General features: G+C 75.2%; 51 protein-coding genes (2 of these 51 running past the window's edge). 28 read left to right on the top strand and 23 right to left on the bottom strand.

Features of this window, described 5'->3' with window-relative positions; genetic code table 11:
• The 5 genes from HL663_RS04795 to HL663_RS04775 all read right to left on the bottom strand — a co-directional run.
• Positions 1-421 carry the 5' portion of a VOC family protein gene (locus HL663_RS04795; RefSeq protein WP_173027302.1) on the bottom strand. It extends 2 nt beyond the left edge of the window, so the window shows 421 of its 423 coding nt (coding positions 1-421); its start codon is at positions 419-421; its stop codon straddles the left edge of the window (only 1 of its three bases is visible, at position 1).
• Between the two features lie 113 nt (positions 422-534).
• Positions 535-1,017: a pyridoxamine 5'-phosphate oxidase family protein gene (locus tag HL663_RS04790; RefSeq protein ID WP_173027301.1), complete on the bottom strand. Its 483-nt coding sequence runs from the start codon at positions 1,015-1,017 to the stop codon at positions 535-537.
• A gap of 79 nt (positions 1,018-1,096) precedes the next feature.
• Positions 1,097-2,485, bottom strand: coding sequence for an NADP-dependent phosphogluconate dehydrogenase (gnd, locus tag HL663_RS04785; protein WP_286176044.1), 1,389 nt, complete (start codon positions 2,483-2,485; stop codon positions 1,097-1,099).
• 371 nt (positions 2,486-2,856) lie between these two features.
• A complete protein-coding gene (locus HL663_RS04780; protein WP_173027299.1) occupies positions 2,857-4,350 on the bottom strand; it encodes a cryptochrome/photolyase family protein in 1,494 nt (497 codons plus the stop codon).
• The gene (locus HL663_RS04775; RefSeq protein ID WP_173027298.1) at positions 4,350-5,603 is read right to left on the bottom strand and encodes an FAD-dependent oxidoreductase; all 1,254 of its coding nucleotides are present in this window, start codon (positions 5,601-5,603) and stop codon (positions 4,350-4,352) included. Before HL663_RS04775 ends, HL663_RS04780 begins: the two co-directional genes overlap by 1 nt.
• Before the next feature lie 170 nt (positions 5,604-5,773).
• Here HL663_RS04775 and HL663_RS04770 point away from each other — a divergent pair, with 170 nt between their 5' ends.
• The 7 genes from HL663_RS04770 to HL663_RS04740 are packed head-to-tail and all read left to right on the top strand — an operon-like array spanning position 5,774 to position 12,933.
• Positions 5,774-6,892, top strand: coding sequence for a polyprenyl synthetase family protein (locus HL663_RS04770; protein ID WP_173027297.1), 1,119 nt, complete (start codon positions 5,774-5,776; stop codon positions 6,890-6,892).
• Positions 6,889-8,400 carry a phytoene desaturase family protein gene (gene crtI, locus HL663_RS04765; RefSeq protein WP_173027296.1) on the top strand — a complete coding sequence of 504 codons (1,512 nt, stop codon included), beginning with the start codon at positions 6,889-6,891 and terminating at the stop codon, positions 8,398-8,400. The genes HL663_RS04770 and crtI overlap by 4 nt, the downstream gene beginning before the upstream one ends.
• Positions 8,397-9,911 carry an isopentenyl-diphosphate Delta-isomerase gene (gene idi / locus HL663_RS19330; RefSeq protein WP_286175935.1) on the top strand — a complete coding sequence of 505 codons (1,515 nt, stop codon included), beginning with the start codon at positions 8,397-8,399 and terminating at the stop codon, positions 9,909-9,911. The genes crtI and idi overlap by 4 nt, the downstream gene beginning before the upstream one ends.
• Complete coding sequence (locus tag HL663_RS04755; RefSeq protein WP_286175934.1) at positions 9,908-10,255, top strand: lycopene cyclase domain-containing protein; 348 nt, start codon at positions 9,908-9,910, stop codon at positions 10,253-10,255. The genes idi and HL663_RS04755 overlap by 4 nt, the downstream gene beginning before the upstream one ends.
• On the top strand, positions 10,248-10,568 hold the full coding sequence (locus tag HL663_RS04750) for a lycopene cyclase domain-containing protein (protein WP_173027295.1): 321 nt from the start codon (positions 10,248-10,250) through the stop codon (positions 10,566-10,568). The genes HL663_RS04755 and HL663_RS04750 overlap by 8 nt, the downstream gene beginning before the upstream one ends.
• The gene (locus tag HL663_RS04745; RefSeq protein WP_173027294.1) at positions 10,565-11,299 is read left to right on the top strand and encodes a class I SAM-dependent methyltransferase; all 735 of its coding nucleotides are present in this window, start codon (positions 10,565-10,567) and stop codon (positions 11,297-11,299) included. The genes HL663_RS04750 and HL663_RS04745 overlap by 4 nt, the downstream gene beginning before the upstream one ends.
• A complete protein-coding gene (locus HL663_RS04740; RefSeq protein WP_286175933.1) occupies positions 11,296-12,933 on the top strand; it encodes an FAD-dependent oxidoreductase in 1,638 nt (545 codons plus the stop codon). Before HL663_RS04745 ends, HL663_RS04740 begins: the two co-directional genes overlap by 4 nt.
• Here the strand turns inward: HL663_RS04740 and HL663_RS04735 are convergent.
• Both HL663_RS04735 and HL663_RS04730 read right to left on the bottom strand, forming a co-directional pair.
• Positions 12,920-13,672 carry an SDR family oxidoreductase gene (locus HL663_RS04735; protein WP_173027292.1) on the bottom strand — a complete coding sequence of 251 codons (753 nt, stop codon included), beginning with the start codon at positions 13,670-13,672 and terminating at the stop codon, positions 12,920-12,922. The two genes, HL663_RS04740 and HL663_RS04735, sit on opposite strands and share 14 nt — an antisense overlap.
• On the bottom strand, positions 13,669-14,703 hold the full coding sequence (locus HL663_RS04730; protein WP_173027291.1) for a DUF5914 domain-containing protein: 1,035 nt from the start codon (positions 14,701-14,703) through the stop codon (positions 13,669-13,671). Before HL663_RS04730 ends, HL663_RS04735 begins: the two co-directional genes overlap by 4 nt.
• A 105-nt stretch (positions 14,704-14,808) precedes the next feature.
• Between HL663_RS04730 and HL663_RS04725 the strand changes: the two genes are divergently transcribed.
• Both HL663_RS04725 and HL663_RS04720 read left to right on the top strand, forming a co-directional pair.
• Positions 14,809-15,210: an SRPBCC family protein gene (locus HL663_RS04725; RefSeq protein ID WP_173027290.1), complete on the top strand. Its 402-nt coding sequence runs from the start codon at positions 14,809-14,811 to the stop codon at positions 15,208-15,210.
• A gap of 206 nt (positions 15,211-15,416) precedes the next feature.
• A complete protein-coding gene (locus tag HL663_RS04720; protein WP_173027289.1) occupies positions 15,417-15,623 on the top strand; it encodes a cold-shock protein in 207 nt (68 codons plus the stop codon).
• A 335-nt stretch (positions 15,624-15,958) separates the two neighbouring features.
• On the opposite strand, the gene HL663_RS04715 is transcribed toward HL663_RS04720, so the two are convergent.
• Positions 15,959-16,384, bottom strand: a complete 426-nt coding sequence (locus HL663_RS04715; protein WP_173027288.1) for a PPOX class F420-dependent oxidoreductase — start codon at positions 16,382-16,384, stop codon at positions 15,959-15,961.
• A 150-nt stretch (positions 16,385-16,534) separates the two neighbouring features.
• Entirely contained in the window at positions 16,535-21,751 is a 5,217-nt protein-coding gene (locus HL663_RS04710) for a peroxidase family protein (RefSeq protein ID WP_286175932.1), read from the bottom strand.
• Positions 21,752-21,964: 213 nt separating this feature from the next.
• On the opposite strand from HL663_RS04710, the gene HL663_RS04705 reads away from it, so the two are divergent.
• From HL663_RS04705 to HL663_RS04695, 3 genes are read left to right on the top strand one after another with little or no spacing between them, the layout of a single operon-like run.
• The gene (locus HL663_RS04705) at positions 21,965-22,732 is read left to right on the top strand and encodes a LamB/YcsF family protein (protein ID WP_173027286.1); all 768 of its coding nucleotides are present in this window, start codon (positions 21,965-21,967) and stop codon (positions 22,730-22,732) included.
• Positions 22,729-23,382, top strand: a complete 654-nt coding sequence (locus HL663_RS04700; RefSeq protein WP_353654113.1) for a 5-oxoprolinase subunit B family protein — start codon at positions 22,729-22,731, stop codon at positions 23,380-23,382. Before HL663_RS04705 ends, HL663_RS04700 begins: the two co-directional genes overlap by 4 nt.
• Entirely contained in the window at positions 23,379-24,266 is an 888-nt protein-coding gene (locus tag HL663_RS04695; RefSeq protein ID WP_173027285.1) for a 5-oxoprolinase subunit C family protein, read from the top strand. The genes HL663_RS04700 and HL663_RS04695 overlap by 4 nt, the downstream gene beginning before the upstream one ends.
• Before the next feature lie 80 nt (positions 24,267-24,346).
• Here the strand turns inward: HL663_RS04695 and HL663_RS04690 are convergent, their stop codons facing one another.
• Together HL663_RS04690 and HL663_RS04685 are read right to left on the bottom strand one after the other, a co-directional pair.
• Entirely contained in the window at positions 24,347-24,931 is a 585-nt protein-coding gene (locus tag HL663_RS04690; RefSeq protein ID WP_173027284.1) for a maleylpyruvate isomerase family mycothiol-dependent enzyme, read from the bottom strand.
• A 2-nt stretch (positions 24,932-24,933) separates the two neighbouring features.
• Positions 24,934-25,980 (bottom strand): sigma-70 family RNA polymerase sigma factor, encoded by a 1,047-nt coding sequence (locus HL663_RS04685; RefSeq protein WP_173027283.1) that lies wholly within the window; start codon positions 25,978-25,980, stop codon positions 24,934-24,936.
• 118 nt (positions 25,981-26,098) lie between these two features.
• On the opposite strand from HL663_RS04685, the gene HL663_RS04680 reads away from it, so the two are divergent.
• Positions 26,099-27,610, top strand: coding sequence for an MDR family MFS transporter (locus HL663_RS04680; RefSeq protein ID WP_173027282.1), 1,512 nt, complete (start codon positions 26,099-26,101; stop codon positions 27,608-27,610).
• An 89-nt stretch (positions 27,611-27,699) separates the two neighbouring features.
• Here HL663_RS04680 and HL663_RS04675 read toward each other — a convergent pair whose 3' ends face one another.
• The gene (locus tag HL663_RS04675; RefSeq protein WP_173027281.1) at positions 27,700-29,184 is read right to left on the bottom strand and encodes an MFS transporter; all 1,485 of its coding nucleotides are present in this window, start codon (positions 29,182-29,184) and stop codon (positions 27,700-27,702) included.
• A 115-nt stretch (positions 29,185-29,299) separates the two neighbouring features.
• Between HL663_RS04675 and HL663_RS04670 the strand changes: the two genes are divergently transcribed.
• Positions 29,300-30,079, top strand: coding sequence for a TetR/AcrR family transcriptional regulator (locus HL663_RS04670; protein ID WP_173027280.1), 780 nt, complete (start codon positions 29,300-29,302; stop codon positions 30,077-30,079).
• Positions 30,080-30,176: 97 nt separating this feature from the next.
• On the opposite strand, the gene HL663_RS04665 is transcribed toward HL663_RS04670, so the two are convergent.
• From HL663_RS04665 to HL663_RS04655, 3 genes are all read right to left on the bottom strand, one after another.
• Positions 30,177-32,594: an FdhF/YdeP family oxidoreductase gene (locus tag HL663_RS04665; RefSeq protein WP_173027279.1), complete on the bottom strand. Its 2,418-nt coding sequence runs from the start codon at positions 32,592-32,594 to the stop codon at positions 30,177-30,179.
• 165 nt (positions 32,595-32,759) lie between these two features.
• On the bottom strand, positions 32,760-33,452 hold the full coding sequence (locus tag HL663_RS04660; RefSeq protein WP_173027278.1) for a response regulator: 693 nt from the start codon (positions 33,450-33,452) through the stop codon (positions 32,760-32,762).
• Positions 33,449-35,089 carry a sensor histidine kinase gene (locus HL663_RS04655; protein ID WP_286175931.1) on the bottom strand — a complete coding sequence of 547 codons (1,641 nt, stop codon included), beginning with the start codon at positions 35,087-35,089 and terminating at the stop codon, positions 33,449-33,451. Before HL663_RS04655 ends, HL663_RS04660 begins: the two co-directional genes overlap by 4 nt.
• Positions 35,090-35,208: 119 nt before the next feature.
• Between HL663_RS04655 and HL663_RS04650 the strand changes: the two genes are divergently transcribed.
• Together HL663_RS04650 and HL663_RS04645 are read left to right on the top strand one after the other, a co-directional pair.
• Positions 35,209-36,582, top strand: a complete 1,374-nt coding sequence (locus tag HL663_RS04650) for a cation:dicarboxylate symporter family transporter (RefSeq protein WP_173027276.1) — start codon at positions 35,209-35,211, stop codon at positions 36,580-36,582.
• A gap of 163 nt (positions 36,583-36,745) precedes the next feature.
• The gene (locus tag HL663_RS04645; RefSeq protein ID WP_173027275.1) at positions 36,746-38,392 is read left to right on the top strand and encodes a zinc metalloprotease; all 1,647 of its coding nucleotides are present in this window, start codon (positions 36,746-36,748) and stop codon (positions 38,390-38,392) included.
• Here the strand turns inward: HL663_RS04645 and HL663_RS04640 are convergent.
• Positions 38,349-39,395: an NAD(P)-dependent alcohol dehydrogenase gene (locus HL663_RS04640; protein WP_173027274.1), complete on the bottom strand. Its 1,047-nt coding sequence runs from the start codon at positions 39,393-39,395 to the stop codon at positions 38,349-38,351. The two genes, HL663_RS04645 and HL663_RS04640, sit on opposite strands and share 44 nt — an antisense overlap.
• 98 nt (positions 39,396-39,493) lie before the next feature.
• Between HL663_RS04640 and HL663_RS04635 the strand changes: the two genes are divergently transcribed.
• From HL663_RS04635 to HL663_RS04590, 10 genes are all read left to right on the top strand, one after another.
• Entirely contained in the window at positions 39,494-40,876 is a 1,383-nt protein-coding gene (locus tag HL663_RS04635; protein WP_173027273.1) for a DUF429 domain-containing protein, read from the top strand.
• Positions 40,877-40,940: 64 nt separating this feature from the next.
• Entirely contained in the window at positions 40,941-41,351 is a 411-nt protein-coding gene (locus HL663_RS04630) for a VOC family protein (protein ID WP_173027272.1), read from the top strand.
• A 60-nt stretch (positions 41,352-41,411) separates the two neighbouring features.
• Positions 41,412-41,822: a nitroreductase/quinone reductase family protein gene (locus HL663_RS04625; RefSeq protein ID WP_173027271.1), complete on the top strand. Its 411-nt coding sequence runs from the start codon at positions 41,412-41,414 to the stop codon at positions 41,820-41,822.
• An 82-nt stretch (positions 41,823-41,904) separates the two neighbouring features.
• A complete protein-coding gene (locus tag HL663_RS04620) occupies positions 41,905-42,819 on the top strand; it encodes an SDR family oxidoreductase (protein WP_173027270.1) in 915 nt (304 codons plus the stop codon).
• 128 nt (positions 42,820-42,947) lie between these two features.
• Positions 42,948-43,847, top strand: coding sequence for an NAD-dependent epimerase/dehydratase family protein (locus HL663_RS04615; protein WP_173027269.1), 900 nt, complete (start codon positions 42,948-42,950; stop codon positions 43,845-43,847).
• A gap of 168 nt (positions 43,848-44,015) precedes the next feature.
• Positions 44,016-45,677, top strand: coding sequence for a glycerol-3-phosphate dehydrogenase/oxidase (locus HL663_RS04610; RefSeq protein WP_173027268.1), 1,662 nt, complete (start codon positions 44,016-44,018; stop codon positions 45,675-45,677).
• 58 nt (positions 45,678-45,735) lie between these two features.
• Complete coding sequence (locus tag HL663_RS04605) at positions 45,736-45,933, top strand: hypothetical protein (RefSeq protein WP_173027267.1); 198 nt, start codon at positions 45,736-45,738, stop codon at positions 45,931-45,933.
• Between the two features lie 86 nt (positions 45,934-46,019).
• A complete protein-coding gene (locus HL663_RS04600) occupies positions 46,020-46,760 on the top strand; it encodes a YqjF family protein (RefSeq protein ID WP_173027266.1) in 741 nt (246 codons plus the stop codon).
• Positions 46,757-47,170: a hypothetical protein gene (locus HL663_RS04595; protein WP_173027265.1), complete on the top strand. Its 414-nt coding sequence runs from the start codon at positions 46,757-46,759 to the stop codon at positions 47,168-47,170. Before HL663_RS04600 ends, HL663_RS04595 begins: the two co-directional genes overlap by 4 nt.
• A gap of 80 nt (positions 47,171-47,250) precedes the next feature.
• Positions 47,251-47,907, top strand: coding sequence for an SDR family oxidoreductase (locus tag HL663_RS04590; protein WP_173027264.1), 657 nt, complete (start codon positions 47,251-47,253; stop codon positions 47,905-47,907).
• Here HL663_RS04590 and HL663_RS04585 read toward each other — a convergent pair.
• The 7 genes from HL663_RS04585 to HL663_RS04555 form a co-directional block, all read right to left on the bottom strand.
• The gene (locus HL663_RS04585; protein ID WP_173027263.1) at positions 47,897-49,039 is read right to left on the bottom strand and encodes a glutamate--cysteine ligase; all 1,143 of its coding nucleotides are present in this window, start codon (positions 49,037-49,039) and stop codon (positions 47,897-47,899) included. The two genes, HL663_RS04590 and HL663_RS04585, sit on opposite strands and share 11 nt — an antisense overlap.
• 83 nt (positions 49,040-49,122) lie before the next feature.
• Positions 49,123-50,079: a phosphotransferase gene (locus tag HL663_RS04580; protein WP_173027262.1), complete on the bottom strand. Its 957-nt coding sequence runs from the start codon at positions 50,077-50,079 to the stop codon at positions 49,123-49,125.
• A gap of 2 nt (positions 50,080-50,081) precedes the next feature.
• Entirely contained in the window at positions 50,082-51,329 is a 1,248-nt protein-coding gene (locus HL663_RS04575; protein WP_173027261.1) for an arginine deiminase, read from the bottom strand.
• Positions 51,330-51,432: 103 nt separating this feature from the next.
• A complete protein-coding gene (locus HL663_RS04570; protein ID WP_173027260.1) occupies positions 51,433-52,725 on the bottom strand; it encodes a YibE/F family protein in 1,293 nt (430 codons plus the stop codon).
• 8 nt (positions 52,726-52,733) lie between these two features.
• A complete protein-coding gene (locus HL663_RS04565; RefSeq protein WP_173027259.1) occupies positions 52,734-53,450 on the bottom strand; it encodes an NUDIX hydrolase in 717 nt (238 codons plus the stop codon).
• Positions 53,447-54,025, bottom strand: a complete 579-nt coding sequence (locus HL663_RS04560) for an isochorismatase family protein (RefSeq protein ID WP_173027258.1) — start codon at positions 54,023-54,025, stop codon at positions 53,447-53,449. Before HL663_RS04560 ends, HL663_RS04565 begins: the two co-directional genes overlap by 4 nt.
• On the bottom strand, positions 54,018-55,319 hold the full coding sequence (locus HL663_RS04555; protein ID WP_353654112.1) for a nicotinate phosphoribosyltransferase: 1,302 nt from the start codon (positions 55,317-55,319) through the stop codon (positions 54,018-54,020). Before HL663_RS04555 ends, HL663_RS04560 begins: the two co-directional genes overlap by 8 nt.
• 319 nt (positions 55,320-55,638) lie before the next feature.
• Here HL663_RS04555 and HL663_RS04550 point away from each other — a divergent pair, with 319 nt between their 5' ends.
• On the top strand, positions 55,639-56,247 hold the full coding sequence (locus HL663_RS04550) for a hypothetical protein (protein WP_173027257.1): 609 nt from the start codon (positions 55,639-55,641) through the stop codon (positions 56,245-56,247).
• Positions 56,248-56,294: 47 nt separating this feature from the next.
• Positions 56,295-56,965, top strand: partial view of a Pr6Pr family membrane protein gene (locus HL663_RS04545; RefSeq protein ID WP_173027256.1) — the 5' portion only. It continues 34 nt past the right edge of the window; 671 of the gene's 705 nt are visible here — the first part of the coding sequence; the start codon lies at positions 56,295-56,297; the stop codon falls past the right edge of the window.

Here is a 56,965-nt window from a genome sequence, read left to right as displayed (position 1 = left end):
AGCCCTGTGGCGGCTCCCCGCGGCCGACGTTGACCATCCACGAGATGCCGAAGCGGTCGGTCAGGGCGCCGAACTCGTCGCCCCACATCTGCTTCTCGAGCGGCATCGTCACGGTGGCGCCCTCGCTCAGGCCCTCCCAGTAGCGGCGCAGCGCGTCGTCGTCACCGCTGAGCGAGACGTGGACGTTCGAGGCGGCGGTCGTGACGCCGTCCTGCCCGGGCGGCAGGTCCGAGGCCATGAGGACGAACCCGTCGGGCGTCGCGAGGTAGGCGTGCATGACGCCGTCGGACCCCTCGCCCTCCATCCCGTACTGACCGAAGGTCATGACGTCGAGGCTGCCTCCGAGGACCCCCTGGTAGAAGGTCATCGCCTCGCGGGCCGTGCCAGGGAAGTTGAGGTAGGGGTTGAGCTGGCTGGACATGGGGGCCTCCTGCGCCGGTCGTCGCTGACGGTCCGCGACGCTACGCCCGAGCACCGACACTGACCAGCCCCTCCGGGAGGGGGATGTTCGGAGGGGCTGGTCGGTCGGGGCGGTCAGAGCTCGACGGTGCGGCTCTCACCGGGGTCGGGGCGCTCGCCGGTCAGGCGCGCCTTGACCATCTCGACGACGGTCGCGGCCCGGCCGGGGCTGTCCCAGTACTGCGCGGACTCGCCGTCGACGCGGATGACGGCGACCTCCGGGTCCTCCGGCTCCTTCTGGAACCAGGTCTTCGCGAACTCGTTCCACAGCTCGCGGGCCTTCTCGGGGTCGTGGCGGACGCTGGCCCGGCCGGCGACCGACACCCACGCGCCCTCCTTCGTGAAGGCGACGTTGACGTGCGGCTCGGCCTCGATCTCCGCCGCGGCGGCGCTGTCGCGCTGGGCGAGGAACCAGAACGTCCCGTCGTCGTCGACCTCCTGCAGCGTCATCGGGCGGGAGGTCAGCGCTCCGCTCTCGCGGTGCACGGTGGTGAGCATCGCGGTGCGCTGGTCCTCGACGAGCTCCTTGACGTGGGCGGCGCCCTCGTGGTGGGTCATCGGCCGGTCTCCTTCCGGTGGTGGGTCCTCTCCTGCTACCCGCCGGGCTCGGGGGTCACACGGCCCAGCGGGGACGACCTCAGGCGTCGACCTCGGAGCGGTCGTCGGACCACAGCGTGTGGAAGGAGCCCTCGCGGTCGGTGCGCTCGTAGGTGTGCGCCCCGAAGTAGTCGCGCAGGCCCTGGACGAGCGCGGCCGGCAGCCGCTCGGCGCGCAGCGCGTCGACATAGGCGAGCACCGACGAGAAGACCGGGGCGGGCAGGCCGGCGGCCACCGCGGCGGTGACGACCCGGCGCAGCGCGGGCAGGCGCTCGCCGACGGCCGCGGCGAACTGCGGGGTCGCGAGGAGCGAGGGGGCGTCGGCGTGCTCGTCGAGCGCCTCGGTGATGTCCGAGAGCAGCCGCGCCCGGATGATGCAGCCGTCGCGCCAGATGCGCGGCAGGTCGGCGAGCTCGACGTCCCAGCCCTGCTCTTCCGAGCCGTCGCGCACCATGTCCAGGCCCTGCGCGTAGGAGACGACCTTGGCGGCGTAGAGGGCCTGGCGCAGGTCGTCGGTGGTCACGGTGACCGCGACGCCCGGCGCGGCCTCGCCGCCGAGGGCCTCGCGGACGGCCGCCCGGCGGGCGGTGTCGCCGGACACGGCGCGGGCCATCGTCGCCTCGGCGATGCCGGTGACCGGCACCCCGAGGTCGAGGGCGGTCTGCACGGTCCAGCGGCCCGTGCCCTTCTGCTCGGCGGCGTCGCGGACGACGTCGACGAAGGGGCGGCCGGTGTCGGCGTCGGTGTGGGCGAGGACCTCGGCGGTGATCTCGACGAGGTAGGACTCGAGCTCCGTGCCGTTCCACTCGCGGAAGGTGTCGGCGACCGCCGACGCCTCGAGGCCGAGGACGTGGCGCATCAGGTCGTAGGTCTCGGCGATGAGCTGCATGTCCGAGTACTCGATGCCGTTGTGCACCATCTTGACGAAGTGCCCGGCGCCGTCCGGGCCGATGAGGGTGCAGCAGGGCTCGTCGTCGACGTGGGCGGAGATGACCTCGAGGAACGGGCCGATCTCGGCGTAGGTGTCGCCGTCGCAGCCCGGCATGATCGACGGGCCCTCGAGCGCCCCGACCTCGCCGCCGGAGACCCCGACCCCGGCGAAGCGGATGCCCTTCTCCTGCAGCGCCGCGTGCCGGCGGGCGGTGTCGCGCCAGTGCGCGTTGCCGGCGTCGGCGACGACGTCGCCCTCGTCGAGCAGCGGCACGAGCTCGTCGATGACGGCGTCGGTGCCCTCCCCGGCCTTGACCATGACGATGATCCGGCGCGGGCGCTCCAGCGAGTCGACGAGGTCCTCGAGCGAGCGGGCGAGGGTGAAGTCGCCCTCGTCGCCGAACTCCTCGACGAGCGACTCGGCCTTGGCGGTCGTCCGGTTGTGGACGGCGACCCGGAAGCCGTTGCGGGCCAGGTTGCGGGCGAGGTTGCGACCCATCACCGCCAGGCCCGTCACCCCGACCTGGGCGTGCCCCGTGCGGCTGGCGCCGTCCGTCGTCGTCTCGTCCGTGCTCACGGCGTCGCTGCTCATCCGGGCTCTCCCGTCGTCCAGGGGTGGGGTGCCGACCGCGGACGGCCGGGGCGTGCTCTCCGAGCCAACCCCGCGGGGCGCCCCGCTCTTCCCACCCTCGACAGCCGACCGCTCCCCGGTCGCGCCCAGTTCGCTCCCAGCACCTCCCAGCCCGAGTCACCTGCGTATCGGGTCACCCGATACGGGCGCGCTTCACCCCGGAACCGTTCCCGGGTGAGGCGCAGCGGTATCGGGTCACCCGATACGCGTGGGGTCAGTGGGGGTGGGCGGGGGCCGGGTCAGAGGCGGCGGACGACGCGGCGGCTGCGGGCGAGCAGCTCCTCGCGGCGGGCCGGGTCCATGCCGTCCCAGGTGCGGGTGACCATCCGGGAGCGGACGTTGGACTCGAAGACCTCGCGGTGGTGCTCGACGAACCCCCAGTAGAGGGCGTCCCAGTCGTCGCGCCACTCGCCGGGCCCGAAGTCGGTCATCTTGCGCAGGTAGTTGCTGCCCGAGACGTACGGCTTGGTCGTGATGCCGGTGCCGGCGGCGAACTGCGACATCGCGTAGACGTTGGGGACCATGACCCAGTCGTAGGCGTCGACGAAGAAGGCCGTGAACCACTCGTAGACCTCGTCGGGGTCGGTGCGCAGCAGGCACATCGCGTTCCCGAGGACCATGAGCCGCTCGATGTGGTGGGCGTAGCCGCGCTCGATCGCGCCGCGCACGACGTGGTCGACGGGGTCGAGCCCGGTCGTGCCGTCCCACCAGCCGGCGGCGAGGGAGCGGGTGTGCCGCAGGTGGTTCGAGCTGCGCATCCGCCGGCCGTAGAGGTGGTAGGTGGCGCGCATGTACTCGCGCCACCCGATGAGCTGGCGCACGAACCCCTCGAGCGAGGGCAGGTCGACACCCTGCTCGTCGGCGGCCTCGAGCACGGTCGCGAGGACCTCGCGCGGGTCGAGCAACCCGCAGTTGAGCGCCGGGGTGATGGCGGCATGGAAGACGAACGGGTGCTCGGTGGCGACGGCGTCCTCGTACGGGCCGAACTGGGCGAGGCGCTCGGCGACGAACTCGCGCAGCCCCTCCCGTGCCTGCTCGTGGGTGACGGGCCAGTCGAAGGTGTCGGCGCGGCCGGGGGCGTCGGGGAACTCCTCGCCGACCCACGCGATGGCCTCCTCGACCTCGGGCAGCCGCTCGGGCGAGGCGCGCCGCGGGACCTCGTGCCCCTTCGGCAGCTTCTTGCGGTTCTCGGTGTCGAAGGACCATCGGCCGCCGACCGGCTGGTCGTGGCCACCGCCCTCGACGAGGACGTCGAACCGCTGGCGCTGCCACTGGTAGAAGGTCTGCATCCGGGCCCGGTGCGACCCGAACCACTCGGTCAGCTCGGGGCGCGTCGTGAGGAAGTTGGGGGTCTCCTCGACGTCGTCCGGCCCCAGCTCGACCTTCGCCTCGCGGAAGGCGCGGCGCACGTCGCGCAGCAGCCAGTCGTCGACGACGTCGTGCAGGCGCACCTCGTCGGGCGCGGCCTCGACGAGCAGCTCGGCGAGCCGGGTGCGGGTCGTGCGCCGGGCCGAGGTCTCGATGACGTCGACGTCGAACCCCTTCCCCCGCAGCCGGTCCGCGAACAGCCGCATCGAGGCGCGGTGCAGGACGAGCTTCTGCGCGTGGAAGGGCTGCTGCCGGAAGAGCAGGTCGTCCTCGACGAGCACGAAGCGCGTCCCGGCCGGCTCGTCGAGCAGCGACTCGAAGAGCTGGTGGGGGAAGACGACGCGCAGCCGGCGGCGGGCCGCCATCAGGCGTCCGCCCGGTGCCCGAGGACCGCCCCGGCCATCCGGTGGCCGGAGACGAGCGCCCCCTGGATGGACGCGGTGTCGCGGTGGTCGCCGGCGACGAGCACGCCCTCGGCCACCCGGGCCGGCGCCGTGAGGCGCAGCGGCGCCGACTGCGCGGGCAGCGCGTCGTGCACGTCGTCGCGCCGGATGGTGCGCCACGAGGCGGTCGAGCAGCCGAAGACCTCGGCGGCCTGGCGGCGCACGTCGTCCTCGGAGGCGTCGTGACCCGGGCCGAGCAGCGTCGTCACCTCGACGAGGTGGGCGTCCGGCGGCGCGTACGACGGCACCGCGTTGCTCACGACGGCGGCGTTGACCATCGGGCCGCGCCGGCGGCCGTCGACGACGACCTTGTCCGAGCGGGTGGGCGCCTCGTCGGCCGCGAACCACCAGGTGCGCAGGCCGCGGGTGACCGGGGCGGGGACGTCGACGAGCCCGGCGACGGCCTCGGGCCCGACGGCGACGACGACGGAGCGCGCCCGGACCGACGTGCCGTCGGCGCACTCGACGGTGGGCTCGACGCCGGGCCGCACCCCGACGACCGGGCTCGACAGGCGCAGGTCGACCGGCGTGCGGCGGCGCACCGCCCGGTCGGCGAGCCACTCGGGCAGGGCCCGGATGCCGCGCGCGGGCAGCCCGGGCACGCCGAGCGCGAACATCCGCACGAGGAGGCGGACGAAGGCCTCCGAGGTCTCGGCGCGGTCCTCGGCGACCACCCCGGCGAGGAAGGCCTCGAGCACCTCGGTGCGCAGCGGCCCGGACACGCCGGCGGCGTCGAGGCCCTCGTGGAGCGGACGGTCGGCGCCGCGCTTGACGCGGCCGGGTGCGGTGAGGGCGGGCGCGGCCCAGCGACCGAGGGCGAGCATCCCCCGGGGGTCGAGGAGGCCGCTGCGCAGCGTGGCGGCCAGGCGCCTGGGCTCGCGCAGCGGGTGGGCGAGCTCGACGAGCCCGCGCTCGCGCCGCACGAGCAGGCCGGCGCCGAAGGGGCGCAGGGCGAGGTCGTCGACGTCGACCCAGCGGCGCACCGCGGGGTAGGCCGGGTTGAGGACCTGGAAGCCGCGGTCGAGGAGGAACCCGTCGACCTCGTCGGTGCGCTGGCGACCCCCGACGACGCCCTCGCGCTCGAGGACCACGACGGTGCGCCCGGCCTCCGCGAGGCGGTCCGCGCACCGCAGACCGGCCAGTCCGGCCCCGACGACGACGACGTCCGCATCCACTCCCGCACCGTAGTACGCGGCCGTTGCGTGGGTAGTGGCCGACCGTGCCCCCGTCTAGGGTTCGACAGCGAGCACCGGTCCGGAGGCGACGGGTGGTTGAATCGTCCAACCCGCCGGGGGCCCGAGCAGACGACGAGCGACCGACGCGACGAGGGGCGGACCACCTCCCGATGACCATCCACCCGACCACCACCGGAACGCTGGACGTGCTGCGCCGCGACCCCGAGACCGAGCTGCTGCTCGCCGACGTCGACGACCTCCTCGAGCAGGTCCTCGAGGAGCTGGGCTCCATCCTGCGCGAGGTCGGGGGCGACCTCGTCACGAGCACCGCCGGGCCCCTCGCGGTCGACCTCGTCGACGAGCTGGCCCAGCGGCTGCGCCACCCCGGCAAGCGGCTGCGGCCGCTGCTCACCGGGTGGGGATGGGCCGTCGCCGGCGGTCCTTCCGACACCCGCGAGGAGCTCGTCCGGGTGGCCGCCGCCCTCGAGCTGCTCCAGCTCTTCGCCCTCGTCCAGGACGACGTGATGGACCGCAGCGACGAGCGGCGCGGCCGGCCGGCCCTGCACCTCGTCGCCACCGAGCGGCACGTCGCGGAGGAGGGCCTCGGCGACGCCGAGCTCTTCGGCGACAGCGTGGCCGTGCTCGTCGCCGACCTCGCGCTCAGCGAGGCGACGCTGCTGGCCTCCGCCGGGACGCGCCGGGTCGCCCGCGCGTGGCGGGTCATGGCGACCGAGCTCGTCGAGGGCCAGCTGCTCGACGTCACGCACACCGCCGGGCGCGGCCGCGACCTCACGGTGTCGCGGCGCATCGGGCGCCTCAAGAGCGGCCGCTACACGATCACCCGCCCGCTCGAGCTCGGGGCGCTCGTCGCCGGGGCCGACCCCGAGGTCGTCGCGAGCCTCGTCGCCTGGGGCGACCTGGTCGGCGACGCCTTCGCGCTGCGCGACGACCTCCTCGGCGTCTGGGGCGACCCGGGCCTGACCGGCAAGCCCGCCGGCGACGACCTGCGCTGCGGCAAGCCGACCGTCCTGCTCGTCTGGGCCGCCGAGATGCTGCCCGAGCGCCACCGGCACCTCCTCGAGGCCTGCGACAGCGGCACCCTCGACGACGACGGCGTCCTCGCGCTGCGCCGGGCGATGCGCTCGTGCGGCGTCCGCGAGCGGGCCGAGGCCGCCATCGCCGACCTCGTCGAGCGCTCGCACGCCGCGGTCGAGCGGATCGACACCGACGACGAGACCCGGGCCGCCCTGCGCGAGCTGGCCCACGCCATCGGCTGGAGGTCGGCATGAAGGTCCTCGTCGTCGGCGCCGGGCTCTCCGGCCTGGCCGCCGCGTGCCACCTGACCGCCGCCGGCCACGACGTCACCGTGCTCGAGCGCGACGAGGTCGTCGGCGGCCGCGCCGGCCTGCTGCGGATGGGCGACTTCCGGTTCGACCCCGGGCCCGTCGTCATGACGATGCCCGAGCTGCTCCACGCCCCGATCCGGGCGGTCGGCGGCGACCCCGAGCGGCTCGTCCCGATGCGCCGCCTCGACCCGGCCTACCGGGCCGTCTACACCGACGGCTCCGAGCTGCAGGTGCGCGCCGACATGGCCGACCTGCGCGAGGAGGTGCGCCGCCTCTCCGGCGAGCGCGACGCGGCGGGCTTCGACCGCTTCCTCACGTGGCTCGAGGAGCTCTACGACGTCGAGTTCGACACCTTCATCGACCGCAACCTCGACTCCGTCCTCGACCTCGTGCGCAACCCCGTCACCGCGGCGCGGCTGCTCGGGCTCGGCGGGCTGCGCGCGCTCGGGCCGCGGGTCGCGTCGTTCTTCGAGGACGACCGGCTGCACCGGATCTTCGGCTTCCAGTCCCTCTACGCCGGCGTCGCCCCGGCCCAGGCCCGCGCGGTCTTCGCCGTCATCACGTACATGGACAGCGTCCGCGGCGTCTTCCACCCCGAGGGCGGGATGCACGCCGTCCCGGCCGGGATGGCCCGCGCCCTGGAGGACGCCGGCGTGCCGATCCACCTCGGGGTCGAGGTGACCTCGGTGCTGCGGCGCGGCGACGGGGCGGTGGCCGGGGTCGCGACCGCCGACGGCACGCGCCTGGCGGCCGACGCGGTCGTCTGCACCGTCGACCTGCCGGTGGCGTACGCCCGCCTGCTGCCCGAGGTCACGCCGCCGCGCGTCGTCCGGCGCGGCGACTACTCGCCGTCGGCCGTCGTCTGGCACCTCGGGGTCAAGGGACGCCCGGCGCCGGGCATCCACCACCACAACATCCACTTCGGCGACGCCTGGGACAGCGCGTTCGAGGCGCTCATCGACCGCGGCGAGCTGATGCCCGACCCCTCGCGCCTGGTCACGGTGCCCTCGCTCAGCGAGCCCTCGGTGGCGCCGGAGGGGCACTCGACCCTCTACGTCCTCGAGCCGGTGCCGCACACCGGCTCCGGGCTCGACTGGAGCCGCGAGAGCGGCCCGATGAAGGAGCGCCTGCTCGCGTTCCTCGACGCGAACGGCTACCCGACCGACGTCGTCGAGGAGCGGCTGGTCACCCCCGACGACTGGCTCGCGCAGGGGATGCACCTCGGCACGCCGTTCGCGCTGGCCCACACGTTCCTGCAGTCCGGGCCCTTCCGGCCCTCGAACGTCGACCGCCGCGTGCCCGGCCTCGTGTTCGCCGGCTCGGGCACGACGCCCGGCGTCGGCATCCCGATGGTGCTCGTCAGCGGGAAGCTCGCCGCCGAGCGGGTGCAGCAGTACGCGGGGGCCGCCGCTCCCGCCCCCCGGCCCCGTGCGGCAGGCTTGCCCGCATGAGCGGACCCCCCGCGGCCCTCCTCGAGGAGGGCTACGCCCGGTGCGCGGCCGTGACGCGCGAGCACGGCACGACGTACTACTGGGGCGCGCGCCTGCTCCCCCGCGCCGACCGCCGCCACGTCTTCGCGGTCTACACGCTGGCCCGCCTCGCCGACGACATCGTCGACCTCGCCGGCCCGGAGCCCGGGGCGTCGACCGCCGCGGACCTCGACGCCTTCGAGGCGCGCTTCCACGACGCGGTCGCCACCGGCACCTCCGAGGACCCGGTGCTCGCCGCCGTGGCGACCACGGTGCGCGAGCGCCGCATCCCCGACGAGTGCTTCACCCGGTTCTTCGGCGCGATGCGCACCGACCTCACCCGGCGCACCTACGAGACGTGGGAGGACCTGCTCGGCTACATGGACGGCAGCGCGGCGGTCATCGGCGAGATGATGCTGCCCGTCCTGCACCCGACGAGCGAGGCCCGTTCCCCCGCACGGGCGCTGGGCCTGGCCTTCCAGCTGACGAACTTCCTGCGCGACGTCGACGAGGACCTCGACCGCGGGCGCGTCTACGTCCCGCAGGAGGACCTGCGGCACTTCGGCGCCGACCCGTGGGCCCGCACGGTGACGCCCGAGTGGCGCGCGCTCATGGCCTTCGAGATCGAGCGCAACCGGCGCCTGTACCGCGAGGCCGACGCGGGCCTGTCCGTCCTCCCGCCGGCCTCGCTGCGCTGCGTCGCGACCGCCCGCGTGCTGTACGCCCGCATCCTCGAGCGCATCGAGGCCGCCGACCACGACGTCTTCTCGGGCCGCGTCCGCGTGCCGACCGCGGTCAAGGCCGGCCTCGCGGCCCGGATGGTCACCGCCCGCGACCCCCGGCGGCTCGTCGCCCGCGAGCGCTCGACCCGCCGCGCCACCGACCCCGCGTGGGTCGACGACGACGTGGTCCTCGTGGACGACGCCGGCCACCCGCTCGGGACCGCCCGCAAGGCCGAGGTCCACCACGACGCGACGCCGCTGCACCTCGGCTTCTCCTGCTACGTCGTCGACGACGAGGGGCGCCTGCTCGTCACCCACCGCGCCGACGACAAGCCGAGCTTCCCCGGCGTGGAGACGAACTCGGTCTGCGGCCACCCCCGGCCGGGCGAACCCCTCGAGGACGCCGTGCGCCGCCGGGCCCGCGACGAGCTCGGTGTCGAGCTGGCCGAGGTCCGCCTCGTGCTGCCGGCCTTCCGCTACCGCGCCCGGGCCCGCACCCTCGGCGAGAACGAGCTCTGCCCGGTGCTCGTCGCCCGGGCCGCGTCCACGGCGGCGAGCCCCGACCCGGTCGAGGTCGGCCGCGTCGACTGGGTCCCGTGGCAGCGGTTCTCGAGCGAGGTGCTGGCCGGCACCCGGCCCGTCTCGAGCTGGTGCGCCGAGCAGGTGCCACTCCTCGCCGCGCTCGGGCCGCATCCGCTCCAGTGGCCGACCGCCCCCCGCGAGCAGCTGCCCGCCGCGGCCCGCGCGGGCGACACCGTCGGGGCCGGGTGACCGTGGACGACCGCTACCAGTACCTGCTGCTCATGGCCGGGTGCCTGCTCATCACGCTGCCCCTCGAGCTCGTCCTGCGGGCCCGGGTCTACCGCCGACCGCTGCGGCTGCTCGCCGCGCTGCTGCCCGTCGTCGCGCTCTTCGTCGCCTGGGACGTGCACGGCATCCGGCGCGGCCACTGGACCTACAGCGAGCTCTACACGACGGGGATCATCCTCCCGCTCGACGTCCCGCTCGAGGAGCTCGTCTTCTTCGTCGTCATCCCGATCTGCGGGCTGCTGACCTACGAGGCGGTCGGCACCGTCCTGTCGGTCCTGCGCGAGCGGCGGCGGCAGGATGCCTGAGTACACGGCGCTCGCGGTCGTGTCGGTCGTCCTGACCGTCCTCGCCGAGCGGTTCTGGCTGCGCACCGGGGTGTTCCGCACGGCCAAGTACTGGCTGGCCATGGCCATCGTCTTCTTCTTCCAGGTGCTCGTCGACGGCTGGCTGACCAAGCTGTCGGCCCCGATCGTCATCTACGACGAGGCGCAGACGACCGGCGTCCGCATCCCCTGGGACGTCCCCGTCGAGGACTACCTCTTCGGGTTCAGCATGGTGACCCTGACGATTCTGCTGTGGGTCCGGCTCGGCCGGTCCCCCGAGGAGGTGGACCGATGAGCCCGCGCGACTGGGTGCTCGCCGACGCGTTCGACCGTGCCGCACCGACCTACGACGCGATGGTCGCCCTGTCGCCGGGGTACCACGACCAGCTGCGGACGGCGGCCGACGCGCTCGTCGAGCGGCTGCCCCGGCGCACCGGGGTGGCGCCGGTGGTCCTCGACCTCGGCTGCGGGTCCGGTGCCTCGACCCGGGCGCTCCTCGACGCGTGGCGAGACGGCGGCCGCGGGCCGCTGCACGTCACCGGGGTCGACGCCTCGGAGGGGATGGTCGAGCAGGCGCGGCGCAAGGCGTGGCCCGACGAGGTCGAGCTCGTCGTCTCGGACGCCGTGACCCACCTGCGCGGCCTGCCCGACGCCTCGGTCGACGGCGTGCTCGGGGCCTACCTGCTGCGCAACGTCCCGGACCGGCAGGCCCTCGTCGCCGAGGTGGCGCGCGTCCTGCGACCGGGCGGCGGCTTCGTCCTGCACGACTACTCCGTCGCGGGCAGCCGGCGCGCGCAGGCCATCTGGGCTGCGGTGTGCCACGGCATCATCATCCCGCTCGCCGCGGTCAAGCGCTCCGACGTGCCGCTGCACCGCTACCTCTACGAGAGCGTGCGCGACTTCGACTCCGTCGACCGGATGTGCGGCCGCCTGCAGGAGGCCGGGATGACCGACGTGCGCCACCGCTCCTACCCCGGATGGCAGGACGGCCTCGTCCACACCGTCGTGGGCCGGCGCGCGGCGTGACCCCCCGGCGTCCGACGTCCCTGCGCCCGGCGGCCCTGCGCCGCTCGCGCCCCTGGCGCCCCGGCGCCGACCGGCGGGCGGTCTTCCACGCCCCGCCGACCCCGTCGACGAGCGAGCGCCGGGCGCCGGCCGATCAGCACGTGGTCGTCGTCGGCGGAGGCATCGCCGGGCTGACCGCGGCGCTCGGGCTGGCCGAGCGCGGCGTACGCGTCACGCTGCTCGAGCGGGACGACCGGCTCGGTGGGCGCGTCGCGGCGTGGCCGGTGGCCCTGCCCGACGGCTCGGGCTCGAGCATGAGCCGGGGGTTCCACGCCTTCTTCCGGCAGTACTACAACCTGCGGGCGGTGCTGCGCCGCACCGACCCCACGCTCGCGCGGCTGCGGCCGCTGGAGGACTACCCCCTCGTGCGCAAGGACGGCGGCGCCGACTCCTTCGCGGGCATCCCGCGCACGCCGCCGGCCAACCTCGCGGCCTTCGTCGCCCGCTCCCCCAGCTTCGACCTCGCCGGGCTGCGCGGCGTCGACGTCGAGCAGGCGCTCGGCCTGCTCGACCTGCACTTCCCGGGGTCCTTCACCGACCTCGACGGCGTCAGCGCGTCCGAGGTCCTCGACCGGCTCCGGTTCCCCACCGCCGCACGCCACCTCGCGCTCGAGGTCTTCGCGCGCAGCTTCTTCGCCGACCCGCGCGAGTTCTCCGGCGCGGAGCTCCTCGCGATGTTCCACCTCTACTTCGTCGGCTCGTCCGAGGGCCTGCTCTTCGACGTCCCGCGCGACGACTACGACACGACCCTCTGGGGGCCGCTCGGGGCCCACCTGCACGGCCTCGGCGCCCGCGTGCGCGTCGGCCGCGAGGTGACGGGCGTCCTCGAGGGCGCCGACGGGCGACTCGCGGTCCACCACCGCGCGGCCGGCGGCGCGGGCGACGTGGAGGTGCTCGACGCCGACGCCGTCGTCCTCGCGCTCGACCCGGTCGGCCTGCGCGCGGTCACCGCCGCCTCGCCGGGCCTCGGCGACGCCGGATGGCGGGAGCAGGTGGCCGCCGTCCGCTCCGCCCCGCGCTTCGCGGTGTGGCGCCTCTGGCTCGACGGCCTCGTCGACCCCGCCCGCCCGCCGTTCCTCGGCACGAGCGGGTACGGCCCCCTCGACAACGTCTCGGTGCTGGAGCGCTTCGAGGACCACGCGACGACGTGGAGCGGCGCGCACGGCGGGTCCGTCGTCGAGCTGCACGCCTACGCCCTGCCCGCCGACGCCGCCGACGACGCGGTCCGCGAGGCCCTGCGCGCGGCCCTGCACGAGGTCTACCCCGAGACGGCCCGGCTCGGCGTCGTGCACGAGGAGTGGCTCGTCCGCGGCGACTGCGTCCTCGTCGGGCTCGAGCCGTGGGCATCCCGCCCGGGCGTCACCACCCCCGACCCGCGCCTCGTCCTCGCCGGCGACTCCGTGCGCTGCGACCTGCCCGTCGCCCTCATGGAGCGGGCCGCCACGACCGGGTGGCAGGCCGCCGACACCCTGCTCACCGGGTGGGGCCTGCCCGGCCACGGCGTCTGGTCGGTGCCGCTCGGCTCGCGGCTCGGACCGCTGCCCGGGCTGGCCCGCCGCGGCCTGCGCGCCGCGGCCACCCTCACCAGGCGGTGAAGCCGCCGTCGACGAGGAGGTCGGTGCCGGTGACGAACGACGCGCGCCGGCCGAGGAGGAACACGACCGGTTCGGCGACCTCCTCCACCTCCGCGAGCCGGCCCATCGGGGTCTGACCGGCGAACCCCGCGTTGAGCTCGGCGGGGTTGGTCCGCGTCATCGCCGTCAGCGTGTAGCCCGGGCTGACCGAGTTGACCCGGATGCCCCGCGGCGCCCATTCGACCGCGAGCGAGCGCCCGAGGTGGATGACGCCGGCCTTGGCCGCGCCGTAGGCCGCGTGGGTCACCCCGCGGTTGACGACGTGACCCGACATCGAGGCGATGTTGACGATGGACCCGCCACGGTCGGCCATGAGGTCGTGCTCCGCCTGGCAGGCGAACATCACCCCGTCGAGGTCGACCTGGACCACGCGCCGCCACTCATCCGCCGACATGCCGGCGGCCGCGTGGAGGCCGTCGACCCCGGCACAGTTGACCGCGTAGGAGACCGGACCCAGCTCGGCGGCGGTGGCGACGCCCCGGTGCACCGCCGCGCGGTCGCGGACGTCGAGGGCGGCCACCGCGTGCGCGACCCCTGCCGCCCGGCACACCTCCCCGAACGCCGAGGTGTCGGCGTCCGGGTGGTCGACGCAGAGCACGCCCACCCCGCGGGCGGCGAGCGCCTCGACGACGGCGAGCCCGATGCCCCGGGCGCCGCCGGTGACGACCGCGACGTGCCCGGCCTCGAGCTCGGGCCTCACCCGGACCAGCCGCGCCGGCGCAGGGCGTAGCGGCGGGCGGCGTACTCGAGGTCGTCGGCCCACAGCTGGCGCTGCGAGGCACGCATCCCGACCTGCACGGCCCGCGAGAGCGAGCGCGCGACCCGGAAGCCGACGCGGTCGGACGTCGCGACGACGGCCTCGGTCATCACGGTCCGGGCCGGGTGCTCGCCGGGGCCGGTGAGCGGGGTCGCGTGGGTCTCGACGACGCTGCCGGCGCCCTCGCCGTCGGTGATGGTCATGAGGACGGTGTGCGAGTCGGGGCAGGTGAACTCGGCGCGCACCGGGACCGCGAAGGTCCGCCCGAGCCGGTAGGCGACGTCGAGGACGAGCACGTCGTCGGACGAGGCGTCGTCGTCGACGGAGAGGTCGCTGAAGGCGTAGGGGTGCAGCCAGGCGCCGTGCCAGGGGTCGAGGCGGTTGGCGACGATGTCGCGCGGCTCGCAGTCGGCGAGCAGCGACACGACCGACGCCACCGAGGTCGCGGGGTCGGGCCGCTCGCCGAGCACCGGTGCGTCCGTGGGCCGGACGCCGTCCTCGACCGGGCCGACGCGCACCCAGACGAGGACACCGTCGTCGTGGGCGGCGTAGGTGTTCCAGGGCGGTGAGGTGTCGCGGCCGAGCGGCATCCCGTGCCACCGGCAGAGGACGTCACCGTCGACGACGTCGCAGTCGTGCAGCCGCGCGCCGAGGTGGGGGCACGCCCCCGGGCCGGCGAGCAGGCCGCCGCCGGCGTCGCGCCAGAGGACGACCTCGCGGCCCGCGACGGTCCGCACGAGCGAGCGGCCGCGGGGCACCTCGGCCGAGGCGCCGGCGACGAGCCAGCCGCGGGTCGGACGGCGCATCGCCGCCGCGAGGGAGGCGTCGATCCGGGCCGGGCGGGCCTCGCGCCAGGTGCCGCGCAGGTGGTCGGGAGTCGTCTGCGGCAGGTAGCGCACCGGGACGCGCGCGCGGACGGCGTCGGAGACCGAGCGGTCGCCGCGGGCCGGGCGGTCGGTGCGGAACAGGCTCATCCACCTACGCTAACCGGCCTGCGGCCGTGGGGGAACGCTCGGGCGCCGGCCGGACGGGTGCTCGTCCCGTGCCGGCCCGGGACGCCCGTCTGGGACGATGGCGGCATGTCCCTCCTCGACGGCTCGCTGCGGCTCTCGGCCACCGGGCCGCTCGCGCCCGAGCACGCGTGGGCCCGCTACACCGAGCCCCGCCGGTGGTCGGTGTGGGCGCCGCAGATCCGCGAGGTCGACTACCCGCAGGCCGTCGTCGAGCCGGGCACCCACGGGCGCGTCCGCGGCGTCGGCGGGGTCGTCGCCGTCTTCACCGTCGACGAGGTCGACCACGCCACCCGCACGTGGGCGTGGTCGGTGCGCTCGGGCCCGCTGCGGGTCCGGCTGCTCCACGGCGTCGAGCCGGCGCCCGGCGGCGGCAGCACGGCGTGGGCCGAGGTCCACGCGCTCTGGCCGGTCGTCGTCGGGTACGCGCCGGTGGCCCGCTGGGCCCTCGGCCGCCTCGTCACCCCCTGACGACCCGCCCCGCGGACACGAACTGCGCGATCCGGGGCGGTTGGGGCTAGGCTGGTCCCGTTGTTGAGCTTTCCGCATGTGAAGTAGTGGCAGAACCGGCCCCGATGGGACCGAGCAGCTTTCTGAGCAGAGGTACGCACCAGGCATCACCAACGCCGGGCCTCACGGCAGTCGTGGGGTCCTCGCTCAGAGAGAAAGGCCATCCCATGGCTACTGGCACCGTGAAGTGGTTCAACGCCGAGAAGGGCTTCGGCTTCATCGCCCCCGACGACGGCTCCGCGGACGTCTTCGCCCACTACTCCGCCATCAACTCGAACGGCTACCGCTCGCTCGACGAGAACGCCAAGGTCGAGTACGAGACCACGCAGGGCCAGAAGGGCCCGCAGGCGTCGAACATCACCGTCATCGGCTGATCTTCGTCACCCTCGCGCCTCACGGCGCACCCTCGAACGCCGCCCGGCACCGCCGGGCGGCGTTCGTGCGTCCGGGTCCGGACGTCGGGCGTGCACGAACTGACACTTTCGACGATTCGTGCACACCCCCTGCCTGGGGTCGGCGCCCTCGAGCGTGCAGAAACTGACGAAAGCGTCGATTCCCGCACGCCCCGACCCGGGGTCGGGGCCCTCGACCGTGCACGAACTGACGAAAGCGTCGATTCCTGCACACCCCCGACCCGGGGTCGGCGCCTCGAGCGTGCAGAAACTGACGCTTTCGACGATTCCTGCCCACCCCGTCGGGAGGGATCGGGTCAGGCGACCGGCGTGCGCTCGACCTCGAGCAGGATGCCCGCGCGCGGGGTGCGCCGGATGCCGACGAGGCCGGTGACCTTCTCGACGAGGTCGGAGAAGCGCGCCGGCAGACCGTACTTCGCGACGACCGCGGCCCGGACCTGCGCGACCTCCTCCGGCGAACGGACGACGACCCCCTCGCCGCGGTAGGTGGGCGCCCCGTCCTCGACCGCGCCCCGCACCGAGCACGGCCGAAGCTCGACCCGTCGCGTGTGGCCCAGCCGCTTGGTCTTGCCGGTGGAGTCCACCGTGATGACGGCCAGCCGGTCGGTGCCGTCGACGGCGGGCGCGACCCAGACCGGGGTCGACACGGCCCGGCCGTCGCGGCGGAAGGTCGTGAGGGACACGTACTTCGCGGAGGCGAGGGGGTGCTCGGCGGCGCTCATGGGCCCAGCGTAGGACCGGCTCCCGCCCGAGGACCCCGGCCCGATGTGCCGGACCCCCTGCCGCGTCGTCCTGGACGACGTGGCAGGGGGTCCGCCGGTGACCGGTGAGAGGGTGCGCCGGCAGGGCGCCACCGGTCACCGGCGGACGGCCTACCGGGGAGCCACCGCCGTGGAGCGCTCCGAGACCGGTCCGTCACCGACGCTGTTGAAGGCGACGACCTCGAAGCGGTAGGTGCCCGCCGGGAGGGTGAAGGAGCGGGTCCGGACGTTCGCCCCGACGACCGCGATGGTCGGCGACCCGACGGGGGTGACGCCGTCGGTGTCCATCCGCAGCGCCGTCACCCGGTAGCCCGTGATCGCGGACCCGCCGGTGCTCGTCGGCGCCGCCCAGTTCGCGCTCGCGGTGAGCGCGCCGCCCGCCGCCCCCTGGGTGGGGGCGAGGATGCCGGCCTGGCCCGGCACCCCGGCGGGGGTGACGGTGTTCGAGGCCGTGGAGACGGCGCTGGCTCCCACGGCGTTGACCGCCGCCAGCCGGAACGAGTACGTCGTCCCGTTGGTCAGGCCGGTCACCGTCGTGCTCGTCGGCGCCCCGGTGAGGGTGCGGGTCTCGACGACGGTCGTGCCGGTGCGCACCTGCAGCTGGTAGCCCGTGATCGGCAGGCCACCGGTGTCGCTCGGCGGGGTCCAGGACAGCAGCGCCGAGGCGTCACCGCGGGCCCCGACGAGCGCGGTCGGGGCCAGCGGCGGGCCCACGGCGGTCACGGCGTTCGACTCCGTCGCCGGCCCGGCCCCGAAGAGGTTCACGGCCTGGACGGTGAAGGTGTAGGACTGCCCGGCCGTCAGGCCCGTGACCGAGCGGGCGCGGATGCCCGTCCCGATGCCGGTGACCCGGCTGACCTCGGCGCCGCCGGAGCGCACGACGAGCGTGTAGCTCGTGAAGGTCGGGCCGCCATTGGCCGGGGCCGCCGTCCACGAGACCGTCGCGTTGCGGGCGGTGCCGGCGACCGCGGTGACGCTCGCGGGCGCCGCGGGGGTGCGGACGAGCACCCGCTGGTCGCTGAACTGCAGCGCCTCGATGTTCCGCAGCCGGTCGGTGCCGTCACCCCGGGTCGCCCCGCCCACGGCGGGCGGCGTGCTCGTCGTGTCGCGGACGCTGACCGTGCCGTCGGCGTTGGCCGTGATGACGTAGGTCGCGCGGGTGCCGACGAAGGTGGCGACGTCGCAGTTGCGGGGTGCGGTGGTGCCGCAGTCCGCTGCCGGCGTCGTCGGCGTCGTGATGCGGCGGACCGCCACGACGTTGCCCGGGTCGACGAGGCCCTTGAAGACCGCCGTCTGGAGGGTCATGCCGCTGGTGCCCGGGCCGAAGGTACCGGTCTTCGCGACGCCCTCGATGAGGTCGGTCGTGCCGATCTCGGTGGCCGGGTCGGCGGGGTTCGTGCGGACGCTCAGCGCGACCCGCAGCTCCTTGTCGCCGTCGATGACGTCGTCGCCGGCGCGGCCGGTGAAGGTGTCGTTGCCGGCGCCGCCGAGGAGGACGTCGCCCTCACCCCAGACCGCTCCGGTCAGCGGGCAGGTGCCGCTCGCGGACAGGGAGGCGGTCTCCTCGGCCGTCCCGGTCCAGGTCGACACCGGCGGGAGGACGTCGGCGAGGCCGTCGATGCGGGCCAGCCCCTCCTGGTCGATCGCGTCGCAGCCGGTGAAGCCGCCACCGCCGACGAGCCTCGGGAAGGCGAGGACGTTCGTCGTGCCCTTGATCGTGTCGTTCAGCGGACCACCGGACACGGCCTCCGTCTCCTGCCAGCGGTCGCGGTTGGTGATCACCTGGATCGGCAGGCCGCCGAGGTTGTTGTTGATCATCAGGTCGTCGTCGGCCTTGACGGTGTCGTACTGGTGGATGGCCCAGTCGAACCCGCCGGCGCCCGCGTTGCGGTCGACCGCGGCGTTCTGGCTCATGATGTCGTCGCCGCCCTCGGCGTCGTAGTCGTTCTCGCCGACCTGGCCGACGAAGACGTCGTTGCCGGGAGCCGTCTCGGCCGGGTCGTCGAAGAACGGTGCGCCGTGGTCGCCCTGGAGCAGGTCCTGGCCGGTGCCGCCCTGGATCCAGTCGTCGCCACCGCCACCGAAGACGGCGTCCGCGCCCTGGCCGGCGATGACCAGGTCGTTGCCGGGACCGGCGAAGACCTCGTTGTCGTTGGCGCCGCCGTTGAGCAGGTCGTCGCCGTCGTTGCCGTGGACGATGTCGTCGCCGGGGCCGGCGTCGATGGCGTCGTTGCCGGGCCCACCCTTGGGCACGTCCGCGCCGTCGAGGTCGGTGATGACGTCGTTGCCGGGGCCGCCGAGGGCGATGTCGTCGCCCCCGCCGCCCTCGATGACGTCGGCGCCCGGGCCACCCCAGAAGGTGTCGTTGTCGACGCCGCCGGCGACGCGGTCGGCCCCCGACGTCCCGTCGTACACGGCCTGGCCGTTGATGCCGGGCGGGTCGACGCTGTTGACCGAGCGGTACTGGATGGTGCCGTCCGGCCGCCGCAGGAGCAGCTTGGTCTCGTTGCACTCCGAGGTCGGGTCGTCGGCCACGGTGGCCCCGCTCGCCGCGTAGCCCGCGGGCGTCCCGGCGAGGTTGCCCAGCTCGAACTTGCAGTCCGCCCGGGCGAAGGCGTCGGCCTTGAGCGTCCGGGTGCCCTCGGTGTTGCGCATGATGATCTCGGAGAACGAGTTCCCCTCGAGCTGCGTGCGCAGGTTCATCCCGGGGGTACGGGCCAGGTAGTAGAGCCGGTCGTGGTCCTGGAGGTCCTCCATCTGGTTCTGGAAGACGTAGTTGAACGTGCTGCCGAGCATCCCGCCGTTGAGGTTGGTCACCTCGGCGAGGCCGCCGATCCACAGGTCGACGTCGTCGACGCCGGTGGTCGTCACGCCGTCGGCCGTGCTCGCCCAGTCGCCGGTGCCGAACATGAAGTCGGCGGCGTCGGACGGCGCGACGTCGGTCGCGGTCGGGTCGACGATCGCCCGGGCGGCGTCGCGCCGCTCGGCCGTCGTCGTGGCGGCGAGGATGGACGGGTGTCGCCCGTAGGCCGCGACGAAGTTGACGAGCGACTCGGGGTGCTTGAGGTGCTGGCCGAGGTCGCTCCAGCTCTCGTAGGGCGTCAGCGCCGCGTCGTGCGTCCGCTCGAAGATCTGCCGGCGCACCCCGTTGAGCGGGGGCACCCCGGCCTCCCGCGCCCGGGTGAGGTTGAGGGTCGCCAGGTCGAGCGGCAGCCCGAGCAGGTTGTTGCGCAGCGTCTCGGTGACGAACTCGTCGATCTCGTTGCCCGTCTGGTCCGAGGAGCCCATGAACACCGCCCCGGCGCCCTGGGCCGCGGTCAGCGGGCCCGCCGCACCGCCGTCGTAGAGCGTCGGCGGCGAGAGGAAGGCGTCGAGCAGCGGCAGCGAGGCGTCCGTCTGCGAGCCGTCCGCGGCCACGACGTGCCGGGAGACGGTCTCGTCGAGCATCGAGTGACCGAAGCGGTACACCGCGTGGGCGAACTCGGCGCTGATCGCCGGGTTCACGTCGGGCGAGTACACGTGGAAGGGCCGGATGGCCGGCTGCACCTTGCGCCCGAACTCCTCGAAGACGAGGTGCTGGTACTCCATCTCGGTGACGAACCGGGCCGCCTGGAAGAGGCGCTGGCCGTAGCTCCACGACCCGGTGCCGTCGGCGCCGGCGACGCCGACCGACTGCCACTGCGCGAGCGCGGCGCGGCCGGCGCTGGTGGTGTCGCCCTCGAGCGTGGCGCGGATGTCGTCGACGAGCCGGTTGTGCTCGGAGTGGAAGACCTGGTGGACGGAGGTGAGCGCGATGTTCTCGTTGCAGCGGCCGTCACCGCACGCGGCGTGCGACGCGAGGAGCTCGTCGTCGTAGGTGCCGGGCGCGGTCGGACCGGCCGTCACGACGTCGTCGGCGTCCGGGGTCGGCCACGTGTCGGGGGCGCCGTCGTGGTCGGTGTCGACCTGCGAGGGGTCCGCGGCGTGCGCGATGTCCGTGAGGAACGGGGTGTCGAAGTGGGCGGCGTCGGCGGGCACGGGCACCGGGTGCTCGGTGTCGCCCTCGACGAGGCCGCTCGCGGTGACGTACTGCGGGAGGCCGCGCGCCGGGCCGGGCAGGAAGTTGCCGTAGGGGTCGGTCGCGAGCATCGGCACGTCGAGCGCGTCGCGGTCGGACAGCTCCAGCCCGAGCAGCTCGCGGGCCTGCTTGCGGACCGCGGCCCACGTCGACTCGCCGCCGGTCATGTCCGGCGACCCGGCGTACGTGGCGCCGGCGGGCAGGCCGTCGAGGAGGTGCCCGGTGGCGACCGCCGCGGGGCTGCTCGACCCGACCGGGCCGGTGGCCGCGCGGTACTCGCGCAGGAAGACCTGGTGGGAGGCGTGCGAGGTGTAGGTCTGGCTCTGGTCGATCCAGGGGGTGTCGGTGTTCGCGGCCTCCTGGACGTCGTCGGAGGTGCCGAGCACCCCGTCCTCGCCCTTCTGGTTGCGGGCCCGCGTCAGCACCATGAAGCGCCGCGACGGCGGGACCTCGTCGCCGGTGGCCGCGCGGCCGTCCGGCCCGAGGGTCACGAGCGGGTCGTCGGCCTTGAGCGGCACGAACACGGAGGCGCCGCCCTTGACCGTCTGGTCGATGCCGTGGTCGAAGAACTGCCCGAAGAAGGTGAACAGGCTGTTGTACGGCGGGGAGAGCCCGACGTCGGTCGTGATGTTCGGGATGAACAGCGTCTGGTGGCTCGGCGTGCAGCCGGGCGGGTCCGCGACGACCGGCGGGTCCGTCGAGGGGTCGGGGTCCGTCGTGCAGGGCACCGCGGTGGCCGACGTGCTCTGCGAGCGCACCGGGTGGCCCGCGGCGGCGACGGCGGCCGGGTTGGTGACGGTCTGGTCGGCGACGAGGTTGCTGACGACCCGCGGCTGGGCGTCGACGACGTTGCCGGTCTTCTGCGCGTAGCTCGTGTCGCCGGGGGCGCCGACGGGCAGGCTCGGGGTGATCGGGTCGGCGTCCCGGAAGACGGGCGTGGTCAGGCGCGGGAAGAGCTCGTCCGCCGCCGCGACCCGGAAGGTGCCCGCGTCCTTGAGGTTGTTGCACGAGCCGTCGACCGTGCGCAGGCCGTACGCCGTGAGGATGTCCGGCACCTGCTCGGCGTCGGGGATGCCGTCCCCGGGCTGGTTGACCAGCGTGCCGCAGGGGTCCGCGGCGGTGAACGTCGTGCTGTGCCGCTCGGCGATCCGGATCTGCTTGAGGATGAACGCGAGGTCACCCCGGGTCACGGTGAACCCCGCGCCGACCGTCGCGGTCGGCGCCGGTGCGGCGAGCGCCGGGACGGCGCCACCCCCCACCGTGACCGCCACGACGGCGACGACCAGGCCGCGCCATCCGTGCCGTCCGCGGCGGGACCGGCCCGCCGCACGTGCCGCGGGCCCACGGAGCCCCTGTCGACTGCTGTGCTCGACCATGACGGTCCACCTTCCCGGCGCCCCTGCGCGCCGACTCGCGCAGGGTCCCGCCACGACCTTGGGGTTGCCTTGGGGTCCGGCCCCCGGTCGGCCGGTAGCGTCGGCGGGGTGGGCTCCGTCATCGACCTCAACGCCGACCTCGGCGAGTCCTTCGGGGCGTGGACCCTCGGCGACGACGCCGCGATGCTGCGGGTCGTGACCAGCGCGAACGTCGCCTGCGGCTTCCACGCCGGGGACCCGACGACCATCCGCCGCACCGTCGCGCAGGCGGCCGCGGCGGGCGTGGCCGTCGGGGCGCAGGTCGGCTACCGCGACCTCGCGGGCTTCGGGCGGCGGCGCATCGACGTCGCGCCGGAGGACCTCACGGCGGACGTGCTCTACCAGCTCGGCGCCTTGGAGGCGATGTGCCGCGTGGCCGGCACCGCGGTCCGGTACGTCAAGGCGCACGGCGCGCTCTACACGACGGCCGCGGTCGACGAGGGGCAGGCGCGGGCGGTCGTCGAGGCCGTCCTCGCCTGGGACCGCACGCTGCCTCTGCTCGGCCTGCCCGGCTCGGTGCTGCTCGCGGTCGCGGCAGAGGCCGGGCTGGCCACCCTCGGCGAGGCGTTCGCCGACCGCGGCTACGACGCCACCGGCCACCTCGTGCCCCGCCGCGACCCCGGCGCGCTCGTCACCGACCCGGCGCAGGTCGCCGAGCGGGTCGTGCGGATGGTGCGCGACGGCGTCGTCGAGGCCGTCGACGGCACGCTCGTCCGGGTCGCCCCGGACTCGGTCTGCGTCCACGGCGACACCCCCGGCGCGGTCTCGGTGGCCGTGGCGGTCCGCGACGCGCTGGCGGCGGCCGGCATCGGCCTGCTGGCGGTCGTCGAGCCGTGAGCGGGGTGCCCGTGCAGGTCCTGCCCGCCGGGGAGCACGCCGTCCTCGTCGAGGTGCCCGGCCTCACCGAGGTGCTCGCGCTGGCCGCCGCCGTCCGGGCCGCCGTCGCGTCCGGCGAGGGGCCGTGGGGGTCGGTGGCCGACGTCGTGCCGGCCGCCCGGACCCTGCTGCTCGTCGGCGACGACGTCGTCCCCGCCCGCCTGGCCGAGGCCGTGCGCGCCCTCGCGCCGCGGGTCGGCACCGACGGGCCCGTTCCGCCCGAGGGACCGGTGGTCGAGGTGCCGGTGCGCTACGACGGCCCCGACCTCGACGAGGTCGCCCGGCTGGTCGGGATGGACCCCGCGGCCGTCGTGGCCGCGCACACCGGCACGCCGTGGCGGGTCGCGTTCGGCGGGTTCGCGCCGGGGTTCGCCTACCTCGTCGGCGGCGACCCGCGGCTGCGCGTGCCCCGGCGCGACACCCCCCGCGCGTCGGTGCCGGCAGGGTCGGTCGGTCTCGCCGGGGAGTTCTCCGGCATCTACCCGCGCGCCTCGCCGGGCGGCTGGCGGCTGGTCGGGCGGACCGACGTCGGGCTCTGGCGCCCCGACCACGACCCGCCCGCCCTGCTGCGGCCCGGCGGGGTCGTCCGGTTCGTCGCGGTGGACGGATGAGCAGCGCGCTCGAGGTCCTGCGCACCGGCCCCCAGGTGCTGCTCGAGGACGCCGGGCGGCCGGGGCTCGCCGCGGTCGGGGTCGGCCGGTCCGGGGCCGCCGACCGCGCCGCCCACCGCCTCGCGTGCCGGCTCCTCGGGCACGCCGACGCCCCGGCCGCGCTCGAGGTCCTGCTCGGCGGCCTCGTCGTGCGCGCCCGCGGGCGGATGCTCGTCGCCGTCACCGGCGCGGTGGGCCCGCTGGCGCTCGACGGCCGGCCGGTGCCGCCCGCGGCCGTGCTCGAGCTCGTCGACGGCGCCGAGCTCGCCCTCGGCGCACCGGCGTCGGGCCTGCGGTCCTACCTCGCCGTGCGCGGCGGCCTCGACGTCCCGGCCGTCCTCGGCTCGCGCTCGACCGACGTCCTCGCCGGGCTCGGGCCGCCGCCGGTCCGGGTCGGTGACGTCCTGCCGGTCGGGGCGGCGCCGGCGACCTTCCCGCACGTCGACCACGCCGCCCGGTGGGCACCACCGACGGGCGACGTCGTCCTCGACGTGCTGCCCGGGCCGCGCTCGTCCTGGGTCGGCGGGCTCGACGCCGTGGTCCGCGGCGGCTGGGTCGTCGGCCCCGACAGCGACCGGGTCGGGGTGCGCCTGCGGCCGGTCGGCCCTCCGCTGCTGCGCCTCCCGGAGCACGCGGGCGTCGAGCTCGCGAGCGAGGGGATGGTCCGCGGCGCCGTCCAGCTTCCGCCCGGCGGCGAGGCCGTCGTGTTCCTCGCCGACCACCCGGTGACCGGGGGCTACCCCGTGGTCGCCGTGCTCACCGACGCCGCCGCCGACCGCGCGGCCCAGCTGCGCCCCGGTGAGTCCGTGCGCCTGCGCCCCGCCACGCCCCGCCGGGGCCCCTGAGCCGCCGACCCCGGCACGCCCCCACCCGTCGAGCGAACAGGACACGCCGTGCCCGCCGGTCCGCCAGCGGCGCGTCCTGTTCACTCGACGGGGTGCGCCCGGCCGAGGTGCGCGAGGAGGAGCGAGGCGGGGTCGGTGCCGGAGGGCACGAGCGGGGGCGCGAACCGGGGGTGCCGGACGCCGGCCGGGACCCGCCGCAGCGCGACCGGCAGCAGCGCGGCGGCGAGCAGCGACGGGAACGGCGCCGTCGACCCCAGGGCCCTCGCGACGTCCCACCCGTGCACCGCCACCTCCAGCGACGAGACCTCGAGCGCGACGTCCGGCTCGAGGCGCCGGTCGCCCACGAGCACCGGCCCGGGCCCGCCGTCCCGCACCCAGCCCTCGAGCAGCACGCACCCGAGCACCCGCAGGTGCTCGGCCAGCACGGTCGGCCGGCGCGAGGTCGGTGGCGGGCCGACCGGTGCCATCCGACCGAGCGAGAGCTCGGTGACGACCTCGAGGGAGTCGACCATGTGCACGAGCAGGTCGGCGAGCGTCCACGCGGCGCACGGGGTCGGCCGGTCGGCGGCGTCGTCGGTCACCCCCGCGAGGGCGCCACGGGTCCACGCCAGGGACCGGTCCAGCAGCTCGACGTCGACCCCCGGACGGCAGTCCGCGGGGTGCACGCTCACTCCCCCGGTCGGGCGGGGACGTCGTCCGGTCCGAGCCGGTCCGGGAGGCCGGCCAGGGCGAAGTACGCAGTGTCGAAGAAGACGACGGCGTGCTTGACGAGCGCCCCCTCGAGCTCGAGCACCTGCAGCTGGAAGGGCCGGAAGACGTCGTCGTCCGGGCCCGTCTCGCGCAGGTAGAGACCGAAGGCCGGCTGGCCGTTGCACGTCGTCGCGAGCATCGGCATGTCGTACCGGCCGCCGGGGCACTGGGTGTCGACGAGCTCGGCGATGGTGCGCGGCCCCTGGTACCAGCCGGCGAAGGGCGGCATCTCCCAGACGGCGTCCTGCGTGAACAGGCGGGCGATGGCGTCGGGGTCCTTGCGCCAGAACGCATCGACGTAGCGGTCGAGGAGCTCGCGCTGCTCGTCGTCGAGCTCGGCGCGCGGGGCGTCGGGCGAGGGCGCGACGTCGCCGAGGGTCGCCCGGGCCCGCTGGAGGGCGCTGTTGACCGACGCGACCGACGAGCCGGTGGCCTCGGCGACCTCGGCGGCGCTCCAGCGCAGGACGTCGCGCAGGACGAGGACCGCCCGCTGACGCGCCGGCAGGTGCTGCAGCGCCGCGACGAACGCGAGCCGGACGGTGTCGCGCTCCGCGACGACGTCGGCGGGGTCGGCGGTCCCGAGCAGCGCGGCGTCCGGCATCGGGCCGAGCCACGGCACCTCGGTGCGCTCGTCGAGCGGGTCGGCGCCCTCCGACGAGGCCGTGCCGAGGCCGGACGGCAGCGGCCGGCGGTCCTTGCCCTCGAGCGCGGTGAGGCAGACGTTGGTCGCGATGCGGTGCAGCCAGGTGCGCAGCGACGAGCGGCCCTCGAAGGAGTCGTACGCCCGCCACGCCCGCAGGTAGACCTCCTGGACGAGGTCCTCGGCGTCGCTCGGCGACCCCGTCATCCGGTAGCAGTGCGCGAGCAGCTCGCGGCGGTAGCGGCCGACGGCGGCGTCGAAGTCGGTGTCGGTGCGGGTGCCCCCGTCGACGGCGGCCTGCGTCGGTGAGCCCGTGGGCGTCATCGCGGTCCTCCTCCCGGCGCCCCCGTGGCGCCTCGTCCCCCGTACCGACCGAGGCCGGCCCCGGAACTCATCGGCACGGCGACGATGAGTTCGGGCGGGTGTCCCGGTCGATCCCACCATGACGACCACCGACTCCACCACCCCCCTCCCGGTCCCCGCGGCGGCGGCCCCGGACGCCCCGGCGCGCACCTACCCGGTGCTGCGCTGGCTCGTCGCGGCGACCTTCACCGTCATCCTCAACGAGACCGTGATGGTCAACGCGATCCCCCGCCTCATGGCGCAGTTCGACGTGGGCGCCCGGGCGGCGCAGTGGCTCTCGACGGCGTTCATGCTGACGATGGCCGTCGTCATCCCCGTGACGGGATGGTTCCTCCAGCGGGTGACCACCCGGCTGGCGTTCACCGTCGCGATGTCGGTCTTCGGCGCCGGCACGCTCGTCTGCGCCCTCGCGCCGACCTTCCCCGTCCTCGTCGGCGGCCGCGTCGTTCAGGCGGCCGGCACCGCGGTGATGATGCCGCTGCTCATGACGACGCTCATGACCGTCGTCGACGAGCGCGACCGCGGCCGGGTCATGGGCAACGTCACGCTCGCCATCTCGGTGGCGCCGGCCCTCGGTCCGGCCCTCTCGGGGGTCGTCCTCGCCGCGGCCGGGTGGCGCTGGCTGTTCGGCCTCGTCCTGCCGGTGGCCGTGCTCGTCACGGTCCTCGGGCTGCGCCACCTCGCCGACGTCGGCGAGACCCGCGTGACACGCGTCGACTGGGCGAGCGTCCTGCTGTCGGCGCTCGGCTTCGGCGCGCTCGTCTACGGCCTGAGCCGCGTCGGCGAGGAGCACCCGGGCGCGGTGCCGGCGTGGGGCTGGGCGCTCGGCGGGCTGCTCGTCGTGGCCGGGTTTGTCGTCCGCCAGCGGTCCCTCACCCGCCGTTCCGAGCCGCTGCTCGACCTGCGCGCCCTCACCCACCGGACGTACACGGTGTCGCTGGCGATGCAGTCGCTCGCCTTCCTCACGATGCTCGGCGCGATGATCGTGCTGCCCCTCTACCTCCAGGACCTGCGCGGCCTCTCGCCGCTGCAGACCGGCCTGCTCGTCGCGCCCGGCGGCATCGCGATGGGCCTGCTCGGCCCGGTCGTCGGCCGGGTGCTCGACCGGGTCGGCGCGCGGCCGCTCGTCGTCCCTGGCGCCCTCGCGGTGCTCGCGTCCCTGGCGGCGCTCTCCCGGCTGTCGGAGACCACCCCGTTCGCCGTGCTCCTCGGGGTGCAGGTGCTGCTCATGGTCGGTCTCGCCGCCCTGTTCACGCCGGCGTTCACCCTCGGCCTCGGCGCCCTGCCGCCGCACCTCTACCCGCACGGGTCCTCGCTGCTCGGGACCGCGCAGCAGGTGTCGGCCGCGGTCGGCACGGCCCTGACGGTCACCGTGCTCTCGTGGCGCTCCGCGCAGCTGGCGGCCGGCGGGGCGAGCGAGGCCGCGGCGTACGTCGGCGGGGTCCGGGCGGCCTTCACCGTGGCGGCCGTCCTGGCGGTCGGGGTCGTCGGGCTCGCGCTGCTCCTGCCGAACCGCCTGCCGTCGCCCGCGCCCGTGCCGGTGGACCCGCGCCCGCAGCCGGACGGCGCCGCTGCTCCCGCCGTCCCCTGACCCGCGCCACGCGGATGCTCCCGCGGCACCCGGGAGGTTCCGGGTGCCGCGGGAGCATCGGCGAGCGGGGCCACGAGCGGGCCGGCTGGTCAGGACGCGGCGGCCGCGGGCTCGCGCTCGTCGGACGGCTCCTCGACGCTGCGGGAGTCGGTGAGGGTCGAGGCCCCCCAGGTCGCGACGACCCCGACGAGGACGGCGAGGACGAGGTAGGTCACCCGCTCGCCCCGGAAGAACGACGCGACGAGGTCGGCGCCCCACGTGCCGGCCGGCAGCACCCGCGTCACGAGGACGGCGACGAGCGTGCCGACCACCGCCGTGCCGATGCTCGACCCGACCTCCTGCGCCGTGTCGTTGAGCGCGGTGCCGATCGAGGTGCGGTTGGCCGGCATCGCGTCGACGAGGGCCACGGCGCAGGTGGTCATCACCGTGCGCAGCCCGAGCGTGAGCACGACCATGGCGGCCGCGACGGCGGGGTAGCCGTGCGAGACGCCCCAGGCCATGCCGACGAGCGAGGTGGTGAGCAGCCCCGCGCCGACGAGGCAGGCGACCCGGTGGCCGAAGCGCCGGACGAGCCACTCCGACAGGGGGGTCGCGAGGAGCATCGTGGCGATCATCGGCAGGTTGGCCAGCCCCGCCCGCACGGGGCTCCAGCCGTACGCGTACTGGAAGTGCAGGATCAGCCCGAACATCACGCCGGCCATCGCGATCGACGTGCCGACTTGGGCGAGCGCGGCGCCCCGGACGGTGCCGGTGCGGAAGAGCGCGAGGTCGAGCATCGGGGAGGACGTGCGCCGCTCGTGCCGGACGAAGGCCAGCGCCGCGAGGGCGGAGCCCGCGAGCGCGGCCAGGGTCGGGGCCGAGAGCCAGCCGTGCTCGACCCCGCTGGTCAGCGACCAGCAGCCGAGGCCGATGGCGACGACGCTGAGGACGGTCCCGCCGAGGTCGAGGCGGTCGTCGGTCAGGTCCTCGCGGCGGTCGGCCGGCACCCCGAGCCGGACGCCGACCCAGGCGAGCAGGGCGATCGGGGCGTTGACGAGCAGAAGCCACTCCCACCGGACGTGGGCCAGGGCGCTCCCGCCGAGGAGCGGGCCGAGGACGAAGCCGGACATGCCGACGACGATCATCACCGTCATCGCGCGCATCCGCAGGGCCTGGTCCTCGAAGAGCCGGAAGATGAGCGAGTTCGTGATCGGGGCCATCGCGGCGGCGGCGATGCCGAGCGCGGCCCGCAGGAGGACGAGCTCGCCGGTGGTCGAGACGGCGGCCACGGCGAGGCTGACGACGCCGAAGACGGCCAGGCCGACGAGCAGGACGCGGCGACGCCCGAGGCGGTCGGCCATCGACCCGGCGGTGAGCAGGAGGCCCCCGAAGGTCAGCGAGTAGGCGCCGCTGACCCACTGCAGGGCAGTCGTGCCGCTACCGAGGTCGCGGCCGATGGTCGGCAGCGCGACGGTCAGGAGCGTGTTGTCGACCATCTCGACGAAGAAGGCGAGGCAGAGGGCGGCCAGCGGGACCCACGCGGCGCGAAGGGACGGGTACGTGCGGGGCGGGGCGGTGACGGCGGTGGCGGTCATGGCTCCTCCTTCCCGGAATTCGAACGTCGTTCGGTTGTCGAACGCTGTTCGGCACCATAGAACGATGTTCGGTTCGGGGCAACCCCCGCCCTCCCCGCTGTGGTCTCATGGGTCCATGCCCCCGCCCCGCCAGCGCCCGCCCCGCCCGGTCCGCGCGCCGCGCCCGGGGGCCGCCCACCTCGAGCGGGACCGGTCCGCCCGGGGACCCCGGGAGGGACGGCGCCGGGCGTCGCACTCGCTGGACTCGGTGCTCACCGAGGCCGTGGCCCTCCTCGACGAGCACGGCGAGGCCGGGCTGAACTTCCGGGCACTGGCCGCCCGCCTCGGGGGTGGCGTCGGCAGCGTCTACTGGTACGTCTCCAGCAAGGACGAGCTGCTCGACCGGGCCGCCGACCACGTGCTCGCCGACGTGCTGACCCGGGTGACCGGCGTGGGGACGACCGGCGACACCGACCCGGTCGACGACGTCCGGACGATCGCCGTGACCCTGTTCGACGCGATCGTCGAGCGGCCCTGGCTCGGGTCGTACTTCCTACGCGACACCCGGGTCCAGCCCAACGCGATCCGCCTCTACGAGAAGATCGGCCAGCAGGTGCTGCGCCTCGGGCTCGACGACCGCCGGTCCTTCCACGCCGTCTCCGCCGTCATCGGGTTCGTCATCGGCGTGGCGGCGGACATGGGGCAGCAGACGCCCCCGGCCGAGGTCGCGTCGGGCGAGATGGACCGGGCGGAGTTCCTCGCCGCGGCGGTCGACGGCTGGCGGGCCCTGGACCCGGACCAGTTCCCGTACCTGCACCGGATCGCCGACGAGTTCGCCGTCCACGACGACGCCGACCAGTTCCGCGCCGGCCTCGACCTCCTGCTCGCGGGGCTGCGCCTCCAGGCCGGTCGCTGACGCGGCGTCGGGTCCCCTCGCCCGGATGCTCCCGCGCCGCCCGGGACGTGCCGGGTGGCGCGGGAGCATCCCGGTGGGGACGCGACCGGGAGGCTCCTCAGCTGAGGTGGTGCGGCTCGACGTCGCTGCGGTTGCCCTGGTCGCTGCCCGACCTCACGCGGCTCTCGGGGTCGCAGTCGATGCGGCCGCACGAGCCGAGCGGCTCGAAGCGCACGACGACACCCTTGGACACCGGGCAGTTGCTGGCGTCGGCGACGTGGTCGAGCGGCACGAGGACGTTGCACTCGGGGTAGTACGCGGCCGCGCAGCCGCGCGCCGTCGGGTACGACACGACCCGGAACCCGTGCGCCACGCGCTCCGAGCCGTCGACCCACTCCGAGACGACGTCGTAGAGCTCGTTCTCGCGCAGGCCGAGCGCGGTGATGTCGTCGGGGTGGACCATGACGACGTTGCGCCCGCCGGCGAGCCCGCGGTATCGGTCGTCGTGGCCGTAGATCGTCGTGTTGAACTGGTCGTGGCTGCGCAGGGTCTGCAGGACGAGGTGGCCCTCGGGCGCCTCGAGCAGCTCGATCGGGACCGACGAGATCTCCGCCTTCCCCGACGCGGTCTCGAACACGCGCGAGTCGCGCGGCGGGTGCGGGAGGGTGAAGCCGCCCGGCCGCTGGACCTTCTCGTCGTACGCGTCGCAGCCCGGCACGACGTGGCCGATGTGGTGGCGGATGCGCGTGTAGTCCTCGGCCATGACGGCCCAGTCGATGCTCGAGCCCTCCGGCCCGTCACCGAGCACGGCCTCGGCCATCCGGCAGACGATCCACGGCTCGCCGCGCAGCATCGGGCCGGCGGGCTGGTTGCGCCCGACCGACAGGTGCACCTGCGACATCGAGTCCTCGACGGTCAGGCCCTGCCACCCCTCGGCCGTGATGTCCTTCTCGGTCCGCCCGAGGCACGGGAGGATGAGCATCCGCCGCCCGGGGAGGACGTGGGTGCGGTTGAGCTTCGTCGACACCTGCACGCCGAGGCTGACCGAGCGGATGACCTCGTGCACGAGCTCGGAGTCGGGCGTCGCCGCGGCGAGGTTGCCGCCGAGGCCGATGAGCACCTTGACCCGGTTCTCCTGCAGCGCACGGATGCTGTTGACGACGTCGTGGCCGCGCTCCTTCGGCGGGGTGAACCCGAACTCGAGGCGCAGCTGCTCGGCGAAGTGCGCGGGCAGCTTCTCCCAGATGCCCATCGTCCGGTCGCCCTGCACGTTGGAGTGGCCGCGCACCGGGCACAGGCCTGCACCGGGCTTGCCGATGTTGCCCTGCAGCAGAGCGACGTTGGTGATCTCCTTGATGGTCGACACCGCGTGCTTCTGCTGCGTCACCCCCATCGCCCAGCAGAAGACGGTCTTCGACGAGCCGGCGAGCAGGTCGGCCACGCGCTCGATCTGGCTGCGCTCCAACCCGGTCGCGCGCAGCACGAGGTCCCAGTCGAGGTCCTGCACGTGCCGCTTGTAGGTCTCGAAGCCGGTCGTGTACCGGTCGACGAAGTCCTGGTCGACGGCGCCGCGCTCGACGAGCAGCGCCCCGAGGGCCTGGAAGAGCGCGAGGTCTCCGCCGAGGCGGATCGGCAGGAACTCGTCCGCGAGGTCGGTGCCGACGCCGGTCAGCCCCTTGAGGGTCTGCGGGTTGTCGAACTTCATGAGCCCGGTCTCGGGGAGCGGGTTGACCGCGACGATCTTGCCGCCCCCCTTGACGCACTTCTCGAGCGCGGAGAGCATCCGCGGGTGGTTCGTGCCGGGGTTCTGCCCGGCGATGATGACGAGCTCGGCCTCGTGGACGTCCTCGAGGCTGACCGACCCCTTGCCGATGCCGATGGTCTCGGCGAGCGCGACCGAGGTCGACTCGTGGCACATGTTGGAGCAGTCGGGGAGGTTGTTCGTGCCGAACGCGCGGGCGAAGAGCTGGAAGACGAACGCGGCCTCGTTGGAGGCGCGCCCGCTCGTGTAGAGCACGGCCTCGTCGGGCGAGGCGAGCGCCTGCATCTCCTCGGCGACGATGCCGAAGGCCTCGCCCCAGGTTACGGGCTCGTAGTGGGTGCCGCCCTCGCGCAGGAGCATCGGCTCGGTGATGCGGCCCTGCTGGCCGAGCTGGAAGTCGCTCCACGTCGCGAGCTCGGAGACGGCGTGCCGCGCGAAGAAGCCCGGGTCGGCGCGCCGCTTGGTCGCCTCCTCGGCGACCGCCTTGGCGCCGTTCTCGCAGAACTCGGCGAAGCTGCGGTGCTCCGGGTCCGGGTCGGGCCAGGCGCAGCCCATGCAGTCGAAGCCGTCGGCCTGGTTGAGCCGGCGCAGCGTGTTGAGGGTGCGGGCGGGGCCCATCTGGGCGATGCCGCGGTTCATCGAGACGGCGACCGCCTCGAGCCCGGCGGCGCCCTTGCGCCGGTGGTGCACGTCGACGTCGGTGGGGACGACGTCGGACTCCGGCGCACCGCGCCAGGGCTCGAGCATCCGGGTGAGGCGCGTGTTCTCGGGCATGACCTCACCCTCGCACCCGCGGGCGCGCCGCGGTGGCTCGGGGTCCGTGACGAATGTCAGGACGTCGCAGGTCAGCCCCGATGCCGTCGCGCGCTACACCGCAGTACGTGTCGCCACAGCAGCACCTACTGCGGTGTAGCGCGCACCCGGAGCGGGGGCGGAGGGTCAGCCGGTCCATTCGTAGGTGACCTCGGGGCGGCCGGTGCCGGCGTAGCGGTTGCCGCGCACGGCCCGCCCGGCCCCGACGAGGTGCTCGCCGTAGCGCCGGGCCGTCACCCGGCTGACGCCGAGCCGCTCCCCGAGCTCGGCGGCCGAGCACGGCGTCCCGGCCTCGCGCAGCGCGACGGATGTTCGGGCCAGCAGGTCCTCGGTCATCCCCTTGGGCACGGTCGACCCGCCGGCCGGGCGCAGCCGCGAGAAGAGGGTGTCGACGGCGGCCTGGGTGTCGGCCTCGGCGCCCTCGGCCGCCTCGGAGCGGTAGGCGCGGTAGGCCTCGAGCCGGTCGCGCAGCGTGCCGAAGACGAACGGCTTGAGGACGTACTGGACGACCCCGAGCGACACCGCGGCCCGCACCATCTCGAGGTCGCGCGCCGAGGTCACCGCCACGACGTCGGCCCGGTGCCCGCCGGCCCGCATCGCCCGGACGACGTCGAGCCCCGGCAGATCCGGCAGCCCCATGTCGAGCAGGACGAGGTCGACGGGCGCGCTGCCGAGGTGCTGCAGCGCGTCGCGGGCCGTGTGCACCGTCCCGGAGACGACGAACCCCTCGACCCGGCCGACGTACGTCGCGTGGGCCTGCGCCGCGACCGGCTCGTCCTCGACCACGAGCACGTGGATGGGCTGCGCGGCGGCGCTCATCCGCCGGCCCCCGCCCGCACCGGCAGGCGCACCGTGACGGTCGCCCCCGGCGGCTCGTCGATGCGCAGCGTGCCGCCGAGCCGCTGCACCGTGTCGGCGACGAGCGCCAGCCCGATGCCGCGCGAGCCGGCCGGGCCGTCGTCGGACTTGGTCGAGAAGCCCCGCTCGAGCACCCGCTGGCGCAGCGCCGTCGGGATGCCGGGCCCCGTGTCCGCGACGACGAGCTCGACCCCGTCGCCGAGGTCGTGCGCCCCGAGCGTCACCCGCCGGGGGCCGTCGACGCCGGTGACCGCGTCGATCGCGTTGTCGACGAGGTTGCCGACGACGGTGACGACGTCGCGGGCCGGCGCGACGTCGGCCGGCCAGCTCAGGTCGGGGTCGACGACGAGCTCGACCCCGCGCTCGTGGGCCTCGGCCGCCTTGCCGAGCAGGAGCGCCGACAGGGTCGGGTCCTCGACGCCGGTGACGACGACGTCGGTGAGCCGCTGCGCGCGCTCGAGCTCGTCGGTCGCGAACTCGACCGCCCGGTCGGGGTGCCCGAGCTCGATGAGCGAGACCATCGTGTGCAGGCGGTTGCCGGACTCGTGGGCCTGCGAGCGCAGCGCCTCGGCCAGCCCGCGCGCGGCGCCGAGCTCGCCGGTCAGCTCCTCGAGGTCGGTGCGGTCGCGGACGGTGACGACCGAGCCGAGGTCCTCGCCGTCGCGGCGGGCGCGGGCCTTGTTGAGCACGAGGACCCGCCCTCCGGTCACGTGCAGGTCGTCCTCGCGGACGTCGGCGTCGGCCATCGCGGCCACGAGCGGCGGGGCCAGCCCGAGGTCGCCGACGTCGCGCCCGGTGGGGTCCTCGCGCAGCCCGAGGAGCCGGCGCGCCTCGTCGTTGGCCAGCCGCACGCGCCCACCGGGGTCGACGAGGACGAGCCCCTCGGTGACCGAGTGCAGGACGGCGTCGTGGTGGTCGTGCATCGCCTGGAGCTCGGCGGCCCGCATCCCGCGGGTCTGGTGGCGGACCCGCCGGGTGATGAGGGTCGTCCCGACCGCGGCGAGGAGCCCGGCCACCACGCCCGCGACGAGCAGCGGCGGAAGCTCGCGGGCGAGGCGCTCGTCGGCCGCCTGCTTGCCGATGCCGACGGCCACGAGGCCGACCACGCGCTCGCCGTCGCGCACGGGCACGACCGCCCGCCGGCTCGGCCCGAGGGTGCCGGTGTAGTCCTCGACGACCTGGCCCCCCGCGCGGGCGGCCGCGATGTGGCCGACGAACTGCCGGCCCACCTGGTCGGGGTTGGGGTGGGAGTAGCGGATGCCCGACGGGCTCATGAGGACGACGAAGTCGGTGCCGGTACTGCGCCGCACCCCCTCCGCGAGCGGCTGGAGCACCCCGTTCGGGTCGCCGTCGCGCACCGCGTCGACGACCTCGGGCTCGGCCGCCACGGACTGCGCCACCGCGAGGACCTGGGCCGTGGACTGGTCGGTGACCGCCTGCCGCGCCTGGAGGTAGGCGGCGCCCAGCCCGGCGGCGATGACCGCGAAGACGAGCGCCACGACGAGGAGCGCGGTCTGGCCGGCGACGCTCAGCCCGCGCGGGCCGGGGTCGTCGTCGACCGCGGGCCGGCCCGGGGCGCCCTCGCCCGCCCGGCTCACGACCGGGACCCGGCGTCCCGCGTGAACTTTGCGTACACAACGGTGACGATAGCCGCGCCGTCGAGCACCCTCGACGACGACAGCGCAGGCCCACTGCGTCGGACAAAGGAGTTCACGCCATGACTGCATCCGCGCCCTCCGCGCCGGGGGACGGCACCGTCGCCCCGAAGCGCCGCGACCGCACGCACTTCCTCTACATCGCGGTCATCGTCGCGATGCTCCTCGGCATCGCCGTGGGCTTCCTCTTCCCGGAGTTCGGCAAGGAGCTCAAGCCGCTCGGGACCTTCTTCGTCAACCTCATCAAGATGATGATCAGCCCGATCATCTTCGTGACGATCGTCCTCGGCATCGGCTCGGTCCGTCGCGCCGCGCAGGTCGGCAAGGTCGGCGGCCTCGCGCTCGGGTACTTCCTCACGATGTCGACCGTCGCCCTGGCCATCGGCCTCGTCGTCGGCAACATCGTCAAGCCGGGCGCCGGGCTCAACCTCACCGACGAGCTCGCGAAGGCCGGTCAGTCGCAGGTCGCGGCGGAGGCGGAGTCGACGACCGACTTCCTCCTCGGGCTCGTCCCCGACACCCTCGTCTCGGCGCTGACCTCCGGCTCGGTGCTCCAGACCCTCCTCGTCGCGATCCTCGTCGGCTTCGCGCTGCAGAAGCTCGGCACCGCCGGCGAGCCGGTCCTGCGCGGCATCAAGCACCTCGAGAAGCTCGTCTTCCGCCTCATGGCGATGATCATGTGGGTCGCGCCGATCGGCGCCTTCGGCGCGATGGCGGCCGTCGTCGGCGCCACCGGCCTCGACGCGCTCAAGAGCCTCGGCCTCATCATGGTCGCCTTCTACGCCACCTGCTTCCTCTTCGTCTTCGGCGTCCTCGGCGCGATGCTCCGCGTCGTCGCCGGCATCGGCATCTGGTCGCTGCTGAAGTACCTGGGCCGCGAGTTCCTCCTCATCCTCTCGACGTCGTCCTCGGAGTCGGCCCTGCCGCGGCTCATCGCGAAGATGGAGCACCTGGGTGTCTCCCGCCCGGTCGTCGGCATCACGGTCCCGACCGGCTACTCGTTCAACCTCGACGGCACGGCGATCTACCTGACGATGGCCTCCCTGTTCATCGCCGAGGCGCTGAACAAGCCGTTCAGCATCGGCCAGCAGATCGGCCTGCTCGTCTTCATGATCATCGCGAGCAAGGGCGCCGCCGGGGTCACCGGCGCCGGCCTGGCCACGCTGGCCGGCGGCCTGCAGTCCCACCGCCCCGACCTCGTCGACGGCGTCGGCTTCATCGTCGGCATCGACCGGCTCATGAGCGAGGCGCGCGCCCTGACCAACTTCGCGGGCAACTCGGTCGCGACGGTGCTCATCGGCACGTGGGTCAACGCCATCGACCGCGAGCAGATGACCGCGGTGCTCGCCGGGCAGCGCCCGTTCGACGAGGCCCGGATGATCGACGACCACGACGCGGCCCCGCCGGCCGAGGAGCTCGAGCCCGCCGGGCGCTGAGCCGCCCCGCACCGCCGGAGGGCGGGTGGTCCCGTGGGGGGCCACCCGCCCTCCGGCGTCCCGGCATCGGCCGGACGGCCCCTCTGCGGGCGGAACGCCGGTGGGCCCGGGCGCGCCGTCCCTAGCCTGCGAGGGCACCCTCCCTCCGTCCCCAGGACCCGTCATGCGCCCGCGCCCCCGCCTGCTCGCCCTCGGCGTGGCCCTCGCCACGTCCGCCGCGGCCCTCGTCGGCGGTGGCGCCGCCCCGGTCCTCGCGGCCACCCCGACGCCCGGGACCGCCTCGGTGAGCGGCACCCTGACCGCCCTCGTCGCCGACGGCTTCGGCAGCGGGCGCACGCACACCACCCTCGCGGTCGTCCCGGACGGGGCGCCGCACGGGCTCGTCCCGCTGACCGGCGTCACCGCCTCGGAGGAGCACCCGCTCGTCGGCGCCCGGGTGACCCTGCGGGGCACCCGTACCGGCAGCGGCGCCCTGCGCACGACGGACGCCGCCCTCGCCGCCGCGGGCTCGGCGTCGCGGACCGCGGCGTCCCGGACGGCCGCGTTCGCCGCCGCCCCGACGGGCACCGGAGCGCGTGGCTACCGCGTGCTCGCGATCTCGCTGCGCTTCGCCGACCGGCCGGCCGAGGCGCCGGCGTCCCCGAGCGTCGTGTCCGCCCGGCTGTTCAGCGGGTCGACCAGCGTCAAGGCGTTCTACGCCGACTCCACGGACGGGCGCTGGACCATCGGCGGCCGCGCAGTGGGTCCGTACACGGTCTCGCGCACCGACCCGGGCAGCTGCGACTTCCGCGAGTGGGGCCAGCGGGCCGCGGCCGCCGCGAGCGCCGCGAAGATCGACACGAGCGCCTACACGAACATCATGGTCGTCGTGCCGCGGCAGGCCTCCTGTGGGTGGGACGGCCTGGCCGAGGTGCCCGGCACGTGGTCCTGGATCAACCAGGACACCCCCTCGCTCCTCGTCACCGCGCACGAGCTCGGCCACAACCTCGGCGAGCACCACGCCTCGGGCTACCGGTGCACGACCGGCACCTCCGCCGTCACGCTCGGCGCACCCTCCGGCTGCAGCGACCCGGCGGGCACGGCGCTCGAGTACGCGGACCCGTTCTCGGTCATGGGCAACTCCGCCCCGCGCCTGCACCACGCCACCGCCCGCGACCACTTCGGGCTCCTGCCCCCGACGACGGTCGCCGCCGGAGAGGCCCGGACCGTCCGCATCGTCCCGGCCGACACGACCTCGGGGCTGCGCGAGGTCCGGGTCACCCGGCCCGACGGCACCTGGCTGACCGCCGAGCTGCGGGCGCCGACCGGCGCCTTCGACACCTTCACCACCTCCGACCCCGCCGTGCGCGGTGTCACCTTCCGCATCGACCGCGGGCCGGCCCGGCAGACCTGGCTCGTCGACGGCAAGCCCTCGACGACGTCCTTCGCCGACGCCCCCGTGCTGCCCGGCGGCTCGGTGACCGACGCGCTGAGCGGCGCCCGGGTCGACGTCGTGTCCGTGACCCGGGCGGGGGCGACCCTGCGCATCGGCTCGGCGCTGGCCGCCCGCGAGCTCGTCGCGAGCGCGAGCGGCCCGACCGTGCGCGCCCGGTGGACGGCACCCACGGGCGTGGCGTCCCCCCAGGGCTACGACGTCGAGGTCGACGGCCGCACGGAGCGCGTCACGACCACCGCGTGGTCCGGGACGGTGCGCGCCGGGTGGCACACGCTGAGCGTGCGGGCCGTCTCCGCGGGCGGGGTCGTCCAGCCGCCGGCGAGCGTGCCGGTCAGGGTCGTGGCGTCGCCGCTGCGCGCCCTGCGTCCTCGCTGACCGGGGCCTCCCCGGCCGCCGATTCGGCGCCGCGCCCCGCGACCCGGACGACGACCTTGCCGCGCGCCCGTCCGGCCGCGACGTGGTCGATGGCCGCGGCCGTCGAGGCGAGCGGGACGACGTGGTCGAGGACCGGCCGGACCGCCCCGGTGTCGACGAGCCGCACCAGCTCGGCGAGGTCGTCGGCGCGCTCGCGCGCGACGTGCATGACCAGCCGCTGGCGGACGAACGGCGAGAGCAGCGCGGCGCCGACCGAGCGTTCGAGCCCACCGAGCCATCGGCCCGGGGCCTCGCTCCCGACGACGACGAGCGTGCCCCGCGGCGCGAGGACCGCGCGCAGCGTGCGCAGCGACCGGTGGCCGCCGATGTCGAGGACGGCGTCGTAGCGCACCCCCTCGGCGTCGACGTCGGCGTCCTCGTGCGTGACGACGTGCGCGGCGCCGAGCCCGCGGACGAGGTCGGCCTTGGCCCGGCTGCAGACCCCCGTCACCCGCGCCCCCGCGGCGGCGGCCAGCTGGACCGCGTACGTGCCGACCCCGCCGGAGGCGCCGACGACGAGCACCCGCTGCCCGGGGCCGACCGCGGCGGCCCGCACGGCCTGCAGGGCGGTGAGCCCCGAGACCGGCAGGGCCGCGGCCTCCTCGTCGCCCAGGGTCCGCGGCGCGGCGGCCAGCCGGGCCACCGGCACGACGGCCAGCTCGGCGCAGGACCCGTCGGCCGTCCCGACGACCCGGTCGCCGATCGCGACCGTGGTGACGCCGGCGCCGAGGGCCACGACCGTGCCGCAGAGGTCACGGCCCGGGACGGGGAAGCGCGGCCGGCGCAGGCCGAGCCCGAGGCGGGCCAGCAGCGGGCGGCCGGTCATCACGTGCACCGTCCCGCGGTCGATGCCCGCGGCCGACACGCGAACGAGCACCTCCCCCTTCCCGGGGGCCGGGTCCGGCCGGTCGGCGAGCCGGAGGCGGTCGGTGCCCCCGTAGTGGTCCTGGACGACGGCGCGCACGGGCTTCTCCCTTACAGCGTAAGAACGATGATGTGCACGCACCGTAGCCTTACGACGTAAGATCGCGCAAGACCCCGCCCGCCGACCCCGGAGACGCCGTGCCGCCCCGCCCCCGCAGCCCCCGCCCGTCCCTGAGCCGCACGCGCATCGTCGAGGAGGCCGTCGCGCTCGCCGACACCGACGGCCTCGCCGCGCTCTCGATGCGCGCCCTCGCCGGCCGGCTCGGCGTCGAGGCGATGTCGCTCTACCACCACGTCCCGAACAAGGACGCCCTGCTCGACGCGATGGTCGACGCCGTCTTCGACGAGATGCACAGCCCCGTCGTCGGCGGCGACTGGCGCCCCGAGCTGCGCGCCCGGTCGGTGTCCGGGCGGGCGGCGCTGCTGCGCCACCGCTGGGCCGTCGGGCTGATGGACGCGCGCCGCTCCCCCGGCCCGGCCGCGGTCGCCCACCACGACGCCGTCATCGGGTGCCTTCTCGCGCAGGGCTTCTCGCTGCCCGCCGTGGGCCACGTGTTCGCGCTCGTCGACGCGCACCTCTACGGGTTCATGGTGCAGGAGCTCGCGCTGCCCTTCGTCGGCGAGGAGGAGCTGGCGCAGATCGGCGACGAGATCATCGACGAGGCCACGGCCGCCGCCTACCCGCACTTCACCGCCTTCGCCCGCGAGCACGCGATGCAGCCCGGCTGGACCTTCGGCGCCGAGTTCGAGGTGACGCTCGACCTCGTCCTCGGGGCCGTCGCCGGCCTCGCCCCCGCGTCGGCGCCGACCACGCCCGCCCCGGTGTCGGTCGACGTGCCGGTGCTCGGCGTCGACGGCTGCTCGGCCGGCTGGGTCGGGGCGCTGCTCGAGCCGGGCGCCCCCCGCCCCCGGGTCGTCGTCGCCGCGACCATCGCCGAGCTCGTCGAGACCGTCCGCGAGACCGCCGACGTGCGCGTCGTCGGCATCGACATCCCGATCGGCCTGCCCGACAGCACGACCCGTGCCGCCGACGCCCTCGCCCGCCGTGCCCTCCCGGGCAAGGCGTCGTCCGTCTTCACGACCCTGACCCGCGTGGCCTACGGCGCACCGGATCGCGCCGGCGCCGACGCGGTCAACCGCTCGCTGAGCGGCCAGGGGGTCGGGGCCCAGGCCTTCGCCCTGCGCGCCAAGATCCTCGAGGTCGACGCCTGGGTCCGCTCCCGGCCCACCGTCGAGGTCCTCGAGGTCCATCCCGAGGTCTGCTTCGCCCGGATGGCCGGCGCGCCCCTGCGCCCGAGCAAGAAGACCGACGAAGGGCGCCGCGCCCGCCTCGACGCGCTCGCGGCGGCGGGCATCCCCCGGCCCTCGGTGCTCGAGGGCCGCGGGTACGCCGCCGACGACGTGCTCGACGCGTGCGCCGTCGCGTGGACCGCCGCGCGCTTCGCGGCCGGTGACGCCGAGCGGCTCCCCGACCCGCCCGAGGTCTTCTCGGACGGCATCCCGGCGGCCATCCACGTCTGACCCGGCGCGTCGACACCGCGCAACCCGGTTGGCCCGCACCGCGCGCCGGTGGGAGGGTGACCGCATGACCGCGCGCGTCTCCCACACCTCCGTCGACTGCCGCAACGCCTACGAGCTCTCCGAGTGGTGGAAGGGCGTCCTCGACTACACCGACCTGCCCGACGACCCGAACGAGCCGGGGCACGAGGAGTGCATGCTCGTGAGCCGCGACGGCGCCCACCGCATCCTCTTCATCGAGGTCCCCGAGGAGAAGACGGTCAAGAACCGCATCCACCTCGACCTCGAGCCGGTCCAGGGCAGCCGCGACGACGAGCTCGCGCGCCTCCTCGCGCACGGCGCCACCGAGGTCGCCGACCTGCGCGGCAAGTACGGGCCGGGCACCGGCTGGGTGGTGCTCGCCGACCCCGAGGGCAACGAGTTCTGCATCCTGCGCAACACGGCCGAGCGCGAGGCGGCGACGTCCTCGGCGGAATAGCCCCGGCGGCGGCGTCGCTGTCACCGTCGACACCCAGCACCTGACCGGGAGGTGGCCACCGTGGCCGACTGGAACCAGCAGATCATCGACGAGTTCCGCGCCAACGGCGGGACGGTGCAGACGATGGGCTTCGGCCGCGGCCTCGTGCTGCTGCACCACGTGGGGGCCCGCTCCGGCACCGAGCGCATCTCGCCCCTCGCGACCGTCCGCGACGACGACGACGTCTGGCTCGTCGCCGCGTCCAAGGCCGGCGCCCCGGACAACCCCGACTGGTTCCACAACCTGCGTGCCCACCCCGAGACCGAGATCGAGACGCCGGACGACGGCACCGTGCCGGTCACGGCCCGCGTCCTGCCGCCCGAGGAGCGCGACGCCGCGTGGGCCCGCTTCACCGAGATGTCCGAGGGCTTCCGGTCCTACGAGCAGAAGACGACGCGGGTCATCCCGGTCGTCGAGCTGCGCCGCCGCTGAGCCCCGACCCCCGGCGACGACGCGCGGAACCCCGCCGTCGCGCTGCTCGCTCATCCCCCGAGAGCCGACCCGAGGAGCACGCATGACCCGCTGGACCTTCGAGCAGATCCCCGACCTCACCGGACGCCGCGCCGTCGTGACCGGCGCCAACTCGGGCATCGGGCTCGTCGAGGCGCGCGAGCTCGCCCGCCACGGCGCCGACGTCGTGCTCGCCGTCCGCAACACCGCGGCCGGCGAGGAGGCGGCGGAGCGCATCCGCCGCACCGGCGCCACGGGGGCGGTCTCGGTCCGGCGGCTGGACCTCGCCTCGCAGGCCTCCGTGCGCTCGTTCGCCGACGCGTGGGACGGCCCGCTCGACCTGCTGCTCAACAACGCCGGCGTCATGACCCCGCCGCGCCACCGCGAGACCGAGGACGGCTTCGAGCTGCAGTTCGGCACCAACCACCTCGGCCACTTCGCGCTGACCGGCCTCCTGCTGCCGCACCTGCTGGAGGCCCCCGCCGCCCGGGTGACGACCGTCGCCTCGATCGCGCACCACCGCGGCGACGGCGCCGTCTGCGAGGGCAACCCGCGCGAGGGCTACGACCCGCAGACCACCTACGGCCGCTCGAAGCTCGCGAACCTGCTCTTCGCCGACGAGCTCGAGCGCCGCGCCCGGGCCGCGGGTGTCGCCCTGACCTCCAACGCCGCCCACCCCGGCGTCTCGGCCACGAACCTCGTCGCGAGCAAGGACGGGATGGGGGCGATCCCGGTCGTCGGGACCCTCGGCCAGCTCGGCGTGAAGCTGCTCTTCCCCGGCCCCGAGAAGGGCGCCGAGGGGCCGCTGTACGCCGCGACGGTCGCCGCCGGTGGCACGTACTCGGGCCCGACCGGCATCGGCGAGACCCGCGGGCCGGTCGGCGAGGCCCGCCGCTCGCGCTGGGCGCAGGACGCGACTCTCGGCCGCACCCTCTTCGACCGCTCCGAGGAGCTGACGGGCGTCTCCTTCGCCCTCTGACCCCTCCTTCCCGCGAACGTGTGTGAACTCGCCGGTGATCCCCGGCGTGTTCACACACGTTCGCGGTGGTGGCGGGTCCGGGCGTGCGCGCGAGCCGTCCTCGGCGGCCGGGGTGTGAGGATGACGGGATGCGCATCCTCCTCACCGGCGGCACCGGCAAGGCCGGCCGCCACGTCGTCCCCTACCTCGTCGAGCACGGCCACACCGTCACCAACCTCGACCGGGTCCCGCTGCGCCTCGAGGGCGTCACCGACCTCGACGTCGAGCTGACCGACCTCGGGCAGCTGCTGTCCGCCCTGCGGATGCCCGCCTCCTTCGACGAGCTCGACGAGCCGCAGGAGCAGGCCTACGACGCGATCGTCCACCTGGCCGCGGTCCCCGCCATCCTGCTCAAGGCCGACAACGAGACCTACGCGAACAACGTCCTCTCGACGTGGAACGTCCTCGAGGCGGCCGCGATCCTCGGCATCCGCAAGGTCGTCTTCGCCTCGTCCGAGACCACCTACGGCATCTGCTTCGCCCGCGGCGAGCGCAAGCCCGACTACCTGCCCGTCGACGAGGAGCACCCGACCGTCCCCGAGGACGCGTACGCCACCTCGAAGGTCGTCAACGAGACGACGGCCCGCTCGGTGCAGCGGCGCACCGGCGCCGACGTCTACGGCCTGCGGATCAACAACGTCATCGAGCCCCACGAGTACGCCGAGCGCTTCCCGTCCTTCCTCGAGGACCCGGCGCAGCGGCGGCGCAACATCTTCGCCTACATCGACGTCCGCGACCTGGCGCAGGCCATCGACCGGTGCCTCACGACCGACGGCCTCGGGTTCGAGGTCTTCAACATCGCCAACGCCGACCACTCGGTCGCGGCGACCACCGCCGAGCTCGTCGAGCAGTTCTACGACGGGGTCGAGGTCCGCCGCGAGATGGGCGAGCACGAGACCTTCTTCTGCATCGACAAGGCCAAGCGCCTCCTCGGCTTCGAGCCCCAGCACTCCTGGCGCGACGTCGTCGACGACCCCCGCGCCGGCTGACCCGGTCCACCTCCCCACTTCTTGCGAGTTCCGCCGCTCGACACCCCGCCCGCGGGCGCGTCGGGCGGCGGAACTCGCAACCAGTCGGTGGTCGGGGCCCGGACGGTCGGCTGTCCAGCCCCGCCACCTCCCGGCCGGCCCGCCGCGCCGGACGCCTACGCTGGGGTCATGAGCCTGAGATCGGCGAACATCGAGCGGATCGACGGCGGCCTGTTCGACGTCCTCGTCGTCGGCGCCGGCATCAACGGCGCCGTCTCGGCGGCGGCGCTGGCCGGCCGCGGTGCCTCCGTCGCGCTCATCGACCGCGGCGACTTCGGCGGCTTCGTCAGCCAGGAGTCCTCCAACCTCGTGTGGGGCGGCTTCAAGTACCTCGAGAACTACGAGCTGCCGCTCGTCTTCGGCCTCTGCCGCAGCCGCAACCGGCTGATGAAGGCCTACCCCGACAACATCCGCGAGATCGGCTTCCTGGCCGCGCTCGACCACGGTTCGCCCTACGCGCCGTGGTTCGCCGGCCTCGGGGCCACCGCGTACTGGGGCATCGGCCTGTTCGGCACCAAGCGCCCGCACCTCTACGACGCCGAGGCCGTCAAGGAGCAGGAGCCGGCCGTCGACACCACCGACGTCCGCGGCGCCATCGAGTACCGCGACGCGTTCCTCGTCGACAACGACAGCCGGTTCGTCTTCTCCTTCGTGCGCTCCGCCCTGGAGGCCGGCGCCTCCGTCGCCAACTACGTCGAGCTCGTCTCGGCCGAGCGCATCGGCGACCGCTGGGTCTGTCGCCTGCGCGACACCGACACCGGCCGCGAGATCACGACCGCGGCCCGCGTCGTCGTCAACGCGGCCGGCCCGTTCGTCGACGAGATCAACGAGGCCTGGGACCTGCGCACCGAGCACCGGATCGTCTACTCCAAGGGCATCCACCTCGTCGTCCCCCGCCTGACGACGACCAAGCACGACCGCGTGCTCGCCTTCTTCGACGACACCCAGCGCCTCTTCTACGTCATCCCGATGGGCCGCCGCTCGGTCATCGGCACGACCGACACCCGCGTCGACACCCCCTTCACCGAGGTGACCGACGAGGACCGCGAGTTCCTCCTCGAGCAGATCAACAAGCGCCTCGACCTCCCGACGCCGCTGACCACCGACGACGTCATCGCCGAGCGCTGCGGCGTGCGGCCGCTGGTCGTCAGCCGGGGGGCGGGCGACCAGGACCAGGCCGACTGGACCTCGCTGTCGCGCAAGCACGAGATCGAGCGCGACGACCACCAGCGCGTCGTCACCGTCCTCGGCGGCAAGCTGACCGACTGCCTCAACGTCGGCGAGGAGGTCGCGGCCGAGGTCGTGCGCCTCGGCATCCCCCTCGAGAAGGACCTCGGCAACTGGTACGGCGAGCCCGCCGCGCAGACCCGCGCCGAGTTCTACCGCCAGGCCCGGCTCATGCGCCTGGACGCGCTGCGGACCAAGCCCGACACCGAGCCGCTCACCGACCGGCTGTGGCGCCGGTACGGCCGGCGCGCCTTCGACCTGCTCGAGGCGATCCGCGCCGACCCGTCGATGGGCGAGGACGTCATGGGCTCGGCCGACTACCTGCGCGCCGAGCTCTACACGGCCGCGCAGCACGAGATGGTCGTGACCCTCGACGACTTCATGCGCCGCCGCTCCAAGATCGACCTCGTCGTGCGCGACGGGGACATCGAGGGCTCCGAGGGCCTGCGCGAGGTCGCCCGCATCCTCTTCGGGGACGACGCCGACCGGCGCCTGGCCGAGTACCTCGACGCCCGCCACCCGCAGGCGCACCGCCCGGTCGGCGAGGACGCCACCTCCGCCTGACAGGGACCTCACAGGCGCGGCCGAGCCCGCCCCGAGGCACCGCCGGGAGGGTGGGGCCATGACGACGACGGCCCCCCTCCCGACCTCCGCCCCCGGCACCCCGTCCGTCCGCGACCTCATCGCCGAGCTCGCCTCCACCGAGGACGCCCTCCGGGGCCGCGCCGGCCACGGGCTCTCGGAGCGCGACCTGCGCGTCGTGCGGCGCCAGGCCGCGGTGGTCCGCGAGCTGCGCCGGCGCCGCACCCGGCTGCACTGAGGCAACGCTCCCGCTCCTTCGACGCCGACCCACCGGTCCGCGCCGTCCGGCCCCCGGCGCCGCTGCGCGCGACGGAGACTCGGAGCATGCAGGCACGGGTCGAGGCTCCCCCGCTGACGGGCCCACGGACGATGCGCCAACAGTGGCGCGACATCACGTTCGTCCACTGGGCGGTGCCGCCCGAGCGCGTCGCCCCGCTCCTGCCGGCCGGCGCCCGCCCCGACGTCCTCGACGGCGTGACGTACGTCGGCCTCATCCCCTTCCGGATGCACCGGGCCGGCTTCGGTCGCGGCCCGGCCGTGCCGTGGCTCGGCGACTTCCTCGAGACCAACGTCCGCTTCTACTCGGTCGACGACGAGGGCCGCCACGGCGTGGTCTTCGGGTCGCTCGAGTGCGAGCGCACGCTCGTCGCCGTCGGGGCGCGGCTCGTCTTCGGCACGCCGTACACATGGGCGCGGATGCGGATGGAGCGCTCCGGCGACGAGGTGCGCTACACCTCGACCCGCCGGCTGCCCGCGCCCCGCGGGGCCCGCTCGACGATGCGCGTCCGGGTCGGCGAGGAGCTGCCCGAGCCGGACGTGGTGTCCGAGTTCGTCACCGCCCGGTTCGGCCTGCACACCCGCGTCGCCGGACGCACCGCGTGGGTCCCCAACGAGCACCCGCCCTGGCCGCTGCGCCGGGCCGAGCTGCTCGACCTCGACGACGAGCTCCTCGCCGCCGCCGGGTTCGCCGACCTCGCCGCCCGGCCCCCGGACAGCGTCCTGCACTCGACCGGCACGCTCACCGCCTTCGGGATGCCGCGCCGCCTGCGGGCCCCGGGCCGGTGACACCGCTCGTCGCCCTCGCCGCCGTCGCCGCGTGGCACGCCGCGTTCCAGCTGGCGGTGAGCACGCTCGCCTACCCGACCCTCCTCGAGCAGCCGGCCGACCGGTTCGCCGACGCCCACGACCGCCACTCGCGCCGGGTCCTCGTCCTCGTCGTCCCGACCTACGCGGCCGTGCTCGGGGCCGCCGGGTGGGCGCTGGCCTCCGGGCCCCGCACGGCCGCGGTCCTGATGGCCGTCGCGCTCCAGGGGGTCGTCCTCCTCCTCACCGCTCTCCTGGCCGCCCCGACCCACGGCGCGCTCGGCCGCCGGGGCCGCACGCCCGCCCTCGCGCGCCGCCTGCGGACGGTCGACGCCGCACGCTCGGTCACCGCGGTGGCGGGGCTCGTCGCCGCCGTCGCCGCCCTGGCCTGACCGCCGCTGTCGGACGCACCTGTCGGACGCCCCTGTCGAACCCGAGGAACAGCGGCCCCCGGGCGGGTGTTGGCCCGGACATGCGCGTACTCACCATCGGCGGCCACGGCAAGGTCGCCCGCCTCCTGACCCCCCTCCTCGCCGAGCGTTCGCACGAGGTCACCGCGGTCATCCGCAACCCCGAGCACACCGCCGACGTCGAGGCCGACGGTGCCACCGCGAAGGTCGCCGACGTCGAGTCGATGTCGACCGGCGAGCTGACCGACCTCGTCCGCGGCTTCGACGCCGTCGTCTGGTCGGCCGGCGCCGGTGGCGGCAGCCCCGAGCGCACCTACGCCGTCGACCGCGACGCGGCCATCCGCTCGATGGACGCCGCCCTCGAGGCCGGGGTCGACCGGTACGTGATGGTGTCGTACTACGGCGCCGGGCCCGGCCACGGTGTGCCGGAGGACGACGGCTTCTTCGCCTACGCCGAGGCCAAGACCGCGGCCGACGAGCACCTCCAGGCCTCCGGCCTCGCGTGGACCCTCGTGCGCCCCAGCGCCCTGACCGACGACCCGTCGACCGGCCGCATCGAGACCTCGCGCACCGGCGCGGGCAAGGGGTCGGTGCCGCGCGCCGACGTCGCCCTCGTCGTCGCCGAGGTGCTCGCCCGCCCGGGCACGGCGCACGCCGTCGTCGAGTTCAACACCGGCGACACCCCGGTCGCCGACGAGCTGGACGCCGTCAGCCGCTGACGAGCGCGGCCCGCACGGCCGCCCGCAGGTCACCGTCCGCGGCGGTGGCGGCCTCGCGCATCCGCGTGTAGCCGCCGCCCCCGCGGGCCAGCCGCTCGATGCCCGCGAGCTCCGCGACGCAGCCGAGCCGTCGGGCCACCGGCTGGAGGCGCTCGAGCAGCTCGAGCACGTCGTCGACGACCGGCACCTCACGGCTGTCCGCATCGACGATGACGATGGCCTCGAGCCCGTACCGGGCTGCGCGCCACTTGTTCTCCTGCACGTGCCACGGCGGCAGGGGGGCGGGGAGGCGCCCGACGTCGAGCTGGTCCTCGAGGTGCACGACGAGGCAGTGCACGAGCGCCGCGACGGCCGTGACGTCGGCGAGGCTCGACAGCCCGTCGCACGCGCGGACCTCGATGGTCCCGAGGCCGAGCGAGGGCCGGATGTCCCAGCGCAGCTCGCTCACGTCGTCGACGACCCCCGTCGTGAAGACGTCGTGCAGGTAGGTCCGGTACTGCGCCCAGGTCTCGAACTGGAAGGGCAGCCCCGCGGTCGGCAGCTGCTGGAAGAGCATCGTGCGGTTGCTCGCGTACCCCGTGTCGACCCCACCGGTGAACGGCGAGGACGCTGAGAGCGCCGTGAGGTGCGGGTGGTACGTGAGCAGGGCGTTGACGAGCGGCCACACCTTGGCCGCCGAGGTGATGCCGACGTGGACGTGCACGCCGTAGATGACCATCTGCCGGCCCCACCACTGGGTGCGGTCGATGAGCGTCGCGTAGCGCTCTCCCGAGGAGACCTCCTGGTCCTCCCAGCGGCTGAACGGGTGCGCCCCACCGCCGAACAGCGCCAGACCGCGGTCGTCGGCGGCCCGCCGGACCTGGTCGAGGCCGTGCTGCAGGTCCTCGCCGGCGGCCGCGGCGTTGTCGCAGATGCCCGTGACGATCTCGAGCGTGTTGGTCAGCAGCTCGTTGGTCACCGACGAGCGTCCGGCAGAGGCGGACCCGCTGCGCGTGCCGCTGTCGCCGAGGGCCGCGATGAGCTCCGGCGCCCGCGAGACGAGGTCGAGCGTGCCGGGGTCCACGAGGCCCAGCTCCCACTCGACGCCGAGCGTGCGGCCCGCGGACGGGTGGAACGTGCGGTCGGGGCTCATCGGGGGGTCCCTCCGGTGGTCGAGCACTGGTGGACGAGCCTACGGGGCACCCGGCCGGGGGCGACAGGTGACCTGCGACGACGTCAGCCGTCGAGGCCCGCGAGCGTGGCGCGCAGGGAGCGCAGCTGCCACGCCGTGTCGGCGTCCGGTGCCGGCGCCGCCGCGAGCTCGACGACGTAGGCGGCGACGTCGGCCAGCGCCCACCGGCGCTCGCGCCACCGCATCCGGCCCGGTGACGGCACCCGCCCGGCGAGGTCGGCGTAGAGGGCGGTGACGTCGATGTCGGTGCGCGCCGCGACGAGCCAGAGGTCGCGCTCGGGCTCCGCCCGGCGGGCGGTGTCCCAGTCGACGAGCACCGGGCCGTCGGCGGTGCGGACGACGTTGCCGGGATGGGGCTCGCCGTGGGTCAGGACGCCGTCGGCGGCTCCCGACGTCCCGGCCGCGTCCTCGCCCAGCGCCTGGCGCACCGCGTCCAAGTGGGAGTGCAGGGCCTCGGCGACGGCCCCGGCCAGCGGTCCGCCGGCGAGCGGCTCCCCGCGGCCGCACCGGTCGAGCGCGACCTCGAGCCCGTCCCGGCCCGGCAGCGCGGGGTCCTCGAGTGGCGCCGGGGTGCGTGCCGCGTCGACGGCGTGGAGGGCGGCGAGCAGCCGCACGACCGCCTCGGCGTCCGCGTCGGCCCACCGGTCGGAGAAGCCACCCGCCGTGCCGTCGAGCCACGGCTGCACCGACACCGACCACGGGCCGACGCGGTGCAGCAGCGCGCCGTCGGCGGCGGCCACCGGGCCGTGCGCCCCGGCGACCCCGTGCGCGCGGGCCGCGGCCGGGACCCCGTAGGCGGCGGCCAGCCGGGCGGCGGACGCGTCGTCCGGCGTCGCGTCGGCCGTGACGAACCAGCGACGGCCGTCCGCGCCCGTCGTCGCCCAGTGGTGGCTGCCGTAGCCGACGGGCAGGTGGGTCAGCGACCCCGCGCCCGGGTCCCACCCGGCGCGCACGGCCTCGAGGACGGCGTCGTCGGGCAGCCCGCGCGGCGGGGTCTGCACGGTCAGTAGTCGACGGGGTCGCGGACCAGCGGGCAGGTCATGCAGTGCCCGCCCCCGCGGCCGCGGCCGAGCTCGGAGCCGACGATCTCGACGACCTCGATGCCGGCCTCGCGCAGCAGCGCGTTCGTCGTCGTGTTGCGGTCGTAGGTGAACACGACGCCCGGCTCGACGGCGACGGCGTTGTTGCCGCTGTCCCACTGCTGGCGCTCGGAGGCGTAGACGTCGCCACCGGTCTCGATGACGCGCAGGCCGTCGAGGCCGAGGGCGTCGGCGACGACCTTCGTGAAGGTGCCCTCGCCGCGGTCCTCGACCTCGACCCCGGGGTCGGTGTCGGACGGGTGGAGGACGAAGGTGTGCGCGCCGTCCATGACGTTCGGGTAGAGGGTCACGACGTCGCGGTCGGCGAAGGTGAAGACGGTGTCGAGGTGCATCGCGGCGCGCAGCTGGGGCAGGCCGGCGACGACGACCTTCTCGGCCGCGCCCTGGGCGAAGAGGGAGGCGGCGACCTGCGTGATGGCCTGCCGCGAGGTGCGCTCGCTCATCCCGACGAGGACCACGCCGTTGCCGACCGGCATGACGTCGCCGCCCTCGAGCGTCGCCTCGCCCCAGTCGGCCTCGGGGTCGCCCCACCACACGGTCGAGCCCGCGAAGTCGGGGTGGAAGCGGTAGACCGCCTTGTAGATGATCGTCTCGTTCTGGCGCGCCGGCCAGTAGAGCGGGTTGAGGGTCAGCCCGCCGTAGACCCAGCACGTCGTGTCGCGCGTGTAGAGGGTGTTGGGCAGCGGCGGCAGCAGGTACTCGCGCGCGCCGGACTGCTCGCGCGCCAGCAGGACGAAGGGCGTGCGGAAGTCCTCGGGCAGGTCGGGGATGGCGAGCCCGCCGATGAGGAAGTCCGCGAGGCGCGCCGGCTCGAGGCTCTCGAGGAAGGCCCGGGTGGAGTCGACGAGCCCGAGCCCGACGTGGTTGGGCACGATCTTGCGGTCGAGCAGCCAGTCGCGCGCCTGCGGGATGGCCATCGTCTCGGCGAGCACGTCGTGCAGCTCGACGACCTCGACGCCCAGGCCCTGCAGCTTGCCGACAAAGTCGGCGTGGTCGCGCTCGGCCTGGCCGACCCACATGACGTCGTCGAAGAGCAGGTCGGCGCTGTTGGTCGGCGTGAGCCGGCGGTGGGCGAGCCCGGGCCGGCAGACGAGGACCTTGCGCAGGCGCCCGACCTCGGAGTGCACCCCCAGCGTGCTGGCGTCGGTCATCGTGCTCCTCGCGGGTGGCGGCGGACGGTCCGGCCGCGTCGTGGAGCCCGCGGGCCGGACCCCGATCCCACCACACCGTCGGGCGCCACGACCAGCGCGGCGCTCACGCCGGGACGGCGTCGAGGGGCTCGCCGGGCGCGTCCGCCGGGCTGGGCGGCGGCGCGACGAGCACGGCGACGGCCGTCGTCGCGGGGATGGCCAGGACCAGGCCGACGGCGCTGGCCAGGGTGCGCACCACCTCCGCCGTGATGTCCTCGGAGAGGAAGAGCTTGTCGGCGCCCTGACCGGAGAGCGCGATGAGCAGGAGGATGGGCAGGGCGGCTCCGGCGTAGGCGAACACGATCGTGTAGACGGTCGAGGCCAGGTGGTCGCGGCCGATCCGCATCGCCGACGCGAAGAGGGCCCCGCGGGTGCGCCGGGGGTCGGCGGCGCGCAGCTCCCACACGGCCGAGGTCTGGCTGATGGTCACGTCGTTGAGGACGCCGAAGGCCGCGATGAGGACGCCGCAGGCGACGAGGTCGTGCAGCCGGACCTCGGTCGCGAGCGCCTGCAGCAGACCGCTGTTCTCGTCGCCGACGCCGGTCAGCCGGGCCGCGTCCGAGCCGAGGACGCCCGCGACGGCCGTGAGCCCGAGGCCGAGGACGGTGCCGAGGAGCGCTGTGGAGGTGCGCAGGCTGAGCCCGTGCGTGAGGTAGAGGACGACGAGCATCGTCGCGCCGGAGGCGGTGAGCCCCACCGCGACCGGGTTCGCGCCGTCGAGGAGCGCCGGGGCCACGAAGAACAGGAGGATGGCGCCGCCCACCCCGAGGCTGACGAGGGCCGCGAGCCCGCGCCACCGCGCGACGAGCAGGACGAGCACGACGAAGACGGCCGCGAGGACGAGCAGCGGCGGCTGCCGCTCGACCCCCGCGAAGGAGTACGCGCTGTCGAGGATCGCCCCCTGCTCCTGGGCCGAGTCGACGGCGGCGTCCGGCAGCTTCAGCAGCGTCACCGTGTCGCCGGCGCGCAGGCCCGAGCGGCTGACCTCCGGCTGGATGCGGACCGTCTGCTCCGAGCCGTCGTCGAGGCGCACCGTCAGCTGCCCGCAGTCGGGCGCGCCGGTCGGCACCTCGTCCGTCGAGTCAGGGGCGAGGGCCGGGCAGGGCGTCGTCAGCGAGACGACGGTGGCCTGCGGGAAGGTCGCCCCCTGCACCGCGTAGTCGAGCTCGGGGTTGGTCGGCAGGTCGCCGCGCGGCCAGAGGGCCACGAGGCCGACGACCGTGGCCGCGGTCGTCAGCAGCACGAGGAGCACGACGACGACACGCGTCACGAGCGGGGTGGGCGGCAGGCGGTCGGGGTCGTCGCCGATCCGCGCCTCGTGCGCGGCGGCCCCGGGCAGGGCGTGGTGGTGGCCCATCGGCGGGGTCAGCGCTCCGGCCGGGTCGCCGTGCGGAGCATCGGCGGCTGGATGTCCGTCGCCGTGCCCCGGCGGTAGAGCAGCGCCGGGCGGCCGCCCGCGGCCGAGACGCCGTGGGCCTGCGTGGGGACGACGAAGCCGTCCGTGCCGAGGACCTTGCGCCGGAAGTTGCCGAGGTCGGGCGGGGTGCCCCAGACCGCGGTGTAGACGCGGCGCAGCTCCGGCAGCGTGAACGGCTCGGCCACGAACTCCCGCGCGAGGGTCGTGTACTCGAGCTTGGCGCGTACCCGGTCGCGGGCGTCGCGCAGGATCTCGGCGTGGTCGAACGCCAGGGCGGGGGCGTCCGGGCCGTCGTCGAGCACGTCGTCGACCGACCACCAGCGGGCGCTCGCGGCGTCCGAGCCCGGGCTGGGCTCCGGCAGGTCGGGGGCGAAGGCCACGTGCGCCACCGACACGACGCGCATCCGCGGGTCCCGGTCCGGCGCGGAGTACGTGCGCAGCTGCTCGAGGTGACCCTCGAAGCGCTCGACGCCCGTCTCCTCGCGCAGCTCGCGCCACGCGGCCGTCTCGGCGTCCTCGTCGGCCTCGACGAACCCGCCGGGCAGCGCCCAGGACCCCGCGAAGGGCTCGGCGCCGCGCTCGACGAGCAGGACGCAGAAGACGCCGTCGCGGATGGTGAAGACGCCGAGGTCGACGGTGACGGCGAAGGGCGGGTGCCCGCTCACGGCGCGACCTCCGCCCCGGCCGCGGCCATCTCGGCGAGGGCCCGCTCGCTCGTGACCGGGCCGACGCCGGCGTGCATCCCGGCGAGCAGCCGGACCGAGAAGCCCTCGCGGCGGGCGTCGAGGACGGTGGCCCGGACGCAGTGGTCGGTGGCGATGCCGGTGACGTCGAGGTGGGTCACCCCGAGCCCGCGCAGCAGGTCGGCCAGGGGCCGGCCGTCCTCGGTCGTGCCCTCGAAGGCGCTGTAGGCGGCCTTGCCCCGGCCCTTGCGGACGTGGTGGGTGACGGCGGAGGTGTCGAACCCGTCGGCGTAGCCGGCTCCCGGGCCCGTGGAGACGCAGTGCGCCGGCCACGTGCTCACGTAGTCGGGCTCGGCCCCCGGCGCGGCGAAGTGGCCGCCGTTGGTGCCGTGCGGCTCGTGCCAGTCGCGCGAGGCGACGACGGCGACGTAGTCGTCCCGGTGCCCGGCGAGGTGCTCGCTGACCCGCCGGGCCACCTCGGCGCCGCCCTCGACCCCGAGCGCGCCCCCCTCCACGAAGTCGGTCTGGACGTCGACGACGACGAGTGCGTCAGCCATCGGTCTCCCCTTCCTGCTCGACGGTGAGGTACGGCCGGCCGGCGGCGACGGAGCGCGCCTCCGGGGGCAGCGTGGCGAGCGCCGCGGCGCAGTGCGCCCGGACGGCGTCGAGGTCGGGGCCGCCGACCGGCCGGCCGCCGCGCAGGACGGGCACCTGGACGCGGGTCGCGCCGGGCTCGTCGCGGCCGTCGGTGCGGTACCACTCGCGCCGGAGGACGCCGCCCTCGTCGTGCGCGCGCCAGGCCGTCTTGCCGCCCCCGACCGAGACCTTGTCGTGGCTCTTCTTCGCGACCGGCCGCAGCGGGCCGCCGGGCTCGGCGGCCACCGCGACGAGCTTGTAGACGAGGCTCGCGGTGGGGTGGCCGGAACCGGTGACGACCCGGGTCCCGACGCCGTAGCCGTCGATCGGCGCGTCGGCGAGCGCCGTGAGCACGTACTCGTCGAGGTCGCTCGTCGCGGTGATCCGCGTGGTGTGGGCGCCGAGCTCGTCGAGGAGCGCGCGGGCCGCCGCCGAGGTCTCGGCGAGGTCCCCGGAGTCGATGCGGACCGCCCCGAGCCGCGGCCCGGCGACCTCCACGGCCGTCCGGATGCCCTGCTCGACGTCGTAGGTGTCGACGAGGAGGGTCGTGCCGACGCCCTGCACCGCGACCTGGCTGGCGAACGCCTCGGCCTCGCTCGCGTGGGCCAGCGTGAACGCGTGGGCCGCCGTCCCGACCGTCGGCACCCCGTGGCGGTGGCCGGCGGCGAGGTTGCTCGTCGAGGCGAACCCGGCGAGGTACGCGGCCCGGGCCGCGGCGACCGCCGCCTCCTCGTGGGTGCGCCGGCTGCCCATCTCGACGAGCGGGCGGCCCTGCGCGGCGAGCACCATCCGGGCCGCGGCGCTCGCGACGGCCGTGTCGTGGTTGAGGACGCTCAGCACGAGCGTCTCGAGCATCACGCACTCACCGAGCGTGCCCCGGACGCTGAGGACCGGGCTGCCCGGGAAGTAGAGGTCGCCCTCGGGGTAGGCGTCGACGTCGCCGGAGAACCGGAAGTCGCGCAGCCAGGCCGCCGTCGCGGTGTCCACCACGCCCGCGGCCTCGAGCCAGGCGACCTCGGCCGCGTCGAACCGGAAGTCCTCGACCAGCGCGGCCAGCCGGCCGAGCCCGGCGACGACGCCGTAGCGGCGCCCCTCGGGCAGGCGGCGGGCGAAGGCCTCGAACACCGCGGGATGGTCGACGCTGCCGTCGCGGACGAACGCCGTGAGCATCGTCAGCTCGTAGCGGTCGGTCAGCAGGCCGGGGCCGTGGGTCACCGGAGCCTCCTCGGGAAGTCATGGTGACCATAACCGGCCGCGGGAGCGCGGGACCACCGCAGCGCCGTGGCCGTCGCCCGCCGGTCACCCCGGCCCCCCACCCGCGCCGACCCCGCACGTGCGGGCTTACCGCGATCGGGTGGCGGTCCAAGCCGGCCTTCCCGCGCCGACCCCGCACGTGCGGGCTTATCGCGATCGGCCACCCACCCGGACGACGACACCCCCGCACGTGCGGGCTTAGCGCGATCGGGTGGCGGTCCGGGTCGGCTCAGGGTCGCCCCCGACAGACGCCCGGCCGGCCGCGGGCCACGCTCGACCCATGACGACGACCGCGACCCGCGAGACCGCGCCCCGCGGGGACCGGCGCCCGCGGACCACCCGGCGGGCCACCGCCGGGGTGGTCGGGCCGCTGCTCGGTGCGACGCTGCTCACGGCGCCGGCGCTCGTGGTCCTCGGGCGCCCCGGGACGGCCGCCGTCGACGTCGCCGCGTCCTTCGTCATCGTCGCGGGCCTGCAGGTGGTCGTCGCCCGCGCGTCGTGGCGCCGGACGCGGACCCTCGCGCGCCCGGCGGCCCGCGCGGCCCTGCTGGGTCGGCTCGGCTACGCCGTGCTCGTGACGCTCGCCGCGCTCGGGCTCGTCACGGCCGGGCGCGAGGGCCCCGAGTCCTTCGGGCGCTCGTGGGTCGCGGCGGCCGGGGTCCTCGGGCTCGGGCTCCTGGCGCACGCGGTCGCCCTGTCGCGCAGCCGGACCGGTCACCCCGTGGCGGGATGGGTGGTGGCCGCCGCCGGGCTCGCGGCCATCGCCCTGGCCCTGGTCCCCGGTGGCGCACCGACCGGGGTGGCGCTCTGGGTCGTCGTCACCGGGGAGACCGCCCTCGCCGTCGCTCTCACCCTCCCCGGCGCCGGCCGGCACCCGCGTCCGCGCTGAGGGCGCGCCGCGCCGCCGGCGTCCCACCGCGCGGGCATACTCGCCCCGTGGTCGACGTCCCCGCCCCCGGCACCTCCCGCGCGGCGCGGTCCGCGTTCGCCCTCAACGCCGGCGTCGCGTGGCTCGGCCTCGCGCTGACGCTCGTCATCTCCGGGGCCGGCGGCTACGCGGAGTCGGTGCCGCCGCGCGGGCTCTACGGCCTGCACCCCGACGGCCTCGCCGGCGTGGTGTCCCGCCTGGCCGACACGCTCAGCTACTTCACGATCTGGTCGAACGTCGTCGTCGCCGTCTCCGCGACCCTGCTCGCCCGGCGCCCGATGCGAGCCGCGTTCCTGGACAGGGTGATCCGGCTCGACGCCCTCCTGATGATCACCGTGACCGCCATCGTGTACCAGGTGCTCCTCGCCCCCACCGCCGACGTCGTGGGCTGGTCGCGGCTGACCGACCCGATCCTCCACGTCGTGACGCCGGCGCTCACCGTCCTCGTGTGGCTCGTGGCCGGGCCGCGCGGGTGGGTGACCGGGCGGCTCGTCCCGTTCGCGCTCGTCGTCCCCCTCGCCTGGGTGGCGTGGATGCTCGCCCGCGGCGCCGTGGTCGGTGCCTACCCCTACGACTTCACCAACGTCGTCGAGCTCGGGTACCCGTCCGTCGCAGGCACCCTCGTGGCCATCCTCGTCTTCGGGCTCGTCGTGGCCAGCGTGTTCTGGGGGCTCGACGC

Source organism: Arthrobacter sp. NEB 688, from assembly GCF_013201035.1.
Taxonomy (GTDB): Bacteria; Actinomycetota; Actinomycetes; order Actinomycetales; family Dermatophilaceae; genus Phycicoccus.
Note: the sequence above shows the minus strand (reverse complement) of the source record. Positions and strands in the feature narration are given on the sequence as shown.

Excerpts from the sequence above, each read along its gene's own strand:
- HL663_RS04745 (WP_173027294.1), top strand. The coding sequence starts at position 10,565 with ATGAGCCCGCGCGACTGGGTGCTCGCCGACGCGTTCGACCGTGCCGCA.
- idi (WP_286175935.1), top strand. The coding sequence starts at position 8,397 with ATGAGCGGACCCCCCGCGGCCCTCCTCGAGGAGGGCTACGCCCGGTGC.
- HL663_RS04610 (WP_173027268.1), top strand. The coding sequence starts at position 44,016 with ATGAGCCTGAGATCGGCGAACATCGAGCGGATCGACGGCGGCCTGTTC.
- HL663_RS04715 (WP_173027288.1), bottom strand. The coding sequence starts at position 16,384 with ATGAGCGCCGCCGAGCACCCCCTCGCCTCCGCGAAGTACGTGTCCCTC.
- HL663_RS04665 (WP_173027279.1), bottom strand. The coding sequence starts at position 32,594 with ATGCCCGAGAACACGCGCCTCACCCGGATGCTCGAGCCCTGGCGCGGT.
- HL663_RS04790 (WP_173027301.1), bottom strand. The coding sequence starts at position 1,017 with ATGACCCACCACGAGGGCGCCGCCCACGTCAAGGAGCTCGTCGAGGAC.
- HL663_RS04560 (WP_173027258.1), bottom strand. The coding sequence starts at position 54,025 with ATGGCTGACGCACTCGTCGTCGTCGACGTCCAGACCGACTTCGTGGAG.
- HL663_RS04550 (WP_173027257.1), top strand. The coding sequence starts at position 55,639 with ATGACGACGACCGCGACCCGCGAGACCGCGCCCCGCGGGGACCGGCGC.
- HL663_RS04600 (WP_173027266.1), top strand. The coding sequence starts at position 46,020 with ATGCAGGCACGGGTCGAGGCTCCCCCGCTGACGGGCCCACGGACGATG.
- HL663_RS04660 (WP_173027278.1), bottom strand. The coding sequence starts at position 33,452 with ATGAGCGCCGCCGCGCAGCCCATCCACGTGCTCGTGGTCGAGGACGAG.
- crtI (WP_173027296.1), top strand. The coding sequence starts at position 6,889 with ATGAAGGTCCTCGTCGTCGGCGCCGGGCTCTCCGGCCTGGCCGCCGCG.
- HL663_RS04615 (WP_173027269.1), top strand. The coding sequence starts at position 42,948 with ATGCGCATCCTCCTCACCGGCGGCACCGGCAAGGCCGGCCGCCACGTC.
- gnd (WP_286176044.1), bottom strand. The coding sequence starts at position 2,485 with ATGGGTCGCAACCTCGCCCGCAACCTGGCCCGCAACGGCTTCCGGGTC.
- HL663_RS04685 (WP_173027283.1), bottom strand. The coding sequence starts at position 25,980 with ATGACGCCCACGGGCTCACCGACGCAGGCCGCCGTCGACGGGGGCACC.
- HL663_RS04780 (WP_173027299.1), bottom strand. The coding sequence starts at position 4,350 with ATGGCGGCCCGCCGCCGGCTGCGCGTCGTCTTCCCCCACCAGCTCTTC.
- HL663_RS04675 (WP_173027281.1), bottom strand. The coding sequence starts at position 29,184 with ATGACCGCCACCGCCGTCACCGCCCCGCCCCGCACGTACCCGTCCCTT.
- HL663_RS04695 (WP_173027285.1), top strand. The coding sequence starts at position 23,379 with ATGAGCAGCGCGCTCGAGGTCCTGCGCACCGGCCCCCAGGTGCTGCTC.
- HL663_RS04590 (WP_173027264.1), top strand. The coding sequence starts at position 47,251 with ATGCGCGTACTCACCATCGGCGGCCACGGCAAGGTCGCCCGCCTCCTG.
- HL663_RS04650 (WP_173027276.1), top strand. The coding sequence starts at position 35,209 with ATGACTGCATCCGCGCCCTCCGCGCCGGGGGACGGCACCGTCGCCCCG.
- HL663_RS04585 (WP_173027263.1), bottom strand. The coding sequence starts at position 49,039 with ATGAGCCCCGACCGCACGTTCCACCCGTCCGCGGGCCGCACGCTCGGC.
- HL663_RS04725 (WP_173027290.1), top strand. The coding sequence starts at position 14,809 with ATGTCCCTCCTCGACGGCTCGCTGCGGCTCTCGGCCACCGGGCCGCTC.
- HL663_RS04575 (WP_173027261.1), bottom strand. The coding sequence starts at position 51,329 with ATGACCGACGCCAGCACGCTGGGGGTGCACTCCGAGGTCGGGCGCCTG.
- HL663_RS04630 (WP_173027272.1), top strand. The coding sequence starts at position 40,941 with ATGACCGCGCGCGTCTCCCACACCTCCGTCGACTGCCGCAACGCCTAC.
- HL663_RS04670 (WP_173027280.1), top strand. The coding sequence starts at position 29,300 with ATGCCCCCGCCCCGCCAGCGCCCGCCCCGCCCGGTCCGCGCGCCGCGC.
- HL663_RS04605 (WP_173027267.1), top strand. The coding sequence starts at position 45,736 with ATGACGACGACGGCCCCCCTCCCGACCTCCGCCCCCGGCACCCCGTCC.
- HL663_RS04645 (WP_173027275.1), top strand. The coding sequence starts at position 36,746 with ATGCGCCCGCGCCCCCGCCTGCTCGCCCTCGGCGTGGCCCTCGCCACG.
- HL663_RS04680 (WP_173027282.1), top strand. The coding sequence starts at position 26,099 with ATGACGACCACCGACTCCACCACCCCCCTCCCGGTCCCCGCGGCGGCG.
- HL663_RS04770 (WP_173027297.1), top strand. The coding sequence starts at position 5,774 with ATGACCATCCACCCGACCACCACCGGAACGCTGGACGTGCTGCGCCGC.
- HL663_RS04750 (WP_173027295.1), top strand. The coding sequence starts at position 10,248 with ATGCCTGAGTACACGGCGCTCGCGGTCGTGTCGGTCGTCCTGACCGTC.
- HL663_RS04620 (WP_173027270.1), top strand. The coding sequence starts at position 41,905 with ATGACCCGCTGGACCTTCGAGCAGATCCCCGACCTCACCGGACGCCGC.
- HL663_RS04570 (WP_173027260.1), bottom strand. The coding sequence starts at position 52,725 with ATGGGCCACCACCACGCCCTGCCCGGGGCCGCCGCGCACGAGGCGCGG.
- HL663_RS04730 (WP_173027291.1), bottom strand. The coding sequence starts at position 14,703 with ATGAGCCTGTTCCGCACCGACCGCCCGGCCCGCGGCGACCGCTCGGTC.
- HL663_RS04720 (WP_173027289.1), top strand. The coding sequence starts at position 15,417 with ATGGCTACTGGCACCGTGAAGTGGTTCAACGCCGAGAAGGGCTTCGGC.